The following is a 57,671-nucleotide window of genomic DNA, read 5'->3' as shown; positions in this document are numbered from 1 at the left end:
AAATATAAATAAAACAATAGGGATGCGTAACCTATGTATAATAAAAAACGAGTGTGTATATTTTAAGAAATAAACAACAGAACAGACATCTATCTTTGCTTTAAATAAATACAGGGCTTTTATATAAAGCGATAGATTAGAGTATCTCAACGCTGTGTCGGATGTTACATAGATTACCAATCAAGTAGTTTTGTCCTACTTACTTATTATTAATTTGTCTTCAAGAATTTGTCTTCACGCAAAAAAACTTGAGAAAGTAATAATGCGAATTCTATAATGTTCCATCACGGCGTTGGATAATCTACAAATATAAACAAAACTATTATTAAACTATATGAAACTACAAAAAATTATTCTGATCAATCTATTGTTTTTGGCTATGGTGACCATGCAAGCACAAGTTACCATAGGCTCCGGCGCAGAACCAAACAAAGCTGCACTACTCGATCTGAAAACTCAGGAAGCCGGGACTGTTACCAATGTAACAGATGACAGCAATATAACCTCTACTAGTGGAGGCTTACTACTGCCCAGAGTCAAGCTCATTAGCCTAACTTCATTAGAGCCATTTATAACAAATGCGACAGATGAAGAGAAACTTAAACACGCAGGACTTGTAGTGCATAACCTGAACGAGACTAACGGAATGCAGCATGCTACTTACCAATGGGACGGTTCGCAATGGAAACTCTTTGTGATGGACACCGAATGGAGCTATGACGCAACTCAGGATAAAGAACAAGTATATCTTAAAAGGAGTAATAGCCGTATTGGAGAGTTTGGCGCAGATATCTTTATCAATAAAGACGGTAGCATGGAAAACTCGGATCAAAGCATGGCGACAGTTTATAATACATACTCTCTATTGAAAAGAAATGCGTCAGGTATAACCCAAACGACAACCTCTGCTAGCCCTTCGTTAGATTTCAACACAAGCTATCTGCTCGTAGATAATGATTCTCCCTATAGAAACTACAATGGGCTGAGGGCTAACGCTATGGTTCCTGAAGAGAACACAAAGAGCTATGGAAGCCTGTATGGGATAAGAGCTGCTGCCAGTGCTGCGGGAACCGGCAATGTAGATCGGGTGTACGGAGCCTTCAATGGTGCGGAAAATGCCGGGTCAGGTACTGCGGGTTTTATAGTAGGGTCATTTAACCAAGCAACCCAGTTAGCTGGTAGTACCGGAAATATAGCATCTGTGTCCGGAACCAGAACATTCGCCAGTATGAGAGCCTCTGCTGGTAATGTGACCAGCGTCTATGGACTTCAGTCCTACATCTCATTCGAATCTGGGCATGCCAGCCCTATCGAAAAGGCATATATTCTCGGAGGTAACTATAACTTCCATAGCAACAACACTAAGATAAATACTCTGTACGGACTAGATCTGAATATACGTCCTTCTACAAGTACAGGAACACCTACCATAAATCAGGCATACGGTATATATCTGAGCAGTGTTGATGTAGCAGGAACTAACTATGGTATTTATACCAATAAAGGACAAAACCGCTTAGGGGATATCCTTCAGATTCATTCAAGCAATACCAGCACCAATCCTGATAATTCCGAATACCCATTGCGTTTGCTCAATAATGCCAACTCTGCCAGTCAGGTAACGGGAATCGAATTCTGGAACTCGGCTATAGTGAAGAATGTACCCACAGCACGGATTATCACACAGATGAATGGCAATTCTGGAAAAGGAGACAACATACATTTCCAGACACAAAGTGACGATACTGTAAACCCGAATAAGACCAGCCCTACTACCAAAATGACTATTTCAGCCAACGGAAACGTAGGGATAGGAAATACTTCTCCGACTGTAAAACTGGATATTAATACTGGAGGAACAGCCGCCTCTCCTATCGAGGGATTCAAACTGGTAGATGGCAATCAGGCTGAAAGTAAGGTCTTAGCGTCAGATGTGAATGGTGCAGCCACATGGAAATATCCATCCCTGCCTATGGTCTACTATAGGACAACTACGGCATACAGTGAAATACAGCCTACATCCAATATACCGGGTGCTTCCAACTCCTATTACCCCTTCTTCTTTAAAGCTAATGATGAAGAGGTGAACACCCTTAATGTAGTAATGGGTACAATGAATCCTCAAGGATGGACAATACAAGGGAATACAATAAATCAGGTAAACTCATACTTCGATCTACCGGAAGCCGGAGACTATGTTATCGAGGTGTCATATTCGCCTATAGCTGATTGGAGAGAAGACTTATCAATACTCTACAATACAGAAACCATGCTGTTATTTAAGAATCTGATGCTTGTCGCAGCCCAGATAGGGAGTACCGATTTTATGACGATTGACGTTAACCGAATGGTACTGAACCCCTACGCTAAAGTCGATGGTACTCGCGGTTACAGCCTGAATGCCAATCCTTCGAACTCTTATTTTATAATAACACTTTCGGGAGCAACACGAATTGCCATTACAGAATATTTATTAGAGGGGGGAGAAGCCGCCCTTGCCGGAGGTGGCGATGTTGTTGATAATTATCGATTTTCCTCTCCGTCTGGTTCAAACAAATTGTATAATATGACTATTACCAAAGTACATTGAGAATAGAATAATATATGAAACAGATATCTTTCAAAAAAAATCACATACATTTCATACACAAGCTATCACGCCGTCTCCGATTATGTTTTATCAGCAATGTCAGGAAAAGTACACTAAATATAAAAGACAAACTATAAGATTGAACGAAATTAAATTATTAAATAAAACACTTTATGAAACTATATAAATACTTATTCGGGAGTTTATTGTTCCTTATTGCAATAGAATTACAAGCTCAAGTAACAGTAGGATCCGGGACCGAGCCTAATAAAGCAGCACTTCTCGACCTTAAAACACAGGATGCAAGCAATCCGACTTCGGTAACCGACGACTCTAACATCACTACTACAACAGGTGGACTACTATTGCCAAGGGTAAAACTAACTAGCCTTACCTCACTGGAACCTTTCATAATTGGTGCGACCGAAACAGATAAAATAAAACACGCAGGCCTTTTGGTACACAATATAAATGCAACCAATATGTTCAAGCAAGGAACTTACCAGTGGGATGGCACCCAGTGGAAGCTCTTTGCCATGGATCTGGAATGGACTTATGACGGTACTGCCGATGCAGAAAAAGTATATCTGACAAGAAGTACTTTAGGCAAGAACGAAATAGGAGCCGACATATATATAAGAAAAGACGGAAGTATGGTAAATACATGGGGAGATAGGTCTTCAAATAACAATATATACTTATCCATAGCGGCAAATGAGAATGCTATTAAAAGGACTTCCACCTCTTCTGGCGTACTCGACTTCCAGAATAATTATTTACATATTGACGGTAGCAAATTTGCTAACTACAGAGGCTTATTCACTCAGGTAGCCCTTCCGGGTGACAATACGGCTTCGTCTAATGCAACCATAACTGCTCTGGAGGGATGGGCACAGGCCGACAATGCAAATAATACAGCAGAGCTGAAAGGCGTTTCGGGCACAGCATACCGGGGAGCTCCCAATGGTGCTGGCAATGTCGACCGCATGTTTGCAGGATCTTTTTCTGCAGTAGCACATATGCCAGTCGGAAAAGTAGGGGAGATAACCGGTGTATTGTCGCAGGCATCCTTTGCGGGTACAGCCAGTGCAGATAAAACATATGGCGTACGCTCTTCGTTGAGTTTTAATGGAGATGGTAAAATAGATGCGGCTTCTCTACTTTACGGAAAAGTCGACTTTGCAGGTGCAGATACCGAAATAGATGTATTACGTGGCATGCATCTTGACCTGAGTGGAGAGATACGAAAGGTGAACAAGGCATACGGGATTTATCTCGATAACGTAGCTGTTGCCAATGATAACAACTCCGGTACCGTAGACAATTATGCAATCTATACCAACAAAGGAGAAAACCGATTGGGTGACCAGCTGAGCGTATATACAACCAATGATAGTACTGATCCTAATACCTCAGCCTATCCTCTTCGCCTTTATAATGACGCATGGCAGGCAAATCAAATAACAGGAATTGAATTTTACAACGTAGCAAAGAAGGGAGTACCTTCGGCCCGAATTTATACACAGTTGGGAGGTAAGCCGGATGCCGGAGAATATATGTACTTTCAGACGCAGGAAAACGATATCGGTAGCGCCATAAATACGAAACAACCTACCACTAAGATGGCTATTGACCCCAGTGGCAATGTAGGGATAGGCGTTCTCCCCGATGCCAAGTTACATATAGTATCGTCTTCGGCAAATGGGTTCAAACTGGTAGACGGCAATCAGCTTGCAGGCAGAGTTTTGACATCCGACGCTAACGGGCTTGCTACATGGGCACCACCTAGTGCGTCATCATTCTACATGCCTCCCTTCAATCTCTCGCTGATAGCGGGCGTAGGCAATAGTGCCACTGTAGACCTGTATGCAGTCTACGAACAACATTACAAGGGACTTAGCGGAAGATTTGTATCGAGTGACCCAAGCATAACACAAGTACCCAACGTGTATCCACGCGAAAAATTAGCTTTTCTGGTATTAGATTACGATGATTCGGTAATTACCGTAGACAAAATAGAAAACTCGGTAATGCATTACAAGGTAAACAGTATTACTCCATCGGCCTTCTCTTACCTCAGTATTATCTGTGTTGTGAAAGAATAAAAATATTTATAATTACAATAAGATAAAACAAATGAAATATAAGTGTATCTATATATTACTATCGTTCTGGATGCTTTCTCTCTGTGTCCATGCCCAGCGCGAAGCCACATGGTGGTACTTCGGGCATTACTCGGGACTGGACTTTACAGATGTACTCAATGGAACAAGTAAGTACCCTAAATTTCCTACAGAGGGAGGAACGCGTCCGCTTTTTACAAGACAGGGCTCGGCTTCTATTGCTGACAAAGATGGAAATTTTCTGTTTGCGAGCGATGGTACTACAGTTTTTGGACGCGACAGAAAACCTATGCCTAATGGCACAGGGCTTCCCGGAAACGAAATGAATATGCAGGCAGGACTTGCCATTCCGGTGCCGGAATCCGATAATCTTTACTATCTGGTAGTGCCACCTTATCCTAAAGGTTCTAATACTATTACCTATTCGGTTATTGATATGACCCTCAACGGAGGAAAAGGAGATATTGTATCAGGGAAAAAGAATATAGCCCTGCCTCTCATTCCGGGAATGGACCCTTTGTATGACATTAATGTAAACATTGCAGCAGTAGAACATGGCGATGGCGTAAACTACTGGCTAGCCAGCAGGATTAATAATGCCATATATACATGGTTGATTACCAAAGACGGATTTTCTACTCCCATACAATCTCCTTTTGGATATGACTTTGGTGCAGTAGAAGTTAATCATGAGAATGGATTTACGAACTTTTCCCCAAACGGGAAGTGGATATTCGCTACTTATAGCTGGAATATAACCGGGGATGATAGCACAAGAGGGAAAAAATTCTTTCTCGGAAAGTTTAACAGCGAAACAGGCATTGTTTCTGAAGGGAAGGAGATAAGAGAGGACCAACTAGGAGTGTTGGCAGGAGGATATCCTCTCACACTAGAGTTTTCACCCAATAGCAAGTATCTGTATAGCACAGGTACGTTTAAGAATCCGTTAGGAAATATTCCTTCTACGAATGTGACTGGGATATACCGTTACGAATTGGCTGACTTCCCCAACTTGACAATGATTCCGGTTGCCTGGGATCAGGTTACAGCTTTGGAGCCCGGTTATAAACGGTTGAGTTTTATATCTAGACTCAGGATTGCACCTGATGGTAAGTTGTATGGGTTCGCGGGAAACCTTCGAGACCTGTGGGCTGTGGAAAATCCCAATCAGGGAGGGACATCGGTAACTCATATTAGTAGGACTTTTTTTCCGACACAACCTGAGACAGGACAAGGAGAATTCTCCGATTCATTCAACACACCTATTGTAGGATTACCTTTTTTTATTGCATCATTTTTTAAACTACACCCCATTGTTGGTACCGATGCTATCTGTTTCGGCTCCAATGCCAATTTCTCTATTGAGATAAAACAGCCATCCTCCGGCATCTACAGATTATCACATATAGTATGGGACTTTGGCGATGGGGTCACTATCAGCGACAATGATTTTAGTAATCTGGTACACAGCGTCTCCCACAAATACATGTCTCCCGGCAAATATACGGTAACGGTTACTCCTTATTTCGAACTGGATGGCCAGCCGGCAACAGAAGACGTGCGGGTATTTGAAATAACTGTAAATCCTATGCCAACAGTTTCGGCAGATAATCAGAATATTTGTATTGGCAGTTCCGCAACCCTTCATGCCGATATAGAATCCGATCCGAATATTGTAGCTCGCTGGCATACACAGGACGGTACATTCTTGTTCGAGGGTGTGGATTTCAATACTGGAGAATTGAATGCAACAACAACTTACAGACTGGATGCGCTGAACAACGTGACAGGCTGTTGGGCATCTACATATGTTACAGTCACTATTAATCCATGTCTTTTGCAGGTTAATCCACATATAAGAAGCAGATATAAATAATATATCTGCTTTTCTAGTCAATATTACTAAATAAAACACTTTATGAAACTATGTAAATACTTATTTGGAGGCTTATTGTTTTTTACTACAATAGGGTTACAAGCTCAGGTAACGATAGGCTCGGGAATAACTCACTATACGTGCCACTGGCGCTGTGCTGCGTTGTATTAAAGATAATTAATGCGAATTTCAGTAGTTGAAATTATATGTTTGTTTATTAGTTACTAGTTACTTCGCCCTTTGGGCAGTTACAAGTTACAAGTAAAACCCCTTTATTTATTGTCTCCAGATCGTGCTTTAGCCCGCGCCATTAGCTTTATGGACGGGGTACCCGTAGGGAGAGAAAGGCGTAAAACAAAAACGTGTTTGAGCTTAGCTATCAGTTCGTAATATGCAAAAGTCATGAGCGAGTTTTTCTGTTTAGCCTTTGAGCCCTCTAACGGGTCGTCCTATGAAGCGGGTCGCTAAAGATTTTTTGATTCCTTTTGGGGCTTAGGCCAAAAGGAATGCAAGCAATCTGTGATTGCGCGCAGAAGAAGATAAACAAACATATAATTTCAACTACTGATTCGCATCAATAATGAACCGATAATATCTTTCAGAGAGATGCCGAAGTCACAGGATATTGTTTTTACCGATTCCCACGAAAATAAATATATAAATGATGTCAATACCCGCCAAAGGAAAATTCTGGAAAAATATGGATATGTAAGTAACTGTTGTATGAAAAATAATTCTAGCTACGCAGAAAAGCTGCGCATCGGCATGTTTATCTTTGTAGCAGAATAACAAAAACAGTATAACACAATGATCAATTTAGAAGGAAAATACAACAAGGACTGTAAAATATTTATCGACAATGTGGAAGCCGAAGCCATCGGGATGGTAAAGAATATACTGAACGAAGAAATATCCGAAGGCGTACAGGTACGAATTATGCCCGATACGCATGTAGGTAAAGGTATTGTGATAGGATTCACCATGCCGATGACCAAGATGATCAATCCGAACTATATAGGTGTAGATATAGGCTGCTCGGTGACTGCACATAAACTTAATAAACGAATCGACGCCGATCGCCTGCCAACATTAGACCATGCCATCAGACGTTCTGTGCCTATGGGTATGAACATCCGTAATGAAAAAAACTTTGACAACTGGTGGATAGCTCCGTATCTGGAAGCTGTGAATACAAACATAGCCGCCTTTCAGCAGGAATGGGCAAAGCGTTTCGGAGAAGCCAAATCGCCTGTAATAGTGGATAAAGAATATATTGCTCAACTGTGTAAAAGAATCGGGACTAATGAAAATTCGTTCTACTTCTCGGTGGGAACATTGGGTGGGGGAAACCACTTCATCGAAGTCGGCGAATCGGCAAACGACGGATCGCATTATCTGACTATTCACTCCGGATCGCGAAACTTCGGGCTGAAAATATGCAACTACCATGCAAAGAAAATGGAAGCGACAAATAACCTGCCTACAGCATATTACGATGAGTTTGAGTATATAACCAAGCATACACAGCCAACAAGCGACATCCCTCAGAAGCTGAAAGACCTGAGCAAAAAGTATAAAACCGACAAGAAAGAATATCCATTGGAAGGTGACGATATGTACAACTATCTATTAGATATGGTGATTGCACAGACTTATGCGCAGTTTAACCATAAAGCAATGTCGAAAGCGATATTCAAAGATCTGGGAGAAGATTTTGAAGCGATAGATTCGGTTTACTCTATGCACAACTTTATCGATACCGCCGACTGGATTATAAGAAAAGGCGCTATCAGATCGTACACAGGCGAAAAGATGGTGATACCTTTCAATATGCAGGATGGAATCCTTATCTGCGAAGGTAAAAGTAATGCCGACTGGAACTGCTCTGCTCCACATGGTGCAGGACGTGTTTTAGCCCGTAACAAGGCACTGGAAACACTCGATATGGCCGAGTTCACCAAAAAGATGGAGGGTATCTACTCCACTTCGGTCTGCCAGAAGACCTTAGACGAATCGCCAATGGCTTATAAAGACAAGAATGTGATTATAGAAGCGATAAAGGATACTGCGACAATAATAGATTCGGTAAAACCGATCATGAATATTAAGGCTTTGTAGGATAATGATAATATATAAGCTGTTAGCTCATTATTAATAGCTTATAATTTTTTATTTTCATTTGCGTCTGTAGATTTGCAATCCTCTGTTTACAAGCCATACATTACTTTTGTTGCCCAATAGCACAACAGTAGAAGAATAACTACAAAGGCAAAGAAAAGAAGAAGTTTTATCTTAGCCGGCTTTCCCAGACCAACAAGTTTCGGAGTTTTTAATATCGGATCAGGTTTGAAAGATTTTGATTGTTTCCATTCTGCGAAGCGGCTATCAAGCAATTCGACTATCCATGCGTAGTTTTCCCAAGTGTCCTTGATTTCATATGCACAATCATCCATAAGGTCGTGAAAATAATACTTCTCATAATATGCCTGTAAAAATTCATTTGCTCCATCAGTAAAATCTCCACTCAGCAGGCAACCGTCACAGTATTCTTTCAAAAAAACACTTGCTTTGGCTTTCTTTTTCCTGACATTATTTAATACCTGTTGCTCCTCTTCAGATAACAGATTTCCCGAAAAGAGACCTCTTTGGATTATCCAATTCAACAACATTGCTATATGCACGTAAGCTCCGTCAACAGGCTTTCCATTCTGTTCAAAGTATTCAAAATGCCATTTTGCCTTGTCGTAAGCGACGTTTTCTTTAATGCTCATCTTATTTTTCTCCAACAGTTCTATCATTTTATCGTCTCCTATTTTTTTAGCCAAACCCAAAGGGCTATTTCCCTTCACATTTTTATGATTGGGATCTGCCCCGTATTTTAGGAGCAATTCGACCAGAGAGTAATTACCATCAATTCCTCTCATCACGTAAGATAATGCTTGATTATTAACGTCATCACAAATATTAACGTCTGCATTGTTTTCCAATAATAATCGGGTTATTTCTATCCTTTTTTCTATGCTGTCATGATCTATAGGTCGTTTGTCCCCTACAAAAAACAAAGGAGTTTTACCATACTTGCTTAATGAGTTTGGATCTGCTCCATATTCTAATAACAACCTCACGGCACCAACTTCTACAGATAGGACAGCACAGGTTAGAGCTGAAAATCCCAAGCCTGATTCTTTTTTGTTAATTTCTTTTATAGTACTTTTCTTCAACAGACTTTCAAGTCCAGTCAAATCGCCTCTTATTGCATAACCCATTATATCCATATCAATTCATTTTTAAATTTGTCCCCCGTTGAGGGTGTGTCAAAAGAAATTTCTGGTTTCTTTCTGTCATCCTGACCAAAGGTAAGGATCTCTTTTGATAGAAGAGATGCTTCGCTAACGCTCAGCATGACAACGGAAGGTAACACTTTGATAGTGCTGTTTTACTTTTGACACACCCTCCTCAATATTATAAGGATTTATAATCTGATAAAATAAATAATACTCTCCCTAATCCTTCACCCTCACATAGATCAGCTTCGTATGTCCTTTCTTATCCACATCGCGCTCGTCTATTTCAAATACTTTCTTTTGCGATTTGATCAATGGCGTCAATTTCGGGAAGCCATAGTTACGCGGGTCGAAGTCGGGACGCTTCTTGATAACCAAGTTGCCCACCTCGCCCAGATATGCCCAGCCATCGTCATCCGCCACATCGCGGATTGTAGATTTCAGTAGTTGTAATATTTTTTTATTTACAGGCTCTATATTGGCTTTCTTTGGTGCAGGAGAATCTTTTGCCGCCGTATCGGACTGGGTATCCGAGTTATCCAATATCTCTATATAGATAAACTTATCGCAGGCAACGATAAACGGACTGGGCGTCTTCTTCTCTCCCAAACCGATCACGAACATTCCCGATTCGCGCAGTCTGACTGCCAGACGCGTAAAATCGCTGTCGCTGGAGACAAGGCAAAAACCATCAACCTTATCACTGTGCAATATATCCATAGCATCTATGATCATCGCCGAATCGGTCGCATTTTTTCCTGTAGTGTAGCTGTATTGCTGTACGGGAGTAATGGCATGTTCCAACAGGGGCTGCTTCCACCCCGATACGGTCGGCTTCGTCCAGTCACCATATATCCGCTTGATAGTAGGATTCCCGAACTTTGCTATTTCATCCAGCATTCCTTTTATATTCGCATAGGGTACATTATCGGCATCGATAAGTACTGCCAGCATCAGATCTTTATTTTCTGTCATATGTTTTTTATATTTCATTTCATCGGATATCAAATATACGCTCTTTTGCAAAAAATATGGTAATTTATTGCATAAAAGATTACCTTTGTCCCTGCAAGTAAGTGCCGTAGATAAGAGTTACTTCGATAACGAACCTAAGGTAGCTTAGACTCGGGCAACCGATTCCGCGAAGCCGGGTTGAAATCCGGCAGGGCAAAGCACTATGCGCAAGTCTCTCTGAGATGTCGAATGCCGGTTCACTGCCCCGCAAAGGGTAAGAACGTTCGCAGCCGTACGGCAAAGTCTCTTTTCGCCTGTAGCCTTACTTGTTTTTCTCTCCATCCTTCCCTTCCGGGCAACCTATAACTCCTACTTATCATATAGGCGGGTGAAAGATTTACGCTCTATCTAAACTTTCTCAAAAGCAATCAAGAAAAAACACACTTGATAATAAGCATCTTACGAATAAAGAGAAAATATTTCGCAAAAACTGTAACCTTTATCAAACTGGCCTCGTCATATTCACAGAAAGCGCTTAGAATAATTACTGAAATTTTTATTTACCATCTTATTAAAATTTACAATTATGAAAACTATAATATTATTTGTAACAGCATTATTCCTATCGGCAACAATAACAACAGTATCTGCAAAAACGCCAAAACGAAAAAAATATGTTAATACAGAGATTACAGAAACTGGTCTTGTAAAAGAATACTTAGTTCAGTATGAAGGATACGACCCTATGCTTAAATATGTTTATGAGTATGATACTGATAATAATAAGAAAAATGTCACTGTTTACAAATGGAATGGTATATCCGGTTGGAGAGCAATACATAAATACGATTATACTTTCGACGGTGGACGGCTCGAATCCATCGTATATACTAAATGGAGCAGAAAAAAAGAGAATTGGGAGAAGAAATCAGAAATAACCACTTATCAGTACGACAATAATGGAAATTATCTGGCAATGAACAAGGAAATAGTAGACTATAGTAAAAATATGACCGCAAAACAATGATATACAAACGATTTATTTACATCCGAAGAGTCCGGTATCTATTGAGATGACCGGATTTTTTAGTTAAAAATTCAATTTTTATAAAAATAATTTCATCTGCGCAAAAAAGCTGCGCACCTATGTCTGCATCTTTGTAATGTCAAACAATAAAAGAGTGTCGTTAAGACCTTAACATTTTAAAAATTACTAAGATGAAATTTAATTTCTTAAACAAAGGAAAAAACAAAGTAGTAAACTATGAGGGAGCTGAAGCTTACCGTATGTCACCTGAGTGGCAACTATATACTGCTGCGGTTACCTCTTCGTTGAGTGACAAGTTTTACGAAAGCGCAGAGGCAAGAATAGAAACTCTGCGTAACCTGATCGTACACTGCGATCCTGTATTTGTAGCACAGTTGGCAGTATATACCCGCCAGAAGATGAATATGCGTTCCATACCATTGGTATTGGCTGTAGAATTGGCAAAAGTGCATAGAGGAGATTCCACTGTAAGTAAAATGGTATCGAAAGTCGTACAACGTGCCGATGAGATCACCGAATTGCTGGCTTACTACCAGTTGGCAAACAGCAGAAAGGATACGAAGAAACTAAATCGCCTGTCGAAACAGCTACAAGCCGGCTTGCAGGATGCTTTCAATCGGTTCGATGAGTATCAGTTCGCCAAGTACAACCGCGATACGGAGATAAAGCTGCGCGATGCCCTGTTCCTTGTCCACCCAAAAGCGAAGGACGAAGCTCAACAAGCATTGTTTAACAAGATAGTAAACAATGAGTTGGAAACTCCATACACATGGGAGACAGAACTTTCGGCTTTGGGACAAAACAAATACCAGACCGATGCTGAAAAAGAACTGGCTTTCCGTACTAAATGGGAAGAACTGATAGACAGCGAAAAAGTTGGCTATATGGCATTGATGCGTAACTTACGCAACATATTGGAGGCAAAAGTCTCGAAAGAACATATAATAAAAGTATGCGATACCTTGTCGTCAGCCGATGCCGTACGCCGATCAAAACAGTTGCCATTCCGTTTCCTTGCTGCCTATCGTGAAATATCGAAAGTAAAATCGGGCTATGCCGGGCGTGTGATGGAAGCCCTTGAACAGGCTGCAAGCATATCCGCCGAAAATATAAAAGGCTTCGACGAAGATACCAGTGTAGCTATAGCCTGCGACGTATCGGGATCTATGCACATAACAGTATCGCCAAGAAGCTCGATAATGGCATACGACATCGGGCTGATGCTTGCCATGTTGCTGAAATCGCGTTGTGCCAATGCTATAACCGGTATGTTTGGTGATATATGGAAAGTAATAAATGTACCTACCAAAAACATATTGTCGAATGTAACTACTTTCTATAGACGAAGCGGTGAAGTAGGATATTCTACTAACGGCTACCTTGTAATAAAAGATTTGCTAAAACGCAAAGAGCAGGTAGACAAGGTGATGATGTTTACCGATATGCAGCTATGGAACAGCAAGAACGATAAGAAAATAGCAGATGTATGGAACGATTACAAAAAAATATCGCCAAACAGTAAGCTATACCTGTTCGACCTTGCAGGACACGGAAACACTCCGCTGGATGCTACCCGAAAAGATGTATATCTGATAGCAGGCTGGTCGGATAAAATATTCGACATCATAGCCGCTATCGACAACGGTGGCAATGCACTGAGTGAAATTGAAAAAATAGAACTGTAATAATTATGAAAGTTTTGCGAATGGCGTAGCAGAGAGTTACTTCGTAACTAAGGCTCTTTGTGACCGTTACTTCGCAAAACTTTTTTGTATTAATTGCCACGACTTTTAAGGCGTGGATAAGAGCTACTAAGGAAAAAAGGCTTTAGCCAAACATCGTTTTAACCTATTCTTATTTGACTAAAGTCCTTTATTTTTAGACATCTATACCTCCACTTAAAAGTGGAGGCAACTAGAAATCTCCTAGTAAAACAAATACAACCTTATATAATATCAGAAACCCATTCCCAACTGGAACATAAAACGGCTGCCGTCACTCGATCCGAAGTATGAGAACTTCCCTGTGAACTTACGAAGAATAGTCAGCCAGAAACCTCCGCCATAAGACGAATGCCACTTGTCAGAAGTCTCGTCCTGATACCATACCCGCCCATGATCTATTCCGGCGAATACGCCATATTTGAGCGGAGTCAACGGATTTTGCAGCTTACCCATATCGAGACGGATATCGGAATACTGATACAACGACTGTTTACCTATAAAGCGATTTTCGCGGAAACCTCGTAGTTCGGTCGTTGCCGCCTGATAGAACTCATATTTGTCGGAGAACAGAGCAGTACCCTTTACCTGAGTAGCAAAGGTGATGCGGTCTGTGATTTTTAGGTTTATACCTATCTTACCCTTTGTATAAGCATAGTTCCGTTTCGGGTCGCCTACATTTATATTCCAGCCCACCGTACCCGAGAGCGAGACAGAAGAGACAAAGCCATCCATTTTTTTATTCAGGTCGTAAGTGCCACCCAGATTCATATAATACTGGGACGAGAACATGCGGCTGTCGTCCTCATAAACAGTATTGATAAAGCGGTCGCGGTCTTTCGGATTTTTTACCTTATACACCTCAAATGAAGAAAATACATTGAATGTCTGTTCCTTACTCATATTGTAGTACAGGGCAGGAGCAAGCATATACTTAGTGATATTCACGCGGTTATAGTTCTTCTTTTCATCCTTATACCCGCGCGTGTCGTTTCCAAACCCGAAGAAGTTGGAAAAATAGGCAGGACTGCCAAAGTATGCAGCTACATGCAGACTCTTCTTATGGTCGTAGCTCGGAAATATCCCCTGATATGTAAACCCGTTGGTATAGTCATAGCTTATCTGATGGCGACGCGTATAAGGTGCACGTCTGAAACCATATATTGTGTAAGCGACAGAAGTACCCAGATTCAGCCCCAGATCGGAGTCATAAATACCGATAGGCGTAAAAGAAATAGTGGAATATTTCAGCCGTTGGTAATCGTAGTCCAGTGCGCTTTCTTCATTCGGTATGATCACATTTGCTGTTTTAAGATCTTTGAGTCTTTCCTTTTCAGACTTATATTCATATACAGATACATTTTTACCATTGTATATCTTGTAGTTGTTTTTTCCCCCTCCACCAATCAGCAATAGGGAGATATTTCTCTTCTCTTTATCCACCTCAAATTCATCATCTCCTCCCAGTCCATACAACCAGATCTCTTTCGTGTATTTTCGCAGGTACTTCTTATTCAGTATCAGCCGGTCGGTAGCCTTATCATATATACGTATATTGAGGTCTTTATTATCATCCTGCTCTATCACAAAGCGCTCACTCTTATTTGAACCCGTAACAACAGGGGTCTTCTGGGTGTAAACATAATACTTCATCGCTGTCTCTTCCAGATGGTTCCTTCGCTGTATGAGGTTCTTTTTCAGTTCGTCAGCCTCCGCATTCTGCATTTCTTTTGGTAGTTTCGAGAATGCTTCATTTATGACGGCATCTGTCAGTTGTGTTTTAAGTTGTTTTGCCTGCTCCTGCCACGATACAGCCGTACAGTTCTGAGTAAGAGCAATGTCCAGAGCATAGGAAAGCTTATTGAACTTTTTTAGATTTTTAAGTTCATCTTCATAATTAGTAATGAAGCCTACGCCAAGCATATTCAAGAGTTCTTTAAAGAATACACCATCCACTTTCGAAAAAGCATGGCTACGGTCTAATGTCTGCGGAATATAGACAGTAGAATCTCCTGCCGAAGTAGGTATCCAGTACCAGTTTTCCGATATCTTATTCCAGTCACCTATCAGCATATCAAAGAGGCGTGCCCTTATATATGTCTTTTGGTCTACTTTTGCAAAATTATCTTCATGGAGTTTATCTATCAGTGCTTCTACATCATTGAGTACAGTCTTATCCCTCAGATCGGGTAGGTGAGATATGCTGGATAGCTTGTCTTCAACGGCACTGCCATCCGATATGGTGTCACAATCACTTCCCCCTACAACATAAAACATTGAAGAACCGGAAGAGCCTACCTTAGCCGATTCGGCCAGATGTTCGGAAACAACAAACATATAAGGGTGAACTACAGTATATGCCTCCTGAATAAAATCGTTCAGATAAGTATCCTTAAAATCCTCCTGTTTGTACACACTTTGAAAAAAACCGGATTGGAGAAAACTAGATGAACCGCCTAATGGTTTCAGCATATACAACTGGCTTTGTTTATCCTCCAATATCAGAGCATGCAGCTTCGGTAGTTGTTCTTTTACTGAAAGTCCCCCAAATAGTGAGCTTAATGAAACTGTACGCGCAGTCACAGGCTGATAGTAAAGTCCGCTGTAGTGCTTTCCCCATGCCCAATAGTAAAAACCACCATGTTTTTTCGGGCTTTCAGTGTAAATCGGTTTCTGAATATTTGCGCCCAGTGTCAGTGGAATGGAATCTCCGTCACTTTGCGCAACCGCCATCAGAGGGAGGATAAGCAGAAAAAGAATACAGAAAAAAGCAAGTTTGTGTTTTGTGTTATGTCGGAAATGTATTCCCATTCAAATACGATTAAATTAGTGTTAATACCTTAAATGTAAATTATATTCTGATATCTTAGTCCTTTTCGGATCAAAAAAATCATTCCAGCTGTATCTCTTTCAACGGATCCCAGTAAACTTTTTTCCAGTTACTGATCTTATCATTTACAACGGTGACCCCTTCAGCCTCGAGTAGTTCCTGCATCTTTGTCGGGGTATCGAAAGCAAACCTGCCACTCAGGTATCCCTGACTGTTGACAACCCGATGTGCCGGAACACCTTTTTCGGTACAGCCTCCCATCATAGCCCCTACCATCCGCGACAAGTTTGGATATCCTGCTGCTTTGGCTATAGCGCCATAAGAGGTTGCACGACCTGCCGGAATATATTTTACAATATCATATATTGCCTTTCTGAAGGCATCTTTATCGGATATAACCATAAAATCATATCACTTGTTTATACTCTATACAAAAATAGATAATTATTGAAAGAATTCATACCGGATAACGGAAAATCATCGGCGCGGCCATTATCAGCATGAACCAAAAAAGGCCGACACTTAATATGCCGACCTTCAATATATTCAGATTTAGATACTATTTCAGTTTAAACATCACCTTATCCTTTATGTCGTTAGCTGAGGCAGCGATGATGGCCTCGAAATCCCCCGGTTCGGCCACCCATTCGTGCTTCTTGTCATCGAAGAAAGAGAGAGCCGACTTATCGATTGAGAACGTCACAGTTTTCTCTTCCCCAGCCTTCAGGAAAACCTTGTCGAAGCTTTTCAGTTCCTTTAGAGGTCTTGGCAGGCTCGATTTCAGGTCTGCGATGTATAGCTGTACTACCTCTGCTCCGTCTCTGCTTCCGGTATTCTTTACCTTTACGGAGAATGATATTTTATCGTTCTGATTCATCTCCTTCCTGTCAGCCTGCACCTTACCATACTGGAATGTCGTATAGCTGAGTCCGTGTCCGAAAGGGAACAGAGGTTTGATGTTTTCCTTGTCCGTCCAGCGGTAGCCTACAAAGAGCCCTTCATGGTAGGTTGCTTCCTTATCGACTCCCGGATAGTCTCCCAGCTTGTGTGCACCATTATCTTCGAGTCTGGCAGGGAAAGTAAACGGCAGCTTTCCCGATGGGTTGGCATCACCTGTCAGTATAGAAGCCAGTGCGCTGCCCGATTCCGTACCGTTGTACCACGATTGTATGATGGCAGGCACCTCATTCACCCAAGGCATGGCAACCGCATTTCCCGATATATTGACCACCACCAGATTCTTGTTTACTTTCAACAGTTCAGTAATTACTTTATCCTGATCATAAGGCAACCCGAGTTGTTTACGGTCATGCCCTTCAGCATCCTGATAGTCACTCTTATTCAGCCCGCCGATAAAGATCACGATATCGGCATCTTTAGCCATTTTTGTAGCTTCAGCTATCAGTTCTGCGGCTGAGCGTGAATCATGCAGATCTCTTTTGAGCTTTACGCCGTTGTATTCGCTTGTAGGATCCCCTACATAACCGCGTGCATAAGACACCTCAGCCAGTGAAGAAAACCTTTTGACAATGCCATCCCAAGGTGCTACCTCATACTTAGCTTTCAGTGAAGAGCTGCCACCTCCTACAGTCATCGGCTTAATGGCATTTTCTCCGACAACGAGTATCTTCTTTGTTTTATTCAGGTCGACAGGTAGGATATTATTCTTATTTTGCAACAATACAATGCCTTCTTCAGCTATCTTACGTCCGGCAGCCGCATGTTCCGGCGTTCCGAAAGAACCCCAGGGGCGGTTCCTGTCCATAGTCGTACGGAAAGCCAGACGAAGAATATTGCGAACCTTCTTGTCTACTTCCTCCATTTTCACCTCACCAGACCGTAGCAACTTTAAGAACGGATTAGCCAGATAGTAGTTGTCATAGGCATTACTGGCTCCTTCACTCAATCCGTCCGTCCATGATCCGAATTCCATGTCCAACCCATGATAGATGGCTTCTTTCGTATTATTAACACCACCCCAGTCAGAGACGACAACACCGTCAAAACCCCATTCGCCTCGCAGGATATCATTGAGCAGGTACTGGTTGTGGCATGCCCATTGTCCTTTATAGCGGTTGTAGGCACCCATGATAGCCCATGCCTGTCCTTCCTGTACGGCAGCCTTGAAAGCAGGCAGGTATATTTCATAGAGGGCTCTGTCGTCCAGACTTACATTTACTGTATGGCGGTCTACCTCCTGATTGTTCAGTGCATAATGTTTAACACAAGCTGCTACACCATTTGCCTGTACCCCCTGTATATAGGGCACTACCATCATGGACGCCAGATAAGGGTCTTCGCCCATATACTCGAAGTTGCGTCCGTTGAGGGGTGTGCGGTAGATGTTGACACCGGGTCCCAGCAGGATATTCTTGTTGCGGTAGCGGGCTTCCTCCCCGATACTCTTCCCATAGAGCAGCGACATGTCTTTGTTCCATGTAGCCGCCAGGGCGGTCAGTGCAGGGAAGGCGATACAGGAATCGTTTGTCCATCCGGCCTGTTCCCATTCATCCCAGAGTACCTCGGGGCGTATACCATGCGGGCCGTCTGTAGCCCAGTTTTCGGGGATGCCCAGTCGTGGCACTCCTGCTGAACTGAACTTTGACTGTGCATGGCACATGGCTACTTTTTCCTCTAAGGTCATACGCGACAAGGCGTCTTCGATACGGGACTCAATGGGTGCATTCTGATCTAAATATAAAGGCTGATTACTTTGAGCAGATACATTTGCCGCTATGATTCCTATAAATAGAAAACCTAATAATGATTTTACTCGCTTAAGCATAATTTACGTGTTTGATCTGGGTAATATAATTGATTTTAAATTTCTGTTTCTATGTAAGAAGAGCTAAAATAAGTTCTTTTCCGGCTTTACGGGAGGTGTTATATATTCATTGAAAACAAAAATTGCAAGATGTAAGCTTGTTGAGCATCTTTTATGAATTTCGGATGTAAAGATGTCAAATAAATATCATCTGAATCGGTATTTATTGTATATTTTAACCAAAAGGAGATGTTGTTAATATCTTTTAGCTTTTTGGGGTTTGTACGTTCTATATGTTATCATTTTTGACAGGCTAGTTATGTAACCATTTTCTCCTGTATATAAGTTCAATAACAGACATTCATATAAATTTAATTTTGTAATATTGCATTTTCTTATAACACAGAAACATATATAACTATATTATACATCTGCTACACTCATGAATAGGGATACAAATATTGCCAGCGTTGAATTTGTCTGTTTACCCGTTATCAACTTTGCCATGCAGCAAAACAGGGTTTCGATTATCCGCCAGTTTTCGATAGAAAACAAAACAGATGAAGTATTGAAAGATATCAGCATTATACTGTCTGCCGAGCCCGAATTTGCAACTGCTGCACCCTATCTCATCGAGTCTGTTCCGGCAGGAGCAACCGTAAGAATAGAATCGTTCAGAATAAATCTGTCCTCAACATATTTTGCACAGCTGACCGAACGGATGGCAGGAAATTTTACGCTGAAAGTTCTCTCGGGTGGAGAGTGTATTTTTGAAGACAAATATCCGGTAGATATACTCGCTTTCGACCAATGGGGCGGCTTATCTGTCCTGCCGGAAATGCTGTCTTCTTTCATTACTCCCAACCATCCGGCAATAGCGCCTATTCTAAAACGGGCAGCAATCATACTCGAACAATGGACAGGCAATGCTTCTCTGGACGAATATCAGAGCCGTAACCCCGACAGGGTACGAAAGCAAATGGCGGCGATTTATACGGCGATATCTGAGCTGAATATTATATATAGCACTGTTCCTGCCAGCTTTGAAGAATACGGGCAACGCATCCGTATGGCAGATATGGTGCTTACCCAAAAACTGGGAACATGCCTCGATATGGCTGTTCTATATGCCTCTTGTCTCGAAGCTGTCGGCATACATTCATTCATCTTAGTTACACAGAGACACGCTTTTGCCGGAGGCTGGCTTATTCCCGAAACATTCCCCGATAGCATTGTCGATGATGTGTCTTTTCTGACAAAAAGAACTGCTGATGGAATAAACGAAATCACCCTCGTAGAGACTACCTGTATGAACATGGGCAGTAATGCCGACTTCGATCAGGCTGTAAAAACAGCCGCCGGTAAATTATCTCCATCGAGTTTCGTTCTCGCATTGGATGTAAAAAGATCGCGTTTCACCGGAATAAGACCTTTGCCACAGCGCATACAGAAAGGATTGCAATGGGAAATAATAGAAGAAGCTCCGCTGACTGATAAATCACAAGTTGCCCCCGAAAGTGTAAACCCTTACGACTTGTCGGGTATCAGCACTGAGGTAGAGCTCACCAAGCAACTGATGTGGGAGCGTAAGTTGTTAGACCTCAGCCTGCGAAACAACCTACTCAACATAAGGGTAACCAAAAATACATTGCAACTGATAGCTGCCGATCTGGACAAGTTTGAAGACGCATTGGCCGATGGTGGTGAATTTCAGATTATGCCGAAGCCTACCGATTGGGATAACCCTCTGTACAATTTCGGTATCTACCAATCACTTGAAGCCTCCGACCCGATAGCAGAGCTTATAAAATCGGAAATATCACAAAAACGCCTGCGTTCCTATCTTTCCGAAAACGATCTGAGTAAAGCACTTGTACATCTGTACCGGTCGTCACGATTGTCAATTGAAGAAAACGGAGCAAATACGCTCTACCTTGCTCTGGGCTTGCTCAAATGGTATGAGACACCCAGCAGTGAACGCCCAAGATATGCGCCGATCTTGCTACTGCCTGTAGAAATTATACGTAAATCAGCAGCTAAAGGTTATGTGATCCGCTCGCGGGAAGAAGATGCGATGATGAACATCACCTTGCTGGAGATGCTTCGGCAGAATTTCGGCATCACCATATCAGGGCTCGATCCGTTGCCTGTAGACGAAAGCGGAGTAAATGTCAGACTGATCTATTCCATCATCAGAAAAAGCATCAAAGACCAGCGCAAATGGGATGTGGAAGAACAGGCAATTCTCGGTATCTTTTCTTTCAATAAGTTCATTATGTGGAACGATATCCACAACAATGTACATAAGCTGAAAGAAAATAAAATCGTATCGAGTCTCATCAATGGTAAGATAGAATGGGATGTGCAGGAAGATATGGTCGATGCCGCAGTTCTAGACAAAGACCTTGCCCCCACGGATATTGTTTTACCTATTAACGCCGACTCATCGCAACTGGAAGCAATATATGAAGCAGTAAATGACAAGACATACATTCTGCACGGCCCTCCGGGAACAGGCAAATCGCAAACCATAACCAATATTATAGCCAATGCCTTGTACAAAGGTAAAAGGGTACTGTTTGTCGCTGAAAAAATGGCAGCCTTATCTGTTGTTCAAAGCCGTCTGGCGGCGATAGGACTGGCGCCGTTCTGCCTCGAACTGCATTCGAACAAAACGAAAAAATCAGCAATTCTGGCTCAACTGAAAACAACGACAGAGGTATTGAAACATGCTGCGCCGGAAGATTTTGAACAGGAAGCCGTACGACTGGACAAGTTGCGTAACGAAATGAATGTGTATATAGATGCCCTGCATAAAAAGTATTCTTTCGGGCTTTCCATATACGATGCCATCGCCCGTTATCTGTCTATCAGTAACGATACTGAGTTTACCATGCCTCAGGAACTACTGGACGGGCTTACCAAAGATGCCATTCTGGAATGGAATGATGCCGTAGAACTGATGGTGAGTACCGGACGAGCTTTCGGTCATCCGTATAACCATCCGCTGACAGGTATCGAGATATCGGGTTACTCATCTGCCGTAAAAGATCAAGCTACGAAACTCATTGCGGATACTATCGGCTTACTGTCGGAGATAAAACCAAAGCTGAATGTACTGGCACGACTATTAGGCGATGCGGACGCTAATTACGACAAATACCAGATCGACATTATATCGGGTATCGCGTCTAAGCTTCTGCAAATACCCGAGCTAACTCCTGCTCTGCTAAAACAAACACGAGTAAACAAAATACTGGATAATTACAAGGGGGTAGTGGTACATGGTAGGGAACGCGACAAGATAAAGCAAGAGATAACCTCCAGATTCATGGACGAAATTTTGTCTATAGAAGCTAAGATCAAGTTAAATGAATGGAATCAGGTCTCAAACAAATGGTTCATTCCTAAATTTTTCGGTCAGCGCAAGATAAAGAAACAACTGAAACCGTATGCGCTGAGTAGTAGCATTGCTACGAAAGATGTAAAAAGTATTCTGGTACAGACTATAAAATATCAGGACGAAGAACAATACGTTAGCCAATACAATGACAAAACCCCTTCCCTGTTCGGAGAATATGGGAAGAATAATAGTGAAGATTGGAATACCATCTCACAGATTATCACAGATTTTGAAGGGTTGAATGCCCTGATACTGAATTATGCGAAGGATATAAGTAATACAGCAAGAATAAAAGAAGCTATAGCCGGACAGCTTTCGGAAGGAATAGATTCGTTCAGAAGTATTCATGGAAACTCTCTAGCCGAAATAAGCAAACTTTTATCTGATTTGTCTGTTGCCGAGAACAAGCTGCATACTACATTGGGAGTAGATAAAGGTTACTTGTACGACGATTCTGTGTACTGGACAGATACCGCCTTGTCGCGCCTCAACTTGTGGTTGACAAACATAGATAAACTGAAAGACTGGTACCAGTGGTTGCAGGCCTGTGAAAAACTAGATGGGCTGAACATTGGTTTCATTGCGGACGAATACAAGAACAGGAATATACCGACCGATTCTGTTATGGATGCTTTCCACAAAGGATTTTATCATACTTGTACCGATTATATTATTGCGAGGGAACCGAATCTGGAATTGTTCAAAGGAAAGCTTTTCAACGATGTGATAAAGAAATATAAGGAGCTGACCACCAATTTCGAAGAGCTTACCAAGAAAGAACTCTATGCAAAACTGGCTACCAATATTCCATCATTTACCAAAGAGGCTGTCCAAAACTCCGAAGTAGGCATTCTTCAACGGAATATTAAGAATAATGGACGGGGAACCTCTATCCGCAAACTGTTCGACCAGATACCGACCCTGTTGTCGCGGATGTGCCCTTGTATGCTGATGAGCCCTATATCGGTAGCACAATACATCGACCCCGATGCCGATAAATTCGACCTTATCGTTTTTGACGAAGCATCGCAGATGCCAACCTATGAGGCAGTCGGTGCTATTGCGCGCGGAAAGAATGTAGTCATCGTAGGCGACCCTAAACAAATGCCTCCGACCAGTTTTTTTGCAGTGAATACTGTAGATGAAGAGAATATAGACATGGAAGACCTCGAGAGCATTCTTGACGATTGCCTTGCCCTTTCCATGCCATCGAAATACCTGCTGTGGCACTACCGCAGCAAGCACGAAAGTCTTATAGCATTCAGCAACTCGGAATACTACGACAACAAACTGCTTACCTTCCCGTCTCCGGACAATATTGAATCGAAAGTAAAGCTGGTGCAAATCGACGGATTCTACGACAAAGGAAAATCGCGACAGAACAAGGCCGAAGCTCAGGCAGTAATAGACGAAATCGCGAGACGACTGTCGGATGACAATTTGCGTAAACGCAGTATCGGGGTGGTTACATTCAGTTCTGTTCAGCAAACACTTATCGAAGATCTGCTTTCCGACCTTTTCGTCCTTCGCCCCGATCTGGAGGCAATAGCCCTCGAAAGCGAAGAACCGTTATTCATCAAAAATCTGGAAAATGTACAGGGAGACGAGCGCGACATCATCCTGTTCTCGGTAGGCTATGGCCCCGATACTAACGGGCGTGTCAGCATGAATTTCGGCCCACTCAACAGGCTCGGTGGAGAACGCCGTTTGAATGTAGCCGTCTCTAGAGCACGTTACGAAATGATCATTTACTCGACTTTGCGACCTGACCAGATAGACCTCAATAGGTCTTCTGCTGTAGGTGTAGCCGGATTGAAACGCTTCCTCGAATATGCTCAACGTGGCGAAAGAGTGGCTATAGATACACAAACTTCAACAGATACAACCATATCTATTGAAAACGTTATTGCCAAAGAGCTTCGCAAAGCAGGATATACCGTCCATACGGATATAGGCTGTTCGGGATATAAAATAGATATAGGCATAGTAGGTGAAAAGAATCCATCGAACTATATTCTCGGAATCTTGTGCGATGGAGAAAATTACAAACAGACCAAGACTGCCAGAGACAGGGAAATAGTCCAAAACGGTGTACTGAAATTGCTGGGATGGAATATCTGCCGTATATGGACTATGGACTGGTGGGAAAAACCGGAGGAAGTGATGGAGACAATCGGAGATACTATAAGGATGGTAAAGGAGGATGAGGAGAAAAAGCCACAGGAGATTAAGTATAAACCGACCGTTACTATACAGAGTGCTGTAATAAAAGATGCTCCGGCTGCTCCTGTAAAAAAAATGGTTGGTGGCGAACAGCCTTATCGCTTTGTCACACTCAGGCAAGTCTCTTTTCCGCCAGAAGATTTTTTCCGCAGCGAGCATAATAGGCTTATACAGCAGCAGATGAAACAAATAATGAGTTCGGAGGCTCCGCTCAGCCGGTCACTGTTGTATAAGAAAATACTGTCGGCGTGGAATATGTTCCGCTTAGGACAAAAATTGGAGGCACATTTAGATATGCTCATATCAGGGCTTCCGTTCTTTAAAACCCACCATGAAGGCACTGTCTTTTATTGGTTAAGCGAAGAACAATTCCGATCGTTCGACATATACCGCACCATGTCGGAGCGCGATGCAGCCGATCTGCCCCCCGAAGAAGTAGCGAATGCTATCAGACAGATATTGACCGACCAGATAAGCATACCTGTAAAAGATCTTTTAAGGATTACGGCACAACTTTTCGGATTCGCCAGAAGTGGTACGAATGTGGATATTGCCATCAATAAAGGCATTAAGGAGGCTGAAAGAAAGGGATTTGTAAAAGTGAACGGCGACAGGATAGTAATAGTATAAATGCTCAGGCTTGGGCCGGAGTTTCCAATTTCCTCAAAGCTGCAATAGATTCCTGTACAAACTTGTTGTCGGGCTCTACTGATAGCCAGAAACTAAGATAACCGAGTATGCGCTTCAGATAGGCCGGGTCTGTGGAGCCGATATGTTGCTTGTGGCTTTCAAGCCCTTTGGAGAGTATGTAGTGTACATTCTTACGAAGCTCTCGCTTTTTGGCTTTGGGTACGGTAAGTTTACGTCCCGAACTGACAGATATACCTGTGATTATCTTGCGTCTGCCTTCTTTTATATGTCTGGTTTTCTTCTTATTCAGTTCCAGACCGGGTTCATAAACTATTTCTTCTATCTTCGGTATGATTATTTCAGGCTCGATAGCATCACCCGAAAAAGTAAGATCGTCGGCATAGCGGGTATAAGTCAATCCGTATTGTAGAGCAAGTGCCGTCAGCTTCTGATCCATTTCGTAAGCAAATACATTACTGATAGCCGGACTTGTAGGTGCTCCTTGTGGCAGGCTCATTCTAAGGCAGCACAACTCGGCAAATATTTCAGCTATATTCGGAGGATAACCAATATTCATAAAAACTTTCATAACATAATCTTCATCTATAGAACCGAAAAAATCTTTTATATCGACCTTCAGTATCTCCTTTTTTCCCAGATGGGGATTAGCGTTATCCACAATAGAAACTCTCCTGCGAAAACCTGTACTGGCAGGATGCACATTCGCCGCCAATAAAGTCCTGTAATAGATATTCCGCTGTATAGCTAGCAGACCGGGTTTCGGTGCAGAGATCGTACGGAATCCTCCGCTGCGTTTCATTATTCTGAACTGTGTGTATTGTCTGCGTACATTCCGGAGTATTGTTTCCAGTTCTTTGGGTGTTACATTCAGAAAATTGGCACACCATGCTACAGCCTCTTCATCAAAGATATCGACCTCATACGAGCCATGCATTATATGATAAGGGTCATATTTCTTCGGATTACTATAGGAAGAATTTCTCTCTGAACTCTGAATGAAAATAATAACAAGCAAAGCAGCGAGCAGTATCACAAAGATAATTATTACCATAGTAGTAGCATATAAAGTAAGAGGATGAGTGTTTACTTTTAGAATTAATAGGCTTTTATTCTAATATCTGAAGGATTTAGAACAATAAAAGCCTATTAATTCTAAATCTCAGAAAATAACTTGAATTAACGGGGCGACTACACCCCCTTCTTGCTAAATCTTTGCTCATCCTCTGTGCAACGAAAATAACACTTTTTTTTAGAGTCGGAAAATTTAAACAGCAAATATATTGCTTTTCTTATGCAAAAAAAGAATATTCAAACACAGTAAAAATACATATCGAATCCGATTATGTAAATTGTAATTATCTAATAATAAGTATTATATGAAATGTGCATAACGGTAAAAACCTATATGTAAATATAATATCACCTGAAAGGAAAATCATATTCTTTATCTTTACTTACGTCTAATCATAATTTCTTAGACAATTAAAGTTTTGAGTCATCTACTGTAAGATTAAAGTACTTAATAATATGAAAATAGTAGTGTGTTTTCTACATTAAATACGTAGATGATTGGAGAGGTGTTGTGAGGGATTCACGATGCCTCTCACTTTTATAATGGGAGATTTATAAAGTTTTAGTTAAAATCTACCATCTCACCCTCAATGGAGAGGGTAACAGAAAAAAGCTGCTTTAAACAAGTTAAAGCAGCTTTCTTTCTATCGTTATCGGGTAATGGTTATTTTATTTTACCTCGAATTCTTGTTTCATATCAATCTCTTCACCGTTTACATCATAGAAATGGTATTCGAGAAAGGCGAGATTCTGGTTAGGGATTATTTTTACTCCCATACCATAACGCCATTTCCATTGCCATTTCAGAGAAACGAATCCTTCATTGATGAATGCTGCAACATACGGGTGTACATGCAAAGTAAACTTTTTCACATTCAGATCTTTCACAAGATAACTGATTTTCATACGCAAGGTGTCTGTGAATAATATAGAAGGCCTTATCTCCCCTTTACCGAAACAGTTGGGACAGGTTTCGGTCGTGGTGATTTCCATTTCGGGACGTACGCGCTGACGGGTGATCTGCATCAACCCGAATTTGCTCAGAGGCAAAATGTTATGCTTGGCGCGGTCGTTGGCCATTAGTTCCTGCATTTTGCTAATCAGCTGACTGCGGTGCTCGCCTTCAGTCATGTCTATAAAGTCGATTACGATAATACCCCCCATATCACGTAGTCTTAGTTGTCGGGCTATTTCTTCTGCTGCCGCGGAATTCACTTCCCAGGCATTGTTTTCTTGTCCTGCTTCAGGATTCTTCGACCTATTGCCGCTATTGACGTCTACCACGTGCAGGGCTTCGGTATGTTCTATGATCAGGTAGGCACCGTTCCGGAAAGTAACAGTCTTGCCGAAGAGGGCTTTGATTTGCTTGGTAACATTGAAGTTGTCGAATATAGGCAACTCGCCATTGTACGACTTTACAATGTTCTTCTTTTCGGGTGCAATGAATGAAATGTAATCCTTAATCTGATTTCCTGTGTCCTGATCGTTTACATGTATTTCCTGAAAGCTTGGATTAAATACGTCACGTAATAAAGCTACTATACGTCCTGTCTCTTCGAAGACGACAGTAGGTAGTTTATCCTTCTGTATTTTAGGAAGATTGTCTTCCCATCTTTTAACGAGTGTTTTTAGTTCAGTATCCAGATCGGCTACTTTCTTGCCTTCGGCTACTGTTCTTACTATTACACCGAAGTTTTTAGGCTTAATACTTTGTATCAGTTGTCGCAGACGCGCCCTTTCTTCTTTCGATTTTATCTTTTGCGAGACTGATACTTTGTCGTTGAACGGGATGACTACAAGGAATCGTCCTGCCAGCGACAGTTCTGATGTAAGGCGGGGGCCTTTTGTCGATATAGGTTCTTTGGCTATCTGTACGAGGATTTCCTGTCCGGGTTTCAGTATGTCGCTGATAGAACCGTCCTTGTTGATGTCGGGTTCGAGCTTCATCTTCGAAATGTTCGGGAACTTCTTTTTGTCGTTCAGTGCCTGTTTGTAGAACTTGTCAACAGATTTGAATTGAGCACCAAGATCTAAATAGTGAAGAAAAGCGTCCTTCTTGTACCCTATGTCTACAAAAGCAGCATTCAAACCGGGCATAAGTTTTTTTACCTTGCCGGCATAGATGTTGCCTACCGCATATGAAGCGTCTCTTCCTTCTTTTTGCAGTTCGACAAGTTTCTTGTCTTCGAGTACCGCTATTGAGACTTCATTGGGTTGGACATCGACTACTAGTTCGCTGTTCATACTATATTTTAGAATTTAGAGTTTTTAGATTTAAATATCTTTATCTAAATCTGAGTGATGCAATTATCTCTATTAAAATAATTGCAGTTTCTATAATACACAAAGAACAAACTTAGAAATTGGATAAATTTATAAGTTTGTTCCCGTATATTTCCCTTAAAGAAAGAGAATAGACTTATTTTTTCTTTTTATGTCTGTTTTTTCTCAGTCTTTTTTTGCGCTTGTGCGTCGACATTTTATGTCTTTTTCTTTTCTTTCCGCTTGGCATGTGATTTATATATTTAGAAATTAATAAATTGTAAACGTGTAAATTACTTTCTTACCTGGATAACGAAAGTTTTAGCAGGTTTAAATGCCGGAATAGAGTGCGCCGGAATAATGATAGTTGTGTTCTTTGAAATATTGCGAGCTGTTTTTTGTGCTCTTGTTTTCACGATGAAACTACCGAAACCTCTTAAATATACATTTTCATTCTTACTTAGAGAGTCTTTAACTACATCCATGAATGATTCAACTGTTTTTAATACAGTAGCTTTGTCAATGCCTGTATTCTTCGCAATTTCGTTAACGATGTCAGCTTTTGTCATTTTCTTATTTTTTAAAATTCTAAACAATTAATTTTTTGGACTGCAAATATATAGCTTTTTATTTACCTTTGAAACAAATAATTATCATTTTTTTTTTAACACTGAGAAATTAACTTTCAAATTCAGATAGGTTTGGCTCTGAATTATAAAATATTGTAAATGAGTAAAAAGGAAAATTTGAGATTAAGTGCCATATTGATACAATGGTATAATGAGAATAAGAGAGACTTGCCTTGGCGTAAAACATCAGATCCCTACATCATTTGGATTTCGGAAGTAATATTGCAACAAACCCGCGTAGATCAGGGTTATGATTATTTTAACCGCTTTGTAGAAAAGTTTCCGACAGTTGCCCTGTTGGCAAAAGCAGGCGAAAGCGAAGTGCTTAAGCTTTGGCAGGGGTTGGGATATTATAGTCGTGCCCGAAATCTTCATGCAGCTGCAAAGATGATTGTGGATAATTTTGATGGAAAATTTCCGCGTGACTATAAAGATATACTAAGCCTGAAAGGGGTGGGAGAGTACACTGCTGCTGCTATAGCCTCATTTGCATTTAATGAACCTTATGCTGTAGTCGATGGCAATGTGTACAGGGTTTTGTCCCGTATATTTGCAATGGATGAACCTATCGATTCGGGCAGAGGGAAAAAAGCCTTTGCAGAACTGGCACAATCTTTACTCGACGAATCAAAGCCCGGTTTGCACAATCAGGCAATAATGGAATTCGGAGCATTGCAATGCGTCCCCGTTTCACCCGATTGTGAAAATTGCCCGGCTCTATCTATATGTATAGCTAATGACAGAGGTCAGGTAAGTGTGTATCCTGTAAAGGAAGGAAAACAAAAAACAAAAAATCGTTATTTCTCTTATTTTGATATACACTGTGGCGACAATGTGTTTTTACACAAGCGTACAGCTAAAGATATCTGGCAAAATCTGTACGAATTGCCTTTGGTAGAAACGAAAGAAGAGCTTTTTACAGAAAATATTGGGCAGAATAATGATGCTAAAGCTTTGCTCGCAACAGCAGAGAATGTAAGAATAAAATATGTAACACAGGTGAAACATGTACTTTCGCATCAGGTAATATATGCAACCTTTTACAAGGTTATAGTTGATAGGATATTGTTGACTGATGGATATATAAAAGTTAAAAAAGAAGATGTAGATCGTTATCCTGTATCACGCTTAGTACATAAATATTTAGAACTGTTGTAAAAATCATAAGGAGCGGTTTGTGTAAGCCGCAAAAGACTTTATCTTTGTATTCAACATAAACCAACAAATTAAACATGGACAGGATATCGTTAATTGTACCTTGCTATAATGAAGAACAAGCCCTTCCTTTTTTATATAAAGAGATTGTAAAACTGGCTGCTGAAATGCCGGATCAGGAATTTGAGTTTATCTTTATTAACGATGGGTCTAAAGACAGGACTCTGGAATTGATAAAAGAACTGCGTGAACAGGACGATCGGGTTCATTACGTTTCCTTCTCGCGGAATTTTGGTAAAGAAGCCGGTATATATGCCGGACTGGAAGCGGCTACAGGAAACTATGTGTCGTTGATAGATGCCGACCTGCAAGATCCCCCATCGCTGATAAAGGAAATGTATGAGAGCCTGAAGACCGAAGATTATGACTGTGTAGCCACGCGGCGTATCGACCGAAAAGGAGAGCCGCCAGTGCGCTCTTTCTTCGCGAAGCAGTTCTATAAGCTGATTAATAAAATCTCTGATACGGAGGTTGTAGACGGTGCCCGCGATTTCAGGCTGATGACGCGTCAGATGGTTGATGCCATACTGGAAATGAGTGAATACAACCGTTTCTCGAAAGGAATTTTCGGCTGGGTTGGCTTTAAGACCAAGTGGATTGCCTTCGAGAATGTAGAGCGTGTTGCCGGTCAGACCAAATGGTCGTTTATCGGACTCTTTCTTTACTCATTAGAAGGAATTATTGCCTTCTCTACACGACCGCTGGTTATTGCGTCTGTGTTTGGGATTTTGTTTTGTGCCATCGCTTTTGTGATGATATCTGTAATTGTATTTAAGAAGCTGATGTTCGGCGACGATGTGCAGGGCTATGCTTCTACCTTATGTGTCATTTTCTTCATAGGGGGTATTCAGCTCTTCTGTCTGGGTATTTTAGGTCAATATCTATCAAAGACATACTTGGAAACAAAAAAGAGACCGATATATATCGTAAGAGAAAAAGCATAACAACTTGTTTTGTAAACTATAGTTGTCAAATTTGCATAATTTGGCAACTATTTTTTTGCTTTTAAAAAAATAAAGAGTAATTTTGCGCCGATTGTCAAACGCGCTCTGGTTAAGGCTTGCAGCATATCAGGGTGACAAAGTGAAATGGATATCATCGGAAGTGAATGACAATTTGTTACTAAAGTTCTAATTTTAATATAAAAACATGGCTTCATCAGCTCTTTTTTTAGTCGTTTTCTTAACGGGAATTACTTTGGTCTGTGCCGGTCTGGGCATGGCCTTATTATTATCACCAAAGTCGTTTAATGCCCAAAAAGGAGAGCCCTATGAATGTGGTGTTCCTACTCATGGTACTTCATGGATGCAGTTTAAGGTAGGATACTATCTCTATGCTATATTGTATCTGATGTTCGATGTAGAGGCAATATTCCTCTTTCCTTGGGCTACGGTCGTAAGGCAATTGGGGATGCCGGGATTATACTGTATATTGTTTTTCATCTTAATATTAGGTTTAGGTCTTGCCTATGCCTGGAAGAAAGGAGCATTGAAATGGAAATGAAAAATAAAATAAAAAATGTATATATAAAGGGTATTCCGTCCGAAGAATTTAAGGACAACGAGTATCTTGAAGATTATATAAAAGAACTCAACGAAGGCGGAGTGCCTGTTGTTGTTGGGAAGTTGGATGACCTTATTAACTGGGGACGTTCCAACTCTGTTTGGCCGTTGGCCTTCGCTACAAGCTGTTGCGGTATCGAATTTATGGCTTCGGCTGCTGCGCGTTACGATTTGGCTCGTTTTGGTATGGAAGTTACACGTAACAGTCCACGTCAGGCTGACACTATGGTTGTAGCAGGAACGATTGTGCATAAGATGGCTCCACTGTTGAAGCGTGTGTACGACCAGATGGCTGAGCCCAAATATGTGATCGCTATGGGTAGCTGTGCTATTTCAGGCGGTCCGTTTGTCGATTCATACCATGTGGTGAAAGGGATAGATGAAATAATGCCGGTCGATGTTTATGTGCCGGGCTGTCCTCCTCGCCCTGAAGCCTTGTTCTATGGCTTGATGCAATTGCAGCGTAAGATCAAAGTAGAACGGTTTCTGTTTAAAGTAAAGAAGTAATACAAAAAAATAATAGAGTAGGTAAATATAAGGTCAGGCAAGTGAGGCTGGCGTATTACCTGCTGTTTATAGTCCTTTAACTCGAAGAATTATCGATGGAAAATATTAAAAAGGTAATACTGGAAGCTGTGCCCGAAGCGGTTGTCGAAGATAAGACACCACTGACGGTAACTGTCGAGCCCGACAAATTTCGCCATTTGGCAAAAGCACTTCGCTATCACGCGGAGCTTCCGTTTGACTATCTTGCAATGTTGACAGGTACAGATGAAGGTGAAAAACTTATGGTTACCTATCTGTTGTGTCCTTCAAAGGACTTATCTATTGAGATAGCAGTGAAAACCGGTACTTCCGACCGCGAAAATCCATTGCTGTATACTGTAACCGACCTGTGGGAGACAGCTCATTTCAACGAGCGTGAAGTATATGCCATGCTGGGCATACGCTTTATCAATAATCCCGATATGCGTCGTTTCTTTCTCAATTCGGACTGGATAGGCTATCCGCTACGAAAAGATTACGATACTAATCCTGTCCTCAATGCTGTTTCTATAGAAAGCCGCGATATTATCGATATTGCTCCGCGCATAATGGAAACTGCAACAGGAGAACTTAAAGAAGAGAATGTACCCATCTTTGAGAAAGACGATTATCTTATAAATATAGGACCACAGCACCCTTCTACTCACGGGGTAATGCACTTCCGCGTGGCGTTGGATGGTGAAATTGTGAAAAAGATAGATGTTCACAGTGGTTATATTCACAGAGGTATAGAAAAGCTGAGTGAAAAACTTACCTATCCTCAGATACTACATTTTACAGACCGTTTAGATTATCTGTCGGCAAATATCAACCGTCACGGATTGTGTATGTGTGTTGAAAAAGCGGCAGGTATAGAAGTGCCCGAAAGAGCACAATATATACGTACCATAATGGATGAGTTGAATCGTATCGATTCGCATCTGGTAGCATGGGGAACCATGTGTATGGACTTAGGTTCTACCACAGCATTTATCTACGGAATGCGTGAACGTGAAGAAATCCTTAAGATATTTGAGAAAAACACAGGCGGCCGCCTTATTATCAACTACAATGTACTTGGCGGTGTAATGTTCGATATTCAGCCCGATTTTCAATCCGATGTGAAAGCCTTTATTAAGGTTATGCGCAAAGCATTGATCGAATATGACAAGCTATTTACCGGAAATGTAATTGCTGTAGGTCGTATGAAGAATCTGGGTGTTCTCTCAAATGAAGACGCTATTTCTTATGCTGTTACAGGACCTGCCGGACGTGCTTCCGGATTTTCCTGCGATATACGTAAGCATGCTCCTTATGCGTTGTATGGTCTTGAAAAGGTACAAAATAGCTTTAAAGAAATTGTTCGTCATACAGGAGATGCTTTTGACCGCTATCTGAATCGTCTGGACGAGATAGAAGAGTCTATAAAAATCATAGAACAACTTATAGATGATATACCTGAAGGGGACTATCTGGCTAAAACCAAAGCCATTATTAAACTTCCTGAGGGAGAATATTATCAGCGTGTTGAGGCCGGACGCGGTGAGTTCGGTGTCTACATCGAAAGTCGTGGAGATAAAACTCCGTATCGCCTGAAATTCCGTTCTCCGTCGATGGCTGCCGTATCGGTGATGCCGTTGATCTGTAAAGATGAGAAGATTTCAGACTTTATCGGTATTGGTGGTTCTATGGACTATGTGATTCCTGATATCGACCGTTAAATAGATTATTTATTTTATCAATATAAAGATATATGTTGTTAAACTATTCACAACCGTTAGAGGTAGCAGGACTGCTAAAAAGATTCGGCACGTTTTTGGCGGAGAGTTTGCCTACATGGGCGGTTTTGGCTATAGAGTTTGTGCTCATAGGAGCTGCATTGCTCACTTTATATGCCGTATTGGCCTTGATACTGATATATGTAGAGCGAAAAATTACGGCATTTTTTCAGGCGCGTCTGGGTCCCAATCGTGTTGGTAAATACGGTCTGATACAGAGTGTCGCCGACATGATCAAGATATTACTTAAGGAGATCATTCATGTAAAACAATCTGACCGTTTCCTTTTCTTTACAGCTCCGTTCTTTATGATTGTAGCTTCTATGCTTACATTCGGAGCGTTGCCTTTTGGACGCGGGTTACAGGCTGTCGATTTCAATATCGGAGTTTTCTATGTATTAGCAGTGTCATCGTTAGGTATCATCGGGGTGCTTCTTGCCGGATGGTCTAGCAACAACAAATATTCGATGATTGGTGCAATGCGAAGCGGGGCGCAGTTTATAAGCTATGAGCTTTCTGCCGGATTTGCATTGATGACTGTAGTTGTGCTTTCGGGCACAATGAGTTTCTCTCAGATTATACAGGGACAAACATATATCCACCAATGGAATATTATAGCCGGACATGTTCCTGCAATAATAGCTTTCATAATATATCTTATATCGGGACATGCCGAAACCAATCGCGGACCTTTCGACTTACCGGAAGCTGAATCGGAATTGACTGCCGGATACCATACAGAATATTCAGGGCTTCAATTCGGGTTTTTCTATCTGGCTGAGTATCTGAATATGTTCATTGTAGCAGGTATTGCAGCAACAGTATTCTTAGGTGGCTGGATGCCTATTCAGGTTGAAGGATGGGATGGATTCAATCAGGTAATGAATTATATACCTTCTTACATATGGTTCTTTGGTAAAGCGGGATTCCTCGTATTCCTGAGCTTATGGGTAAGATGGACATTCCCTCGCTTGCGTATCGACCAATTGTTGAATCTGGAGTGGAAGTATCTATTGCCTATCAATATGGTGAACATCCTGTTGATGGTAGTGCTGGTTTTATTGGGTTGGACCCTGAAATAATAATTTATAGCAGATAAGAAAATGAGTTCAGTATCAGAATATTTTTCAGGATTATTTGGAGGAATAAAATCGTTACTCACAGGTATGCGGGTGACATGGGGCGAATTGTGGACGAAGAAGATCACAGAACAGTATCCCGAGAACAGAGACACTCTTGTTATTCCCGACCGTTTTCGTGGCGAGCTTATTATGCCGCATGATGAAAACAACGAGCATCTGTGTACCGCTTGCGGTATTTGCCAGATGAATTGTCCTAACGGAACAATACAGGTGATCTCCAAAACAATAGAAACAGAAGAGGGTAAGAAAAAGAAAATTCTCGACCGTTACATATACGACTTGGGTATGTGTACATTCTGTAACCTGTGCGTGATTACCTGTCCTTCGGACGCTATCATATTTACCAATACATTCGAAAACTCTTTGTTTACCCGTAGCAAACTGATAGAGCAACTCAACCATGAAGGCTCTAAGCTTGCCGAGAAGAAGAAAGAGAAACCTGCGGCTGTAGTTACTAAACCTGTGGCAAAAGCAGAAGCTGCCGTACATGGGGACAACAGTGCTCCCGAAGGTGCTCCTCAGACACAGCTTGAGCCGATCCCGGCACAGGACATAAAAGAAGATAGTGGCGTTCATCCCGAAAAGAACTATCCGAAAGATGTGACCACTGACACCGTTCCGGCTTCTAAATTGCCGACCAGTGAAGAACAGGAAAAAGAAGATAAGGAATAACTAACAATATACGATAATCAATAGATTATGGCAGAACAAATCATATTTTACATTTTAGCAGCGGTAATTATAGTCTGCTCTCTGATGGCAGTTACGACGCAAAAGATTATCCGCGCAGCAACATTCTTACTGTTTGTGCTATTGGGTACGGCAGGACTGTATTTGTTGTTAAACTATCATTTCCTGATGGCAGTTCAGATAGCTGTTTACGCAGGAGGGGTGATGGTGCTGTTTATCTTCGCCATATTGCTGACAAACGAGCCGGGGCGTAATATTGAGTTCGAAAAACCGGGCCGGATGTTCATCGCAGCATTAGCATCACTGGCCGGACTGGCAATTTGCGGACACATTATATTCTACAATGTGAATAAGTTCTATACTTATATTACACAGGATGAATTGCAGATGCAGGATATAGGTATGGCAATGATGGGAACAGATAAATATCAGTATTTACTGCCATTCGAGGCTATCAGTATATTGCTGTTGGCTTGTATCATCGGAGGTATAATGATCGCGCGGAAGAGGTAAACACCTCCCCCTGCCCCTCCAAAGGGAGGGGAGTAAAGATAGAGTTGTATCTAAAATAAAAAATAGAAAAAATGACCCTCATCGGTAGCCTCCCATTTGGGGAGGTTGGAGGGGTGAAAATATATAAATATGGGAGAATTTATAACAAGTTTATTGTCAGGACCAGTGCCTTTAGAAGCATATCTGGTAGTAAGTACAGTAATGTTTTTTGCAGGGGTATATGGATTCCTTTCCCGCAAAAACATGCTGATGGTTCTGATATCTATAGAACTTATGCTCAACGCTGCCGATCTTAATTTCGTAGTGTTTAACCGCTACCTGTATCCCGGACAGATGGAAGGGTTTTTCTTCACTCTGTTTGCAATAGGTATAGCAGCTGCCGAAACAGCTGTAGCTATAGCTATCATCATCAATATATACCGCAATGTGAAGAGTATATATGTGGATGAGAACATAACTAAAATGAAAAACTAAGCAAGGAAATAGATAGAAAGTATGGAACATATTAATTTTACATATCCGATACTGATAGTTGCCCTGCCTGTCATCATGTTTCTTATACTGGGCTTGGGCGGAAAATACATGAAGCCTGTCGTAGCCGGAGTATTGGGAACCTTGTCGCTGGGAGTAATGACGGTATTGGCATATATGACAGCGTATCAATACTTCTTTGTAGCCGGTAAGGTAGACGGAGTATATCAGGCATTTCATACAGCCGTTACATGGTTGAAGTTTACCGATACCATGCACATTGACTTAGGTATCTATCTCGATCCTATTTCCGTAATGATGCTCGTGGTTATTACTACTGTGTCGCTTATGGTGCATATCTACAGTCTTGGCTACATGAAAGGTGAAAAAGGATTCCAGCGTTACTACGCATTCCTTTCACTCTTTAGTTTTGCCATGCTCGGTCTGGTGATGGCTACAAATATTTTCCAGATGTACATTTTCTGGGAACTTGTGGGTGTATCGTCATTCCTGCTTATCAGTTTCTATTATGTGAAACCATCGGCAGTAGCAGCTTCCAAGAAAGCATTTATTGTTACGCGTTTTGCTGACTTTTTCTTCCTTGTAGGTATATTATTACTATCCTATTTCTCAGGTACATTCGATTTTGCGACTATTACCGATCCGAATGCGGCATTCATAACTACGATGCAAGGCTCATCATTCATCGGACTTTCGGTACTGTCGTGGGCTATGATACTCATATTTATGGGTGGTGCCGGTAAATCGGCGATGATGCCGTTCCACATCTGGTTGCCCGATGCGATGGAAGGACCGACCCCTGCGTCTGCTCTGATCCATGCTGCAACGATGGTTGTTGCCGGAGTATTCCTTGTAGCACGTCTGTTCCCTGTGTATGTAGTAACTCCTTATGCCCTTGATATTATAGCGTGGGTAGGAGCTATCACAGCATTGTTTGCTGCCATAGTTGCCTGTACCCAAACAGATATAAAACGCGTGTTGGCATTCTCTACCATTTCGCAGATTGCTTTCATGTTAACCTCGCTAGGGGTATCCAAATTTGGCGGGCATGAAGGGCTTGGCTATATGGCGGGTATGTTTCACCTGTTTACGCACGCCTTCTTCAAAGCATTGTTATTCCTTTGTGCAGGAGCTATTATCCATGCGGTACATAGCAATGAAATGGACGACATGGGCGGACTTTGGAAAAAACTGCCGATCACAGGTGTTGCCTTTGCTGTAGCCTTGTTCGCTATTGCAGGCATTCCTTTCTTCTCAGGATTTTATAGTAAAGACGAAATATTGGCTGCGGCTTTCGAACACAATAAAGCGATATACTTTATCCTGTCGTTTGCAGCCGGACTTACAGCCTTCTATATGACACGCCTCTTCCTTCGTATATTTTTCTACGAAAAGAAGCATTATCATCACGAGCCGCACGAAGCAGGTCCTGCCATGGCGATTCCGTTGATCATATTGGCAATATTTGCCTTCGGTGCAGGATATGTTCCGTTCGGAAAGTTTGTGACTTCCGATATGGTGCCTTACGATGCACACCTTAACTGGCAGGTAGCTATTACAAGTGTTGTAATCTCAGTGATAGGTATGGGAATCGCATTCAGATTGTACTTTAAGAAAAACGAATTGCCTGACAAGATTGCCGGAAGCATCAGCACGTTATACAAATGGGCTTTCCATAAGTTCTATTTCGACGAACTGTGGTTGTTTGTTACACGTAGTATTATCTTCCAGCGTATATCCAAGCCTATCGCATGGTTCGACAAGAAATTTGTGGATGGTTTTATGGACTCGCTTGCCTATGTTACACAGGCTTCTTCGCGTGCAATTAAGAATTTCCAATCCGGATATATACAGCAGTATGCATTGGCATACCTCATAGGAGCGCTGATTCTTGTAGTCGGATTTGCCGGATGGGTTGTATGTTTTGTTTGTAAATAAGATATAGATTAAAATATAAAAAGATGAATATTCTTTCATTATTTATCGTAGTTCCTGTTGTGATGTTGCTGTTCTTTCTTTTTTGCCGCGACATCAAACAAGTACGTTTGGTAGGAGTTGTAGGAGCTGTTATAGAGATGGCATTAGCCTTAGTATTGCTTTACATGTTTTACGACATGCGTGCAAGCGGCGATACATCAGAGATGTTACTGTACCAAAGTCATACATGGTTCGAAAGTCTTAACATTAGTTATGCGATCGGGGTAGATGGAATTTCCGTTCTGATGATCTTGCTGACTGCCATTATTATATTTACAGGGACATTTGCCTCATGGAATATGGATCCGTTGCCTAGAGATTTTTTCATGTGGCTTACCTTCCTTTCCATAGGGGTGTACGGGTTCTTTATTTCACTCGACTTGTTCACCATGTTCTTCTTCTACGAGATAGCACTGATACCGATGTATCTGCTTATCGGGCTATGGGGAACAGGCCGCAAAGAATATTCTGCAATGAAACTGACGCTGATGCTGATGGGTGGTTCGGCATTCCTATTTGTTGGAATACTGGGTATCTACTTTAATTCATCGCTTACAGGAGAATATACATGGAATATAATGGAAATTGCGCAAAACGGGGCTATCCCTGTTTCTGCCCAATACTGGATATTCCCGCTTACGTTTGTCGGATTTGGTGTACTGGGAGCTCTCTTCCCATTCCATACTTGGTCGCCTGACGGTCACGCTTCGGCACCTACAGCAGTATCCATGCTTCATGCAGGAGTATTGATGAAACTGGGAGGATATGGCTGTTTCCGCGTGGCAATGCGCCTGATGCCGGAAGCTGCGGACGAGTTGGCGTGGATATTTATTATCCTTACAGGTATCAGTGTTATTTACGGAGCTTTAGGAGCTATTTCGCAGACCGACCTGAAATATATCAATGCTTATTCATCTGTTAGTCACTGCGGGCTTGTATTGTTCGCCATACTAATGATGAATCAGACGGCTATGACCGGTGCTGTGATGCAGATGTTGTCGCATGGATTGATGACGGCTCTTTTCTTTGCTCTTATCGGTATGATATACGGACGTACGCACACGCGTGATATTCGAGAGATGGGAGGCTTAATGAAGATTATGCCATTCTTGAGCGTATGTTATGTGATTGCCGGTTTGGCTTCTCTTGGTCTTCCGGGTTTGAGTGGATTCGTAGCCGAAATGACGATATTTGTGGGAGCATTTGCTCACAACGATATGTTCCACCGAGTATTTACTATTGTAGCCATATCTTCGATTGTGGTAACAGCGGTTTATATACTCAAAGTGGTAGGAAAAATATTGTACGGACCTGTTCAGGATGAACATCATCTGGAATTGACCGATGCTGTATGGCACGAAAAGATAGCTACAGTGGGATTGATTATCTGTGTTGCCGGAATGGGACTATTCCCGGGATGGATATCTGATTTGATCAGTGCTAGTCTAGCATATATGAAATAAGAAAGAATAAGATAGAAAACGTTATAATATTAAGATATAAAGATGGATTTGAGTAATTATTTGTTGATGAAGCATGAGTTATCACTCATCGTAGTGTTTCTCCTACTTATTTTCTATGATCTGTTTGCTTCAGACAACGCAAAGAAATATTATTTTCCGGTAGCCTGTACTTTATTCCTGATACATACAATCGTGTGTTTCTTCTTTAAGGATAATGGCACCTCCTTTGCAGGTATGTATGTTACCGGTCCTGCCTATCTTACAATAAAGAATGTGTTGAATATAGGAACATTCCTTATCATGCTTCAGGGAAATGTATGGTTGAACAGGCCTGATACGATTTTGAAGAGAGGTGAGTTCTTCATGCTGACTACACTTACATTATTGGGTATGTATCTGATGATCTCATCAGGAAACTTCCTGTTATTCTACATCGGTCTCGAAACAGCATCGTTGCCTATCGCAGCATTGGTTGCATTCGATAAATACAGGCACGAATCTGCCGAAGCAGGAGCAAAATATATATTCAATGCTATCTTCTCGTCAGGTATTATGCTCTTCGGGCTTTCGTTCCTATACGGGGCTTGTGGTACATTGTACTATGCAGATATAGCAACAAGCATTTATTCTACTCCGCTGGTTATCATGGCAATGATATTTGTTATGAGCGGCTTGTTCTTTAAAATATCACTTGTGCCGTTCCACTTATGGGCTCCCGATACTTATCAGGGTGCGCCTACTACCGTAACGCTTTACTTGTCTACAATATCTAAAGGTGCAGCAGTATTTGCGCTTATGGCTATTCTATACAAAGTATTTCCTGTATTGGAGCAGACATGGCAGAATATCATCTGGATTGTTATCCTTGTTACCATCACAGTGGGTAACTTATTCGCCCTTCGTCAGAAGAATATGAAGCGATTCTTCGCTTTCTCTTCTATATCGCAGGCAGGTTACATAATGCTGAGTGTATTCACCGGAACCCAGTTGGGTATGGCAGCTACCATATTTTATATTTTCGTTTATGTGTTCTCCAATATGGCAGCTTTCGGGGTTATCTCGGCTATCGAGGACAGAACCGGAAAAGTAAGCATGGATGACTATAACGGATTGTACAAAACAAATCCAAAACTGGCATTGGCTATGATGATTGCAGTATTCTCACTGGGAGGTATTCCTTTTGCAGCAGGATTCTTCAGCAAGTTGTTTGTCTTTACAGCAGCCATGCAGCAAAATCAGGTATTGTTAGTGTTCCTTGCGTTCCTGAATACAGTTATCGCTTTGTATTATTATTTACTTGTAGTAAAAGCAATGTTTATAAACAAGAACAATTCACCTATTGAAACTGTTACAACAGATAGCTACCTGAAAGTTTCGCTGGTACTGTCAATGGCAGGGATATTTGTAATCGGCGTTGCCAGCTGTTTCTTCGAGTATATAAATAAAGTGAGTTTTGGTATATATTAAAGAATATTAAATAGTAAATATAAATTCGATGGAAGGGTTATCTTTGCTTTTTCATCGAATTTGTCATATATAAAACACAGAATAATATCTATGGATCTATTTGTCTTACTTCAAGCTGCGAATCCGGTTGTTGAAATGACAGAGCAAGTGGTTCAGACAGCTCCGGAGGAGAGCTATTTGAGTCTTGTAATGAAAGGAGGGTGGATTTTGCTGCCTATCTTTCTTCTGTCCTTATTAGCGATCTACGTTATAATTAACAAATGGCTTGTAATCAATCGCTTGGGGAAAAAGGATTCTGTGTGGTTATCTCGTGTTATAGAATTAGTTCATGAAGGCAAAATAGATAAGGCTTTGAAGTTCTGTGTAGAACGTCCTTATGCCTCTGCAAAAGTGATTGCTGCCGGATTGAAAGAGTTTGAAAGAGACGATAACGAGATACAGGAAGCGATGGAGGTCGAAGCCCGTCAGCAGGTTAGCACTCTCGAAAATCAAATGAACTGGCTTGGTATTACTGCTTCTATAGCACCCATGTTGGGGTTCTTAGGAACGATATTCGGAGTGATAAAGATATTCTACGATATTGCCAGGACTAACGATCTGGCGATAGATACTATTTCTACAGGTCTTTATCAGAAAATGATATGTTCGGGAGCAGGTTTGCTTGTAGGTATCATTGCCTATGCAGGATATTATATTCTGAACGGGCGCATTGATAAGACCGTTGTAAATATAGACAGGGAATCAAATGAAGTATTGAAGGCTATAAGAGCCTTTAAGAGAGGCTCAGTAGAGGCCTGATTTATATATCTAATCGGAAAAGGAAAGGATAAATATGAAAATAGAACGCAGGAAAACCAGAACGGCCGAAGTTTATACAGCTTCGCTCAATGATATCATGTTCTTCCTCTTATTGTTTTTTCTTATTATATCCACTATGGTAACTCCGGCTGCAATCAGAGTTTTGTTGCCCAATGCAGCCACCTCCGAGAAAGTTGTTACAAAGAAGAATATCAACTTGATAATAACTCGGGATTTAAGGTATTATATTAATGATAAGGAAGTAACAAAGGATCAGATTGAAGCAGCTTTATCTACTACGTTGGAGAATGAGAAAAATGTAAATCCCAATGTTGAAATGAACGTTTTGTTGCAGGCGGATAAGTCTTTGTCGTTGCAAAATGTCGTTGATATAATAGATATAGGTAATAAACTGAAAGTTAAGATGGTCCTTTTTACCCAGAAGCCAGAATAATTTATTTAGACAAAAGATATAAAAGATACGATTTCGTTAATTATTAAAAAAGGTAATAGTTGATGAAATTATTCACAGATGCATGCAACATTTCTACAAATTTTGCATCTTTTAAATGAAGCTTGACCATATGAATGAACTGCAAATAATAGCAGGCTGTAAGGAACAAAAGCGGGAAGCTCAAAAAATGCTATACGAGGGGTATGCTCGTAAGATGTATAGCATTTGCTTACGCTATAGTTCCGATGCAGATTCCGCTCAAGATTTGTTGCAGGACGGATTCATGAAGGTATTTGCCAATATCGATTCATTTCAGGATAGAGGCTCCTTCGAAGGATGGTTGAAGCGCATTTTTATTAACTTGGCTTTAGAAAACTTAAGAAAGAAAAAATCAATAATTCAGACTGCGGACGATGTACAGGATCTTCCTGATGTGGTAGATGATTCCACAGAGGAGGATGCGATGTATAAAATATCGGAGACCGAATTACTGAAAATGGTACAAGAACTACCTCGGGGATATTCTACAGTTTTCAACCTATACGCAATAGAAGATTATTCGCATAAAGAAATAGCCGATATGCTGGGAATCAGTGAAGGCACATCACGTTCACAATATGTGAGAGCCAGGCAAATATTACAGGAGAAAGTAAGACAATATATAAAAGAGAGATCGTAAGTAAGATGGAAGTGGAACATGACAAAATAAAGGATCTATTCTCCTCAAAACTAGGAAGTTTTGAGCCGGAAGTACCTGCTGCTGTATGGGGCGGGCTAGATCAGCTTTTGTCGAGTCAGCCGGTACCAGCTGCTGATTCTGCTTCATCGTCTGCAAATTCTTCATCCACCCATGCAGCTTCTTCGACAGCAAAATCATCTATATTGAAGACGATAGCCGTTGCTGCCGGATTAGCAGCTGCTGTAGCTACCGGTGTATTATTAATACCAAGCGGAGAACCTAAAGTGGACGAAGTGAAAACGATAGTAACAGAAGAAGTAAAACCATCACCTGTAGAGGAGGTTGCAGATACTACGGTAGTGGTAGAACCTTATATTGCTCCATTGGCAGTAAAAGCAGTGCCAAAGAAAGTACAGGAGCCGCAACCACAACCGGAAGTAGACATTGTTTCTGAGATTGTAGAAGAGGTCGCTTCGCCTGTAGAGGAGGAAGAGATCAAAGAAGAACCAAAACCTGTAATAGCGGATGAACCGTTACTTGCTGAAAATACACTAATGTTGCCGAAGTCTTCATCAAAGGGATTCTTCTTAGGTGTAAAAGCTGATGCAAACCTGTTCTCGGAGAATTTCAGTCAGAAAGGTGGAGATATACTATTCTCGCGTACAGAAAGAAGTGAGATGCTACTGAAAGAACTAAAACGAGAAAATAGTGATTATAAATTGCAGCATAAGCAACCTGTTTCTTTCGGAATAACTGTAGGCAAGCAATTGAACTCACGTTTGTCTGTCGAAACAGGACTGGTTTATACCCGTCTGTCTTCGAAAATAACATCGAATAGCGTATTTAATCTTAATGAAACCCAAACTTTTGATTATCTGGGTATACCATTATCGTTAAATTATACGTTCTATCAGTTAGGCAAGGCTAAACTGTACCTGTCAGTGGGCGGTATGGTACAAAAAGATATCAACGGAAGGTATAAGAGTGATATGAACTTCTCTATATCCGATATCTCGGACACACAGTTGGGGCACACTCTTTATTATACAGAGCCATATTATATAGACCAGTCTATTAAGCAATCCAATTTGCAGTTTTCTACACATGCGAATCTGGGAATATCATATCCTTTGTATAAAAAAATGTATCTTTATGGAACAATAGGAGGTGCCTATTACTTTAATGCCGGTAATGAGTACAGAACTATATATTCTGACAAGAAGACGCAGTTGAACCTGAATCTGGGTGTGAAGTTTGATTTTTAATTTTTTCTTTATAAATAACTTTTAAATATGAAAGTATCTCTATTAAAGCTTTTTAGCGGCGCTTTATTCGTTGCTGTATTGATGTCATCCTGTTTGGGGGATGGTGATAATTCTCGTGAAGGAACAGCCTTTGCATATATTGATCAGGAGGATGGAGTAAAATATGCCTCTACTGAGATAGGGCGAATAGTAGGCCCTTCCGATCAAATGAGTAATCTGCAAGTAGGACAATGCTATTATATTGGTTTCAAGGTGAATGCTGAAGGTACAACTGGTTATTACACTGCAGAATATATCAATGTCCAGAATAATGGTAAGGCATTGACTAAATCGAATATTATTACGAACTATAAGCCTTACAAGAATCTGCCTGAAAATGTGCAGAGTGATAGCATCCATGTAAGCAACCTGAGTATAAGGGACTATAGCCCCTACGCTACTCCTTATGAAGCAGCTTTCAAAGATAATTGGGTGTTTAGTTATAGTGTGAAAAACCTGAAAGAAGATGATAAGATTGATGTATATTTCTATTACGATGCAGAAAATCAATTCGATAAAGACGGTGTAGAAGGAGGCTTTGCCAACAACCAAATTATTATAGACGTTCGCTTTATCAAGAAAGAAGAAAGTGGTGACGGTAGTGGAGATACTTTCATTTCTGTAGGAAATTTTAATGCTTTACGTGGCTATACTCCTAAGTACGATGGTAACGAAGCGACTGCTGTATATGTTAAGTTTAGATATATTGTTCCATATACAGATGAGAATAAGGAAGTTAAGTATAGAGCAGAATATCTTGGTAACTGGAATTCTGGCTACGGAATGATATATTATGCAAAATAGACAACAATATATAATTAGAGACGTAGCCGGTTGGTTACGTCTTTTTTTTGTTTTTAACTAAAACCTTACGAATCTTACAAAAATCTCAATGTTTTAAATCTTAAATATAATATTTCAAAGAACGCTTTTCTGTGGTTAACTTATAACTGCCATATAGATAAACTTCTTTATTCTTCATTACATTCCAAGAGAATATACCTTCTTTATAAATCTCAAAATATTGCGTACCTTTGCCCCGAAGCGATTTTATATGATGTAGTGTCAGCCAAATCAGGATGGTTACATATCGCTTACTCTATCTTTTAAGGGCCGATCAATAATGATAAATATAATGAAAGAATATCTTCCTCAGGTAATTGCTACAGCGATCACTATATTCATAACACCCACATCCAAATATATAGTAGGGAAAATAGTGAAAAAGTATGGATTGATGACATTAAAGTCCGAGCCCCGTACTTTGCACGTTGTTAATATTATCAATATCCTTATCAATATCGGATGTATCGTAACGTTGGCTATAATATGGGGAGTGCGCCCTCAGAATATGCTGATAGCGGTGTCTTCTGTCTTTGCCGTTATCGGAGTGGCATTTTTTGCCCAATGGTCATTGCTTAGCAATATGACAGCAGGTATTATCATTTTCTTTACTGCACCGTTCCGTATAGGAGACCAGATACAGATTCTGGATAAAGATATGCCAATAGATGCTACCATAGAAATAATACTTACTTTCTATACTCACCTACGCACAAAAGAGGGGGAACTGATCGTTATACCCAATTCATTATTCTTGCAAAAAATGGTCTCGATAGGAAAAGAGAAAGAAAAGGAATATTGAATCTTACAGAGTGAAAATTTTTCCTATATTTGTGGATATTAATGCAAAAACCACAAGATAAATTATGTCGATAAATAAAGTGATATTAGTAGGGAATGTAGGAAAAGATCCCGATGTAAAATACTTTGATAATGGAAGTGTCGTAGCCAATTTTACACTGGCTACCACCGAACGGGGCTACACAGCCGCCAATGGAACACAGATACCCGATCGCACCGAATGGCATAATATTGTATGCTGGAGAGGTCTGGCTAAAGTGGCAGAGCAATTTGTTCGCAAAGGCGTACAGGTATATGTAGAGGGAAAGATACGCTCACGTACCTACGATGATGCGAACGGGGTAAAACGGTATGTGAACGAGATATATGCCGATAATCTGGAATTGCTGGGTAGCCGCAGGCGCGAAGAAGGAGAAACCTATCCTGCGCAGCAACCGGCTGTAGATCCTTACAATTCCATCAATAATTATAATACACAAAGTAATCTGTCAGAAGAGGACGACTTGCCTTTCTAACCAATACTTGAAGGCGTGACCTTCTTCCGATAGAATTCTAATAATAAGATAGGCAGATTAATACAAATAGGATACTGTTTGCTTTAATCTGTTTTATTTTTAGATATTATATATGAGAAAGCTTTTTCCATTCATATTCATACTGGTCTTCTTGTCGTGTAATGAATACACTCCCAAGCCGGCAGGATATCCACGCATAGAGAGGGTGGAGACGAGAATGGCTAGATTTGAATATCCCCGCTTCTCCTTTCTCTACCCTGCAAGTACTTTGCTCGAGGAAGTGCCAAAAGCAGGTCAGGACGGTTTTTGGTTCAATATCTCTTATCCCTCATACAACGCTGTTATATACTGTACATATCTGCCTGTCGACAGGCATACATTGAGTAAGGCTCTGGACGATAGTTATCAGCTGGCGTATAGCCATGCCTCGAAAGCCGATGGTATTTCCCAATCTCAGTTTGCCGATTCCTTACAGCATACTTCGGGTATTATATACGATATAAAAGGCTCTGTTGCTGTGCCTCTCCAGTTTTATATTACAGATAATCTTAGTGGTTTTCTCAGAGGTTCTTTGTATTTCGACCAGAAAATGGATCCCGATTCTATTGCCCCAGTAGTGGCTTTTATCAGAGAAGATATAGTACGTATGATGGAATCGCTGGAATGGCGTAACCCTAATAATCGTAAATGAAGAGCTTTACCAAAATATTCATATATACTTTATTGCTACTTTCGGCAACAGGCTTGTTTATCTATCTCGATTACAGTGACACTACCTTCCTGTACGATGACGTATATTCCGTATTTATGGCAAAAGCCTCGTATGGCGACATAGCTAAGATCACCGCATCCGATGTTCACCCACCTCTGTATTATTGGGGATTGAAGACATTCAGCGCTGTCTTTGGAGAATCGATGTTTACCCTTAGATTATTCTCTGCGCTTGGTGTTGTAGCTACTCTTTTGTTAGGCTGCTTTCCTGTTCGCAGACTGTTCGGAGACAAGGTTGCCATTCTTTTCATACTGCTTGTTATTTTGTTTCCGGTCACGCAATATCTGGTGACGGAGATACGTATGTATTCGTGGACAATGTTCTTTGTACTTGCATGCGCCTTATCTGCATATTCCATATTCGACAGGGGAGCAAAAAAGGACTGGCTGCTATTTCTTGTAACCGGTATCTGTGCCTCATATCTTCATAATTATGGGCTGCTGAGTATTGCCGGTATCTACGCCCTGCTCTTTATATTCCTTTTCAGGACAAACAAAAACTGGAAATGGGTTCTCGTTTGTGGTGGTATATTCACTTTAGTCTATATGGCTTGGTTTCTGCAACTGGTTAATCAAATAGGAATGGTGTCTGAAGATTACTGGATAAAGCCGTTGACTATTAACGACCTGTTTCTGCATATTTACTATTTCTACTCTCCGAAAGAGGTCTGGCTACCATTTCTGGATTTCACCAAAGTACAGATGATGGTCGGGCTGATTGTCATAATGGCTATACAACTGATCATTACATTGAAAGTGTTTGTCGGTGGATATCGGGAGAAAGACAAAACGGTCATGCTCGCTGCTGTTGCTTTCATCGCTTTCCTTATTCCCATAGCCATAGGCGCCCTAATCTCTGTTACATATCTGCCGGTGCTGGTAACTCGTTTCATGACCTGTTCATTCCCTTTGTTTGCACTGAGTCTGGCATTCATTCTGGCAAAGGCTATAAAATATCCGCTTTATAAGAAACTCACCTGCCTGTTCCTGCTGCTGTTATTTATTGATGGCGGTGTGAGATTATATTCCGGTATAAAGTATTATGACCGTATGGAGATAGCGAATGCCAAAATACGAGGCTTTGTAATGAACGGAAAGCTACAGCCCCAAAGAACTATATTTCTGGCAAATAGCTTTTCCTATCATGTGATGCCGCGCTTGCAACTCATTGTTCCTCACAACAGATTTCAGGTATTAGTATCTGATAAAACTGAAGACCTCAGGCCCTTCGTTCTCGAAAAAGTAAGCGGGGAAGAATTTCTTCACGATGAGTTTGTCTTAGTGCATCAGGAACGCGAAGCTATTCAGTCCGATTTCAGAAAATTCAGGCAGTCGCTCGATGGCCTGTACATGACCACTGATAGTATCCATGCAGCCGACATTTACCTGTATCGGATGAAAAAGGTAACAGGTTTATCTACTGTTTATTAATTAAAAAAGGTAACAGTCAACGATCGCCGAAGCCAAGGCGAGGCTAATGTAACGCATTTGACTACATTTCATTCCGTCGGTTTTTAATTGTCATTATTTTTTCTTTATTACTTTTCTGTAGGGGTATCCATTTCTTTAACTAAACCACGATAATCATCACAAAATTCTCGGATTCATTGTAGGGGCGAAAAATCTTTCGCCCGTTGATAGTTACAGGCGAAAATTTTCACGCCCCTTATATTGGCTTTGCCAATTGCTTCGCAATTCATAATTTATAACTCATAATTTATAATTAATTTTCATACCTTTGTAGCCTGAAAATAGTGATATTAACATGGCGGATACTAAACAACAATTTGAGCATGTGATAGCAATATGTCGTAATCTTTTTGCAAAGAAACTGAAAGATTATGGCGCTTCGTGGCGCATCCTACGTCCACAGTCGGTTACAGACCAGATACTGATCAAGGCAAAACGCATTCGCAGTATAGAAGAAAAAGGAGTGAGCCTTATAGATGAAGGTATAGCTCCCGAATTTATAGGTATTGTCAACTATGGTATCATCGGGCTTATTCAGCTCGAACTCGGTTTTTCCGACAGTGTCGATCTTGGTGAAGCAGAAGTGCTGGCATTGTACGACAAACACATGACCGAAACTAAGGAGTTGATGTATGCTAAGAATCACGATTACGACGAGGCATGGCGATCGATGCGTATCAGTTCATACACCGATCTGATTCTGACAAAAATATACCGTACAAAGCAGATAGAAGAAAACAAAGGAAAAACCATTGTATCCGAAGGAGTTGATGCCAACTATATGGATATGGTTAATTATTCGCTTTTCGGGCTTATCAAACTCGAATATCCCGATAGCGAAGGCTAAATAGGCGATGAGTAAAAAAGATATTTTAATAAAGATAGCAGTAGAAATCTCACGGGTTATTCTGGGAGTTACCTTTATTTTTTCCGGTTTTGTAAAAGCCGTAGATCCATACGGAACGGCCTACAAAATTGAGGATTATCTGGCTGCATTCAACCTGTCGTCTCTTTCCTTTCTGGCAATGACAGGTTCGGTAGTCCAAAGTATTGTTGAGTTTGCTATGGGAGCCTGTATGCTCTTTGGGCTTTACCGTAAATGGAATTCGCGGCTGACACTCGCTGTAATGGTCTTTATGACCCTGCTTACCCTGTATCTGGCGATAAACGATCCGGTAGAAGACTGTGGCTGTTTCGGTGATGCGTTGATCATCACTAACTGGCAAACCTTCTATAAGAATCTTGTCCTTCTGGCTTGCTCCATCATTGTATTTATATATTGCGAACGTATAAGCAATTTCTTTACAGGCAAAACCTACTGGCTGGCATTCCTTTACATATTCATCTTTATAGGATTGTTTGCATTCCGCAATTATGTGCTTGATCCGCTGATCGATTTTCGCCCATACAAAATAGGAGCGAACCTGCCCGAACTAATGGATGTAGAAGAAGGGAAAGGCAGACATGAAGAAACTACGCTGGTGTATGCAAAAGACGGAGTAGAAAAAGAATTTACCGAAGAGAACTATCCTTGGGAAGACAGTACATGGGTATTTGTCAGGATGGATACGAAGATTATAAACGAGGGAGTGGAATCACCTATCAAGGACTTCGTTATAAACAAGCTTAGCTTCAACCCGCAGAAGACAGAGTTGCTTGAACAGGAAGATATTACAACAGAAGTGCTGTCCGATACCGGATATGTCTTTCTGATGATAACTCCGTTACTTGAAAAGATGAATGATTCATACCTCAGTGTTTTCGAAGATGTAGAGACTTATGCCAGCGATTACGGATACAAGTTTTACTGCCTGACAGCCTCACCTACAGACGAAATTATGTCGTGGGCAAATGAGAATGTCATCAATTTCGAGTTTTGCTCGATGGACGAAAGAGCATTGAAGACAATGATCCGTTCCAATCCCGGACTGATACTGTTTAAAAACGGTGTCATCATTAATAAATGGGCGGGTATAGCCGTACCCGAAGAAAGCGATCTGGCAAAGCCTTTACCAGAGTTGCCATACGGACAGCTATTAGATATGAAAACAGAAGACAGGAAAAACTTGTTCTATATATGTGTCGTTTTTTTCTTGCCACTGTTAGGTCTGAAAGGGTTTGACGCTTTAGTCTACAGAAGGAGGAAAGAAACCGCTGAGAAACAGGAAGAAACAGGAGAGAATATTACAGAATAATAATTTAAATAAAAACAATTGGGATCATGAGAAAAAACATTGTTGCTGGAAACTGGAAGATGAACAAGAATCTTCAGGAAGGAATTGAGTTTGTTAAAGCACTCCAGGTAGCTTTGGCAGACAGAGATAAAATTAACTGCGAAGTAGTTCTTGGAACACCATTTATCCACCTTGCACTGGTTTCGGGTGCTATCAGCGATAAGAGAATTAATGTAGCGGCACAAAATTGTGCAGACAAGGCTTCAGGAGCTTACACAGGCGAAGTTTCGGCTGCTATGGTAGCTTCTACAGGTGCTAAATACGTGATACTCGGACACTCTGAGCGTCGTACATATTATGGAGAAACAGATGCTATACTGAAAGAAAAAGTGCTTTTAGCGCTGGCTAACGGCCTTCATCCTATCTTCTGTATCGGTGAAACAAAAGACGAAAGAGAAAAAAACATTCATTTCGATGTGGTTAAGAAACAAACAGTAGATGCCTTGTTCAACCTTTCGGCTGAAGAATTTTCTAAAATTGTAATCGCATACGAACCGGTTTGGGCTATCGGAACAGGTCTGACAGCGACATCGGCACAAGCACAGGAAATGCATGCTTTTATCCGCAAAACCATTGCTGACAAATATGGCAAGGAAGTAGCAGATAATACATCTATCCTTTACGGAGGTAGTGCTAACGGAGGTAATGCAAAAGAACTGTTTGCTTGTCCTGACATCGACGGTGGTCTTATTGGCGGTGCTTCTCTCGATGTTGAGAAATTTATGCCGGTTATCGAAGGATTCTAATCCGCACAACATATTGTATTGGGGAAACTATAAAAGGCTTCCTCAATACTATTTTTAAAAATATGAATATGAAAAAAACTCTTCACATATTCCTTGCCTTTTGTTTCTGTACCCTTACGGCTTTTGCCCAAAGTGGTGAAAGAACGATCATAGAAGACATTAACTTGCCAAAGCTGGGGCAGGGAAAAGTAAAAGTGATGCAGGATGAGTCCATAGACGGTATAGTTGCTGTACGTCAGGCTGGTCATGTCGCAGATACAACGAAGGCTTTAGGTATCATCGACCCTACGGCCGAATATACCAAAGTGAGAGGGTATAAGATTCAGGTATTCTCGGGTAACAACCAACAACAATCCAAAAGAGAAGCCGAATACAAACAATCACAAATACGCGGAGCTTATCCGAATATGGAGACGACTGTCAGTTTCCATTCGCCGTTTTGGCGTCTGCGCGTAGGCAACTTTCTCAAACGAGAAGATGCCGAAGCAGTATTGAAAGAAATGAAAGGTACATTCCCGTCTTTCGGCAGGGAGATGTATGTAGTATCCGATGTCGTAAAACGCGTTTCGGAATAATTCATCAGATAAAAACTCTTCATAATGCAAGAAGAACAAAATATAGACCTGCTATCGGGGCACTATAAGCATATTATACAACTCTTAGGTGAAGATGCAGATAGAGAAGGCTTACTGAAAACACCCGAGAGAGTTGCCAAAGCTATGCAATTCCTGACGAAGGGCTACAGGGAAGATCCGGAGGAAATACTCAATAAAGCCCTGTTCAAAGAAGATTACAGGCAAATGGTTATTGTAAAAGATATCGATTTCTATTCCCTGTGCGAGCATCATATGCTACCCTTCTGGGGAAAAGCGCACGTTGCTTACATTCCTAACGGCTATATAACAGGACTAAGCAAAATAGCGCGTGTTGTCGATGTCTTTGCGCGCCGTTTACAAGTGCAGGAGCGTATGACGCTTCAGATAAAAGAATGTATTCAGCAAACGCTCAATCCACTCGGCGTGATGGTTGTAATAGAAGCCCAGCATATGTGTATGCAGATGCGTGGTGTCGAAAAGCAGAACTCAACGACTACCACCTCCGATTTTACAGGAGTGTTCAATCAGTTGAAAACCCGAGAAGAATTTATCAGCCTTATCCGGTAAATTGATAAAAGAATGATAAAAGTTAGCGAGGTTTTCTGAACAAAATAAGGATAACCTCGTTTTTTATTTAGGTTAATCATTTGAAGATGTATTTGTACGATATCCATACCCATCAGGTAAAAATCGAAGATGCCGCAGACTATGAGGTTAAATGTATTCTGAATACATATCCCGAAAGCTTTCACAGTAAAAAGCAGGAATATGCAGGCGGATGGTTTTCTTGCGGAATACATCCTTGGTATGCTCAAGATGCTGCTGAGCTTGATGTGCTTGCCGATATCGTGAAGGATGATGCCGTATTAGCTGTGGGAGAAGTTGGTCTCGATAAATTACAGGGGCCTGATATGAGTGCACAAATTGCTGTATTCAGACAGCAGATAGAACTTGCTGTCGGTGTAGATAAGCCGCTGATTATTCATTGTGTAAAAGCTTGGGACGAGCTGATCTCTTTGTATAAAGAGTACAAAACTAGCATTCCTTGGATAATACATGGATATCGCGGGAATCCAGACCAGACGCGTCAGTTAATCAGGCTGGGATTTAAATTGTCTGTAGGAGAGTATTTTAACCCCGATTCGCTAAGAGAGATTCCGACGGATTCTATATTTTGCGAAACAGATATGTCTGAAATTTCCATATGTCATGTTTATAAGGCTGTTTTTGGCTGTATGAAGGTCGATTTTGATCAATTTGCTTTTTATATTCGGGAAAATATGGGTAAAAACTTCAAAATACTTTCAAAATAATACTTGTATATGATTAATTTGATTATTTTTACAAATCTAAGTAACTGTTTAAATTTGATTAGCAATTTTATTTTGTATTGTTTCAAATATATTTTTTCTTTTTATTCGCAGGTTTAGCGGGCTAAACCAAGAGTGGAAAGTAGAAAATAGAGAAGAAAGAATAAAAATAAGAGTCAAAGAATAATCAGAAACAGTTATATGAAATATTTTCGGTCAAATTTAAACAGTTACTAAAGCATAGCTGACATGATTGATGTAAATGCGCATATATTATTAATATATACGGGAGGAACTATCGGGATGGTTGAAAATCCGGATACCGGTTCTCTCGAGCCGTTCGATTTTGCGCATCTGAATAGCCACCTGCCCGAGCTTCAACGTTTTAGATTTCAAGTCGATCACATCGTTTTCAGTCCGGTGATAGACTCATCGGATATTACACCCGAGCATTGGAAAAAACTGGTACATACCATTGAGAATAATTACAATCAGTATGATGGCTTTGTCATATTGCATGGTACAGATACAATGGCCTATACAGCTTCAGCTCTTAGTTTTATGATAGAGAATCTGCATAAGCCCATTGTACTTACCGGAGCCCAGTTGCCTATCGGAAAACTAAGGACTGACGCAAAAGAAAATCTGATAACAGCACTTGAAATCGCTGCCGACAAGGATATACTGGGTAATCCTATTGTTCCCGAAGTATGTGTGTTTTTCCAGAACGACCTTCTCAGGGGAAACCGGTCGACGAAAGTAAATGCTGACAATTTCAATGCTTTTAAATCATACAATTATCCTAATCTGGCGAAATCGGGTATCCAGATACGATACGACCGCAAAGTAATACATCAACCCGATTACGATAAAAAAACGGTATTTCATTATCGTCTCGACAACCGTATTGGCACGTTAAAACTTTTTCCGGGCATAGACCGGCAAACCGTAGAGGCCATTCTGACACTGAAAAATATTAAAGCCATAATAATGGAAACCTATGGCTCAGGTAATGCTCCGTTGTCGCCTTGGTTTATAGACCTCATACGCGAAACTGTGAAGCGTGGAGTTGTGATACTGAATATTACACAGTGCAACACTGGTATGGTAGATATGCAGCGCTATGAGACAGGCAGGGAGTTGCTGAAAGCCGGAGTCATCAGCGGTTCGGATGCTACATTCGAGGCGGCGATAACCAAGCTGATGTTTCTTATAGGGCATAAGTACGAAAAAGAAGACGTGAAAATCAGAATGAAAGTGCCCTTGATAGGAGAGATAACCCGCCCCGAAGACAGAGTGAATGAAAGAGTATGAAAACTTGCGTTTAATGGCAGAAAAATCGAAGCCATTATTTTTACAATACTACAAGAAGAATAAGAAACGTTTGACTAAAATGGACTTGATAGTCCATGACCTTCATGTCCGTATCTCGGAAAAAATCGATTGCTTATCATGCGCTAATTGTTGTAAAACGCTAGGGCCTGCCTTATATGATAAAGATATAGAGCGTATGGCAAAAGCCCTGAGAATGAAGCCTGCCGAAGTAATGGATGCCTATCTGAAGATCGACGAAGATGGGGATTATGTATTTAAGACAATGCCGTGTCCGTTTCTCATGCCCGACAATTATTGCTCTATTTATGAGCATCGCCCCAAAGCCTGTAGGGAATACCCTCATACCGATCGTAAAAAATTTGAACAAATTTATAAGCTAACTGTTAAAAATACAGCAACTTGTCCGATAGCATACGAGGTGCTTTCGGAACTAATAGAGAAATGATTTAGAATAGATTTATGAGAAATCTTTATTTTTTGGTTGTTGTCTGTCTGATGGCAACCACATCATTGTATGCACAGGGCGAGGCATTGCAAGACACTATCAGGGCAGAACGGAACGAAGCAGACACTGTAACAAACAACATTAAAGCTTTTATATCGCATAAAACAGATGCCATAGTGGGTTCTATATTTGGCCCGTCAAAGCAGCTGAGTAATGCCGATAGTATAATTAAGCAGCTGGATGCTTTACCCTCTTTTGGCATATATAAAGATAATTACTTTGTCGTAGGTACAGATATGTTTAAGAAGCCTACTCAAACAAATTCAGATGCCAAATTTCAGGTTAGTATTCGTCACCGGCTGACCAATAGTACCTTGCCGTTCAAGACATACCTGTTCCTCACCTATAGCCAGAAGGCATTCTGGAATGTTTTTCAGAACTCTTTTCCGTTTCGCGATCTGAACTATAACCCTACTCTGGGGCTGGGTAAAGCATTGGTACGTGATAACCGTTTTTTGGGAACAATATCCCTGCAATTCGAGCATGAATCGAATGGTAAGGGAGATATTGATTCCCGAAGTTGGAATAAAGTATCATTCAGTTCCTATTTTATAATAGACGATCATTGGGATTTTCAGACGAAGGTGTGGATTCCTATAGTGGATGGGGAAAACAATAAAGATATTGTGAAGTATTCAGGTTGGGGATTCGTTGCATTCAATTATTCCAGTCCCAAGAGGAAGTATAATGTTGGCTGTGTAGTAACAAAGCGTGGTGGTGTAAACCTGAATGCTAATATCGAGTTAAATCTCTCGGTCAGGTTGTTTAGTGACGACAACCAATACCTGTTTCTCCAATATTATAATGGATACGGAGAGTCGATGTTAGATTATAATCAATATCGGCAGAGAATAAGGCTTGGAGTCGTTATTAAACCTAAATTTATGACTACCTATTAAAAAAACTTTTTAATATAATCCGTTCTGTTTAAGCCAAGTGCCAGTTCTTATTAATAAATATTGAAAAATACTTCTTTTTTTATTTTGTATTTAGTTATTTTATTCTTTATCTTTGCACCCGCTTTGAGACAGAACGGGCTCTGTAATGACAGGCCTTC

At 41.0% G+C, this 57,671-nt stretch carries 46 protein-coding genes and 1 pseudogene; 38 read left to right on the top strand and 9 right to left on the bottom strand.

Going from position 1 to position 57,671, the window contains the following annotated elements:
- Window positions 1-334: 334 nt before the first annotated feature.
- From M2448_RS18505 to M2448_RS18485, 5 genes are all read left to right on the top strand, one after another.
- Window positions 335-2,590, top strand: a complete 2,256-nt coding sequence (locus M2448_RS18505) for a hypothetical protein (RefSeq protein WP_280647596.1) — start codon at window positions 335-337, stop codon at window positions 2,588-2,590.
- Window positions 2,591-2,763: 173 nt separating this feature from the next.
- The gene (locus M2448_RS18500) at window positions 2,764-4,695 is read left to right on the top strand and encodes a hypothetical protein (RefSeq protein WP_280647597.1); all 1,932 of its coding nucleotides are present in this window, start codon (window positions 2,764-2,766) and stop codon (window positions 4,693-4,695) included.
- A gap of 31 nt (window positions 4,696-4,726) precedes the next feature.
- Window positions 4,727-6,589, top strand: coding sequence for a PKD domain-containing protein (locus tag M2448_RS18495; RefSeq protein WP_280647598.1), 1,863 nt, complete (start codon window positions 4,727-4,729; stop codon window positions 6,587-6,589).
- Between the two features lie 42 nt (window positions 6,590-6,631).
- Entirely contained in the window at window positions 6,632-6,760 is a 129-nt protein-coding gene (locus tag M2448_RS18490; protein WP_280647599.1) for a hypothetical protein, read from the top strand.
- Between the two features lie 636 nt (window positions 6,761-7,396).
- Window positions 7,397-8,707, top strand: a complete 1,311-nt coding sequence (locus tag M2448_RS18485) for an RtcB family protein (RefSeq protein WP_280647600.1) — start codon at window positions 7,397-7,399, stop codon at window positions 8,705-8,707.
- An 89-nt stretch (window positions 8,708-8,796) separates the two neighbouring features.
- On the opposite strand, the gene M2448_RS18480 is transcribed toward M2448_RS18485, so the two are convergent.
- From M2448_RS18480 to M2448_RS18470, 3 genes are all read right to left on the bottom strand, one after another.
- Entirely contained in the window at window positions 8,797-9,864 is a 1,068-nt protein-coding gene (locus M2448_RS18480; RefSeq protein ID WP_280647601.1) for an ankyrin repeat domain-containing protein, read from the bottom strand.
- A 228-nt stretch (window positions 9,865-10,092) separates the two neighbouring features.
- The gene (locus M2448_RS18475; protein ID WP_280647602.1) at window positions 10,093-10,848 is read right to left on the bottom strand and encodes an NYN domain-containing protein; all 756 of its coding nucleotides are present in this window, start codon (window positions 10,846-10,848) and stop codon (window positions 10,093-10,095) included.
- Between the two features lie 144 nt (window positions 10,849-10,992).
- Window positions 10,993-11,169 (bottom strand): hypothetical protein, encoded by a 177-nt coding sequence (locus M2448_RS18470; protein ID WP_280647604.1) that lies wholly within the window; start codon window positions 11,167-11,169, stop codon window positions 10,993-10,995.
- A gap of 244 nt (window positions 11,170-11,413) precedes the next feature.
- Between M2448_RS18470 and M2448_RS18465 the strand changes: the two genes are divergently transcribed.
- Together M2448_RS18465 and M2448_RS18460 are read left to right on the top strand one after the other, a co-directional pair.
- Window positions 11,414-11,854 carry a DUF3836 domain-containing protein gene (locus M2448_RS18465; RefSeq protein ID WP_280647605.1) on the top strand — a complete coding sequence of 147 codons (441 nt, stop codon included), beginning with the start codon at window positions 11,414-11,416 and terminating at the stop codon, window positions 11,852-11,854.
- A gap of 191 nt (window positions 11,855-12,045) precedes the next feature.
- Window positions 12,046-13,560 (top strand): TROVE domain-containing protein, encoded by a 1,515-nt coding sequence (locus tag M2448_RS18460; protein WP_280647606.1) that lies wholly within the window; start codon window positions 12,046-12,048, stop codon window positions 13,558-13,560.
- Window positions 13,561-13,830: 270 nt separating this feature from the next.
- Here the strand turns inward: M2448_RS18460 and M2448_RS18455 are convergent, their stop codons facing one another.
- From M2448_RS18455 to M2448_RS18445, 3 genes are all read right to left on the bottom strand, one after another.
- Window positions 13,831-16,407 (bottom strand): hypothetical protein, encoded by a 2,577-nt coding sequence (locus M2448_RS18455; protein ID WP_280647607.1) that lies wholly within the window; start codon window positions 16,405-16,407, stop codon window positions 13,831-13,833.
- A gap of 79 nt (window positions 16,408-16,486) precedes the next feature.
- Window positions 16,487-16,828: an MGMT family protein gene (locus M2448_RS18450; RefSeq protein ID WP_280647608.1), complete on the bottom strand. Its 342-nt coding sequence runs from the start codon at window positions 16,826-16,828 to the stop codon at window positions 16,487-16,489.
- 157 nt (window positions 16,829-16,985) lie between these two features.
- Window positions 16,986-19,211, bottom strand: a complete 2,226-nt coding sequence (locus M2448_RS18445) for a glycoside hydrolase family 3 C-terminal domain-containing protein (protein ID WP_280647609.1) — start codon at window positions 19,209-19,211, stop codon at window positions 16,986-16,988.
- Between the two features lie 421 nt (window positions 19,212-19,632).
- Here M2448_RS18445 and M2448_RS18440 point away from each other — a divergent pair, with 421 nt between their 5' ends.
- Window positions 19,633-25,446 carry a DUF3320 domain-containing protein gene (locus M2448_RS18440; RefSeq protein ID WP_280647610.1) on the top strand — a complete coding sequence of 1,938 codons (5,814 nt, stop codon included), beginning with the start codon at window positions 19,633-19,635 and terminating at the stop codon, window positions 25,444-25,446.
- A gap of 4 nt (window positions 25,447-25,450) precedes the next feature.
- On the opposite strand, the gene M2448_RS18435 is transcribed toward M2448_RS18440, so the two are convergent.
- The 3 genes from M2448_RS18435 to M2448_RS18425 all read right to left on the bottom strand — a co-directional run bounded on the left by M2448_RS18435 (window position 25,451) and on the right by M2448_RS18425 (window position 29,387).
- The gene (locus tag M2448_RS18435) at window positions 25,451-26,518 is read right to left on the bottom strand and encodes a retron St85 family RNA-directed DNA polymerase (RefSeq protein ID WP_280647611.1); all 1,068 of its coding nucleotides are present in this window, start codon (window positions 26,516-26,518) and stop codon (window positions 25,451-25,453) included.
- Between the two features lie 689 nt (window positions 26,519-27,207).
- Window positions 27,208-28,782: an Rne/Rng family ribonuclease gene (locus M2448_RS18430; RefSeq protein ID WP_280647612.1), complete on the bottom strand. Its 1,575-nt coding sequence runs from the start codon at window positions 28,780-28,782 to the stop codon at window positions 27,208-27,210.
- Window positions 28,783-29,093: 311 nt separating this feature from the next.
- Entirely contained in the window at window positions 29,094-29,387 is a 294-nt protein-coding gene (locus M2448_RS18425; RefSeq protein ID WP_280647647.1) for an HU family DNA-binding protein, read from the bottom strand.
- Between the two features lie 141 nt (window positions 29,388-29,528).
- Between M2448_RS18425 and mutY the strand changes: the two genes are divergently transcribed.
- The 30 genes and pseudogenes from mutY (at window position 29,529) to M2448_RS18275 (ending at window position 57,513) form a co-directional block, all read left to right on the top strand.
- The gene (gene mutY, locus M2448_RS18420; RefSeq protein ID WP_280647613.1) at window positions 29,529-30,587 is read left to right on the top strand and encodes an A/G-specific adenine glycosylase; all 1,059 of its coding nucleotides are present in this window, start codon (window positions 29,529-29,531) and stop codon (window positions 30,585-30,587) included.
- A gap of 74 nt (window positions 30,588-30,661) precedes the next feature.
- A complete protein-coding gene (locus tag M2448_RS18415) occupies window positions 30,662-31,588 on the top strand; it encodes a glycosyltransferase family 2 protein (RefSeq protein WP_280647614.1) in 927 nt (308 codons plus the stop codon).
- Window positions 31,589-31,793: 205 nt separating this feature from the next.
- On the top strand, window positions 31,794-32,147 hold the full coding sequence (locus tag M2448_RS18410) for an NADH-quinone oxidoreductase subunit A (RefSeq protein ID WP_280647615.1): 354 nt from the start codon (window positions 31,794-31,796) through the stop codon (window positions 32,145-32,147).
- Window positions 32,138-32,713 carry an NADH-quinone oxidoreductase subunit B gene (locus tag M2448_RS18405; protein ID WP_280647616.1) on the top strand — a complete coding sequence of 192 codons (576 nt, stop codon included), beginning with the start codon at window positions 32,138-32,140 and terminating at the stop codon, window positions 32,711-32,713. The genes M2448_RS18410 and M2448_RS18405 overlap by 10 nt, the downstream gene beginning before the upstream one ends.
- Before the next feature lie 95 nt (window positions 32,714-32,808).
- Window positions 32,809-34,452, top strand: coding sequence for an NADH-quinone oxidoreductase subunit C (locus M2448_RS18400; RefSeq protein ID WP_280647617.1), 1,644 nt, complete (start codon window positions 32,809-32,811; stop codon window positions 34,450-34,452).
- A gap of 32 nt (window positions 34,453-34,484) precedes the next feature.
- A complete protein-coding gene (gene nuoH / locus M2448_RS18395) occupies window positions 34,485-35,591 on the top strand; it encodes an NADH-quinone oxidoreductase subunit NuoH (protein ID WP_280647619.1) in 1,107 nt (368 codons plus the stop codon).
- 21 nt (window positions 35,592-35,612) lie between these two features.
- Window positions 35,613-36,086, top strand: a pseudogene (locus tag M2448_RS18390) (4Fe-4S binding protein); the annotation flags it as partial.
- Window positions 36,087-36,350: 264 nt separating this feature from the next.
- Window positions 36,351-36,854, top strand: coding sequence for an NADH-quinone oxidoreductase subunit J (locus M2448_RS18385; RefSeq protein ID WP_280647621.1), 504 nt, complete (start codon window positions 36,351-36,353; stop codon window positions 36,852-36,854).
- A gap of 129 nt (window positions 36,855-36,983) precedes the next feature.
- Window positions 36,984-37,328: an NADH-quinone oxidoreductase subunit NuoK gene (gene nuoK / locus M2448_RS18380; protein ID WP_280647622.1), complete on the top strand. Its 345-nt coding sequence runs from the start codon at window positions 36,984-36,986 to the stop codon at window positions 37,326-37,328.
- Between the two features lie 21 nt (window positions 37,329-37,349).
- On the top strand, window positions 37,350-39,284 hold the full coding sequence (gene nuoL, locus M2448_RS18375; protein WP_280647623.1) for an NADH-quinone oxidoreductase subunit L: 1,935 nt from the start codon (window positions 37,350-37,352) through the stop codon (window positions 39,282-39,284).
- Window positions 39,285-39,307: 23 nt separating this feature from the next.
- Window positions 39,308-40,786 (top strand): NADH-quinone oxidoreductase subunit M, encoded by a 1,479-nt coding sequence (locus tag M2448_RS18370; RefSeq protein WP_280647625.1) that lies wholly within the window; start codon window positions 39,308-39,310, stop codon window positions 40,784-40,786.
- 42 nt (window positions 40,787-40,828) lie between these two features.
- The gene (locus M2448_RS18365) at window positions 40,829-42,253 is read left to right on the top strand and encodes an NADH-quinone oxidoreductase subunit N (RefSeq protein WP_280647626.1); all 1,425 of its coding nucleotides are present in this window, start codon (window positions 40,829-40,831) and stop codon (window positions 42,251-42,253) included.
- A gap of 90 nt (window positions 42,254-42,343) precedes the next feature.
- Complete coding sequence (locus M2448_RS18360) at window positions 42,344-43,051, top strand: MotA/TolQ/ExbB proton channel family protein (RefSeq protein WP_280647627.1); 708 nt, start codon at window positions 42,344-42,346, stop codon at window positions 43,049-43,051.
- 34 nt (window positions 43,052-43,085) lie between these two features.
- Window positions 43,086-43,505 carry a biopolymer transporter ExbD gene (locus tag M2448_RS18355; protein WP_280647628.1) on the top strand — a complete coding sequence of 140 codons (420 nt, stop codon included), beginning with the start codon at window positions 43,086-43,088 and terminating at the stop codon, window positions 43,503-43,505.
- A 130-nt stretch (window positions 43,506-43,635) separates the two neighbouring features.
- On the top strand, window positions 43,636-44,184 hold the full coding sequence (locus M2448_RS18350; RefSeq protein WP_280647630.1) for a sigma-70 family RNA polymerase sigma factor: 549 nt from the start codon (window positions 43,636-43,638) through the stop codon (window positions 44,182-44,184).
- A 5-nt stretch (window positions 44,185-44,189) separates the two neighbouring features.
- Window positions 44,190-45,449 carry an outer membrane beta-barrel protein gene (locus M2448_RS18345; protein ID WP_280647631.1) on the top strand — a complete coding sequence of 420 codons (1,260 nt, stop codon included), beginning with the start codon at window positions 44,190-44,192 and terminating at the stop codon, window positions 45,447-45,449.
- 27 nt (window positions 45,450-45,476) lie between these two features.
- Window positions 45,477-46,292 (top strand): hypothetical protein, encoded by an 816-nt coding sequence (locus M2448_RS18340; RefSeq protein WP_280647632.1) that lies wholly within the window; start codon window positions 45,477-45,479, stop codon window positions 46,290-46,292.
- 331 nt (window positions 46,293-46,623) lie between these two features.
- On the top strand, window positions 46,624-47,133 hold the full coding sequence (locus M2448_RS18335) for a mechanosensitive ion channel domain-containing protein (RefSeq protein WP_280647633.1): 510 nt from the start codon (window positions 46,624-46,626) through the stop codon (window positions 47,131-47,133).
- 64 nt (window positions 47,134-47,197) lie between these two features.
- Window positions 47,198-47,647, top strand: a complete 450-nt coding sequence (ssb, locus tag M2448_RS18330; protein WP_280647634.1) for a single-stranded DNA-binding protein — start codon at window positions 47,198-47,200, stop codon at window positions 47,645-47,647.
- Window positions 47,648-47,759: 112 nt separating this feature from the next.
- On the top strand, window positions 47,760-48,338 hold the full coding sequence (locus M2448_RS18325) for a hypothetical protein (RefSeq protein ID WP_280647635.1): 579 nt from the start codon (window positions 47,760-47,762) through the stop codon (window positions 48,336-48,338).
- Window positions 48,335-49,849: a glycosyltransferase family 39 protein gene (locus tag M2448_RS18320; RefSeq protein ID WP_280647636.1), complete on the top strand. Its 1,515-nt coding sequence runs from the start codon at window positions 48,335-48,337 to the stop codon at window positions 49,847-49,849. Before M2448_RS18325 ends, M2448_RS18320 begins: the two co-directional genes overlap by 4 nt.
- Window positions 49,850-50,183: 334 nt before the next feature.
- The gene (locus tag M2448_RS18315) at window positions 50,184-50,735 is read left to right on the top strand and encodes a DUF1599 domain-containing protein (RefSeq protein ID WP_280647638.1); all 552 of its coding nucleotides are present in this window, start codon (window positions 50,184-50,186) and stop codon (window positions 50,733-50,735) included.
- Between the two features lie 7 nt (window positions 50,736-50,742).
- Window positions 50,743-52,083: a BT_3928 family protein gene (locus tag M2448_RS18310; RefSeq protein WP_280647639.1), complete on the top strand. Its 1,341-nt coding sequence runs from the start codon at window positions 50,743-50,745 to the stop codon at window positions 52,081-52,083.
- A 26-nt stretch (window positions 52,084-52,109) separates the two neighbouring features.
- Window positions 52,110-52,868, top strand: a complete 759-nt coding sequence (tpiA, locus tag M2448_RS18305) for a triose-phosphate isomerase (protein ID WP_280647640.1) — start codon at window positions 52,110-52,112, stop codon at window positions 52,866-52,868.
- Between the two features lie 68 nt (window positions 52,869-52,936).
- On the top strand, window positions 52,937-53,443 hold the full coding sequence (locus M2448_RS18300; protein ID WP_280647641.1) for an SPOR domain-containing protein: 507 nt from the start codon (window positions 52,937-52,939) through the stop codon (window positions 53,441-53,443).
- 21 nt (window positions 53,444-53,464) lie between these two features.
- Window positions 53,465-54,031 (top strand): GTP cyclohydrolase I FolE, encoded by a 567-nt coding sequence (gene folE / locus M2448_RS18295; RefSeq protein WP_280647648.1) that lies wholly within the window; start codon window positions 53,465-53,467, stop codon window positions 54,029-54,031.
- Between the two features lie 86 nt (window positions 54,032-54,117).
- Complete coding sequence (locus tag M2448_RS18290; protein WP_280647642.1) at window positions 54,118-54,777, top strand: TatD family hydrolase; 660 nt, start codon at window positions 54,118-54,120, stop codon at window positions 54,775-54,777.
- Between the two features lie 246 nt (window positions 54,778-55,023).
- Window positions 55,024-56,088, top strand: coding sequence for an asparaginase (locus M2448_RS18285; RefSeq protein WP_280647643.1), 1,065 nt, complete (start codon window positions 55,024-55,026; stop codon window positions 56,086-56,088).
- A 13-nt stretch (window positions 56,089-56,101) separates the two neighbouring features.
- A complete protein-coding gene (locus tag M2448_RS18280; protein ID WP_280647644.1) occupies window positions 56,102-56,554 on the top strand; it encodes a YkgJ family cysteine cluster protein in 453 nt (150 codons plus the stop codon).
- Between the two features lie 14 nt (window positions 56,555-56,568).
- Window positions 56,569-57,513: a phospholipase A gene (locus tag M2448_RS18275; RefSeq protein ID WP_280647645.1), complete on the top strand. Its 945-nt coding sequence runs from the start codon at window positions 56,569-56,571 to the stop codon at window positions 57,511-57,513.
- Window positions 57,514-57,671 lie beyond the last annotated feature (158 nt).

The organism is Dysgonomonas sp. PF1-14 (genome assembly GCF_029892965.1).
GTDB lineage: Bacteria > Bacteroidota > Bacteroidia > Bacteroidales > Dysgonomonadaceae > Dysgonomonas.
This window is presented reverse-complemented; position numbering and strand designations above follow the sequence as displayed.

Excerpts from the sequence above, each read along its gene's own strand:
- M2448_RS18370 (WP_280647625.1), top strand. The coding sequence starts at position 39,308 with ATGAATATTCTTTCATTATTTATCGTAGTTCCTGTTGTGATGTTGCTG.
- mutY (WP_280647613.1), top strand. The coding sequence starts at position 29,529 with ATGAGTAAAAAGGAAAATTTGAGATTAAGTGCCATATTGATACAATGG.
- M2448_RS18405 (WP_280647616.1), top strand. The coding sequence starts at position 32,138 with ATGGAAATGAAAAATAAAATAAAAAATGTATATATAAAGGGTATTCCG.
- M2448_RS18465 (WP_280647605.1), top strand. The coding sequence starts at position 11,414 with ATGAAAACTATAATATTATTTGTAACAGCATTATTCCTATCGGCAACA.
- M2448_RS18415 (WP_280647614.1), top strand. The coding sequence starts at position 30,662 with ATGGACAGGATATCGTTAATTGTACCTTGCTATAATGAAGAACAAGCC.
- M2448_RS18440 (WP_280647610.1), top strand. The coding sequence starts at position 19,633 with ATGAATAGGGATACAAATATTGCCAGCGTTGAATTTGTCTGTTTACCC.
- M2448_RS18285 (WP_280647643.1), top strand. The coding sequence starts at position 55,024 with ATGATTGATGTAAATGCGCATATATTATTAATATATACGGGAGGAACT.
- M2448_RS18350 (WP_280647630.1), top strand. The coding sequence starts at position 43,636 with ATGAATGAACTGCAAATAATAGCAGGCTGTAAGGAACAAAAGCGGGAA.
- M2448_RS18310 (WP_280647639.1), top strand. The coding sequence starts at position 50,743 with ATGAGTAAAAAAGATATTTTAATAAAGATAGCAGTAGAAATCTCACGG.
- M2448_RS18385 (WP_280647621.1), top strand. The coding sequence starts at position 36,351 with ATGGCAGAACAAATCATATTTTACATTTTAGCAGCGGTAATTATAGTC.
- M2448_RS18300 (WP_280647641.1), top strand. The coding sequence starts at position 52,937 with ATGAAAAAAACTCTTCACATATTCCTTGCCTTTTGTTTCTGTACCCTT.
- nuoK (WP_280647622.1), top strand. The coding sequence starts at position 36,984 with ATGGGAGAATTTATAACAAGTTTATTGTCAGGACCAGTGCCTTTAGAA.
- M2448_RS18435 (WP_280647611.1), bottom strand. The coding sequence starts at position 26,518 with ATGGTAATAATTATCTTTGTGATACTGCTCGCTGCTTTGCTTGTTATT.
- M2448_RS18290 (WP_280647642.1), top strand. The coding sequence starts at position 54,118 with ATGTATTTGTACGATATCCATACCCATCAGGTAAAAATCGAAGATGCC.
- M2448_RS18480 (WP_280647601.1), bottom strand. The coding sequence starts at position 9,864 with ATGGATATAATGGGTTATGCAATAAGAGGCGATTTGACTGGACTTGAA.
- M2448_RS18280 (WP_280647644.1), top strand. The coding sequence starts at position 56,102 with ATGGCAGAAAAATCGAAGCCATTATTTTTACAATACTACAAGAAGAAT.
- M2448_RS18410 (WP_280647615.1), top strand. The coding sequence starts at position 31,794 with ATGGCTTCATCAGCTCTTTTTTTAGTCGTTTTCTTAACGGGAATTACT.
- M2448_RS18355 (WP_280647628.1), top strand. The coding sequence starts at position 43,086 with ATGAAAATAGAACGCAGGAAAACCAGAACGGCCGAAGTTTATACAGCT.
- M2448_RS18325 (WP_280647635.1), top strand. The coding sequence starts at position 47,760 with ATGAGAAAGCTTTTTCCATTCATATTCATACTGGTCTTCTTGTCGTGT.
- M2448_RS18400 (WP_280647617.1), top strand. The coding sequence starts at position 32,809 with ATGGAAAATATTAAAAAGGTAATACTGGAAGCTGTGCCCGAAGCGGTT.
- M2448_RS18460 (WP_280647606.1), top strand. The coding sequence starts at position 12,046 with ATGAAATTTAATTTCTTAAACAAAGGAAAAAACAAAGTAGTAAACTAT.
- M2448_RS18315 (WP_280647638.1), top strand. The coding sequence starts at position 50,184 with ATGGCGGATACTAAACAACAATTTGAGCATGTGATAGCAATATGTCGT.
- M2448_RS18475 (WP_280647602.1), bottom strand. The coding sequence starts at position 10,848 with ATGACAGAAAATAAAGATCTGATGCTGGCAGTACTTATCGATGCCGAT.
- M2448_RS18320 (WP_280647636.1), top strand. The coding sequence starts at position 48,335 with ATGAAGAGCTTTACCAAAATATTCATATATACTTTATTGCTACTTTCG.
- M2448_RS18275 (WP_280647645.1), top strand. The coding sequence starts at position 56,569 with ATGAGAAATCTTTATTTTTTGGTTGTTGTCTGTCTGATGGCAACCACA.
- nuoH (WP_280647619.1), top strand. The coding sequence starts at position 34,485 with ATGTTGTTAAACTATTCACAACCGTTAGAGGTAGCAGGACTGCTAAAA.
- ssb (WP_280647634.1), top strand. The coding sequence starts at position 47,198 with ATGTCGATAAATAAAGTGATATTAGTAGGGAATGTAGGAAAAGATCCC.
- M2448_RS18360 (WP_280647627.1), top strand. The coding sequence starts at position 42,344 with ATGGATCTATTTGTCTTACTTCAAGCTGCGAATCCGGTTGTTGAAATG.
- M2448_RS18500 (WP_280647597.1), top strand. The coding sequence starts at position 2,764 with ATGAAACTATATAAATACTTATTCGGGAGTTTATTGTTCCTTATTGCA.
- tpiA (WP_280647640.1), top strand. The coding sequence starts at position 52,110 with ATGAGAAAAAACATTGTTGCTGGAAACTGGAAGATGAACAAGAATCTT.
- M2448_RS18490 (WP_280647599.1), top strand. The coding sequence starts at position 6,632 with ATGAAACTATGTAAATACTTATTTGGAGGCTTATTGTTTTTTACTACA.
- M2448_RS18445 (WP_280647609.1), bottom strand. The coding sequence starts at position 19,211 with ATGCTTAAGCGAGTAAAATCATTATTAGGTTTTCTATTTATAGGAATC.
- M2448_RS18365 (WP_280647626.1), top strand. The coding sequence starts at position 40,829 with ATGGATTTGAGTAATTATTTGTTGATGAAGCATGAGTTATCACTCATC.
- M2448_RS18450 (WP_280647608.1), bottom strand. The coding sequence starts at position 16,828 with ATGGTTATATCCGATAAAGATGCCTTCAGAAAGGCAATATATGATATT.
- M2448_RS18340 (WP_280647632.1), top strand. The coding sequence starts at position 45,477 with ATGAAAGTATCTCTATTAAAGCTTTTTAGCGGCGCTTTATTCGTTGCT.
- M2448_RS18335 (WP_280647633.1), top strand. The coding sequence starts at position 46,624 with ATGAAAGAATATCTTCCTCAGGTAATTGCTACAGCGATCACTATATTC.
- M2448_RS18430 (WP_280647612.1), bottom strand. The coding sequence starts at position 28,782 with ATGAACAGCGAACTAGTAGTCGATGTCCAACCCAATGAAGTCTCAATA.
- M2448_RS18455 (WP_280647607.1), bottom strand. The coding sequence starts at position 16,407 with ATGGGAATACATTTCCGACATAACACAAAACACAAACTTGCTTTTTTC.
- nuoL (WP_280647623.1), top strand. The coding sequence starts at position 37,350 with ATGGAACATATTAATTTTACATATCCGATACTGATAGTTGCCCTGCCT.
- M2448_RS18495 (WP_280647598.1), top strand. The coding sequence starts at position 4,727 with ATGAAATATAAGTGTATCTATATATTACTATCGTTCTGGATGCTTTCT.
- M2448_RS18345 (WP_280647631.1), top strand. The coding sequence starts at position 44,190 with ATGGAAGTGGAACATGACAAAATAAAGGATCTATTCTCCTCAAAACTA.
- M2448_RS18470 (WP_280647604.1), bottom strand. The coding sequence starts at position 11,169 with ATGGAGAGAAAAACAAGTAAGGCTACAGGCGAAAAGAGACTTTGCCGT.
- M2448_RS18485 (WP_280647600.1), top strand. The coding sequence starts at position 7,397 with ATGATCAATTTAGAAGGAAAATACAACAAGGACTGTAAAATATTTATC.
- M2448_RS18505 (WP_280647596.1), top strand. The coding sequence starts at position 335 with ATGAAACTACAAAAAATTATTCTGATCAATCTATTGTTTTTGGCTATG.